This is a genomic window from Aquabacterium sp. A7-Y, assembly GCF_026153205.1.
GTDB lineage: Bacteria > Pseudomonadota > Gammaproteobacteria > Burkholderiales > Burkholderiaceae_C > Caldimonas.
This window is the reverse complement of sequence record NZ_JAPFBW010000006.1, coordinates 168,963-224,376: the sequence shown is the minus strand read 5'-3', so window position 1 is coordinate 224,376 and position 55,414 is coordinate 168,963. Positions and strand designations below refer to the sequence as shown.

Genomic DNA, 55,414 nt, shown 5'->3' with positions numbered 1-55,414 from the left:
GGTGCCGTTGCGGTGGTTGCCCGCCTCTTCCGGCTTGGTGGCCCCGGGCGGGTAGCCCAGGTGGTGCGACAGTTCGGCGCCCAAGGCGCGCTCGATCAGGGCCTTCTTGAACGCCATCGAGGCGGCCTGGACCGCCTCGGCGCTCATCGGGCCCTTCACGAACTGGTCAATCAATTCCTTGGGAATCGACGGCAGTGCCGCCTGTGCGGCCGCAGCCGGCTTCTTCTTGCTTGGCATAGATGCTCCTGTTCGAGATGCTATGCCCCAAACACAAAAATCCTGACAGGCTCCGCCAACCACCTCGAAGCTGCTGCCGATCTCGCCGACTACATCGTCGGCTTTTACAACTCGGTGCGCTTGCACTCCACGCTCGGCTACCGCTCGCCGGTTGTTCACGAGCAAATAGTGGCCGCCACCCTATAGGCCACACTTTTACCTATCGGTGTGTCCGAAAAAACTGGACCACGACACTTTGCCACTTGTCCTCTACCGATCGCGAAACTCAGATCCGAACCTCTTATCGGACGCCGGTATCGAAGACCGTCCAGTCGTGGACGCAGTACCCAACGATTGAAGTGGACTCGTGCTCCGTCGCATCCGCTTCGGCGGCGACCACCGCTAGCCCTGCGATGTACTGTCCTTGCCGATCGACCCGGTAGTACATCTCGTCCCCGCCGTCGAACTCAAACGGCTCGGCTCCTGTTAGCTGGGAGAGCGGGGCGCCGATCCGCACCCCGTTGTATGTACCTAGATAACCGTCGAATGTATATATGCAGCCGAGGCGCCCATTGGTGGAAAAGCAAAGGCGGACCACATCAGGCCCGAAGTAGAGAGTGAAGCCTCGATCGCCAATGGGGAAATTCTCGACGAGCAGAACACCGCGGTTCTCGGAAATCGCCTCGTTAAGGTTGAAGCCGTCCGCGTAGGTTCCTCTGCGCGCTGGCTTCATCACGCGTTCGACGCTCGATTGTTGCTGTCCAATTTTGAACCCAGCGGCTGATCTTCCTGGCTCGATCGGGGCGTGAAGATTGAGCATCTGTACGAACAAGTGGGTTTTCGGGTGACAAGGATTGTGCCTCCAGAACAAGCGCCGCTTCCGCTGCAATGCGGTCGACCGCTTCAGGCTGAAAGCCGTCATTCGCGCACTTCTTCGATCACCGCCCCTTCAGCGTCAAGCTCCAGGTCAATCCATGCAATCGGATCAAAGGTAGAGATGCCTTCTAGGGCGAATGTTTTGGCGGTTCCTGCGTCGGAGCGGGGAACAAGATGGACTCTGCGAGGCTCTTCGAATCCGAGCGGCGCTTGCGGAGGCCCGATGTACTCCGTGACTTCAAGTTCGGCGCGGCAAACGCCATGAAAGGTGACTTTCAACCGCCGCGGACAGTGTTCGCCGAGCACGAACACTTTTGACGCTACAACGGTGAGGGTTCTCTCGTTGACGTCGATTCGCTCGATGTCACTCTCCGTCCAGTGCAGGCGATCAGGCGTCATTCATTTCCTCATTTCCTCGCGCTCACGTCAGTGTTTGCAGTTTCCATCCAGGCACCGTGGCTGAAAACCGGCGGTCCGTTCAAGGCTGAAAGCGGACCAAGCAAGTGGACTACCCCATTACCGGTTCAGCGCGACGGAGATGTCCAATGCAGGGTGCATCCGTCGTAGCGCCTGCAAAAGGCGACTCACCCCTTCTGCCTCGTCCGGCATGACGACGCCGAGGTAAACGAGCGACAGCACGGAGATGCGGCGAGGTGGAGAGGCTCGAACGGCATCGCATGCGAGCGAGATCAGAGAGTCCCACGTGAACTCCTGTCCCAGCGGGATGCCGAAAGCGACTGCAACTGTCTGCCTCACGAAGAGCGGAGTTCGCCCGCATTCAAAGTCGAGCGTCAGGACATCTTTGACTGCCATGGGGCAGATTCTGCCGTACGGCGCATGTCCGCTTCCGCTGCTCAGCCGCCATCCGCCGAAGTTCATCGAAGGGCCGCAACGGGTCGGGATACGACCATCGTCCTTTTCGGCAGGAGGGGTCACCGATGGGCGGGTTCGGTTTTCTCTTCGCTTTGCTCCTCCGAGATGATGCGCAACTGCTCTCTTCGACACACGCGCAAGTGCTTGTCCCGAAACGACTTCTGCGAAGGTCGAATCGAGAAAGTCGCTTGAGATTTTTAGAGAAACGGGGGCAAAAGAGAGTCGAACTCGACCTCAAACCGGCCGCGAAGGGCAGGGCATCGACCTTCGCAAACTGGCCGGAACCCCGCGCCGTCGCGGGAAACGCCCAAACAAAAACGCCCAACCGAGACCGGTTGGGCGTGATGTTCTGGTGGAGACGAGGAGGATCGAACTCCCGACCTTCGCATTGCGAACGCGACGCTCTCCCAGCTGAGCTACGTCCCCGAAAACCTCGGCATTGTAGCGGAATCGCCCGGCGGCGTGGCAAGTGCCTCAGCGCATCCCGTTTCGCCGTGCCAGTTCGCAGAACAGCGCACTGTGGTCCAGTTCCGCGAAGCCGTGCTCCGTGGCGCTTGCGTACAACTGCTCGAACAAACCCGTCACCGGTGCCTCAAACCCCAGCTCCGACGCTGTGTCCAGCGCATTGCGCATGTCCTTCAGCTGCACCGTCAGCGCCGCCCGTTTGACGAAGTCGTTCTCCACCATACGCTGCCCGTGCAGGTCCAGCACCCGGCTCTCGGCGAAACCGCCGCGGATCGCCTCTCGCACCTTCGCCATGTCGGCACCGCCCTTGGCACACAGCAGCAGGGCCTCGCTGACAGCGCCTATCGTGATGCCGACGATCATCTGGTTGGCCAGCTTGGCAAGTTGGCCCGCGCCGTGGGGGCCGACATGGGTGGCCCGCCCCAGCGGGGCGAAGACGGGCAGGGCGCGCTCGAAGTCGGCGGCCTCGCCTCCGGCCATGATCGCCAGCGTGCCCGCTTCGGCGCCGACGGTGCCGCCGGAAACCGGGGCGTCGAGGTGGGCCATGCCCAGCTCGCGCAGGCGGGCGGCGTGCTGGCGGGCTTGTGAAGGTTTGATCGAACTCATGTCGATCACCAGTGTTCCGGGCTTGAGCACCGAGGCCACGCCCTGACCGAACAAGACGCTGTCGACCACCTCGCCGTTGTCCAGCATGGTGATCACGATGTCGGCGTCGCGCACGGCCTGCGCCGCGGTATGCGCCACGCGTGCCCCATGCGACGCGAGCCGCAAAGCCTTCTCGCGGGTGCGGTTCCAGGCCGTCACTTCAAAACCCGCTTCGCGCAGGCGCTTGGCCATCGGCATGCCCATTAGGCCGATTCCCAGGACCGTGAGGTTCATCGTGCTTGCCCTGTTGCGGTGAAAATCCGTCAGTCAGCAGTATAGGAAGTCAGCAAGCTAGGAAGTGCACGACCCGTGCAGAACGACGAGACGATCGCGTGGAGGAAACGCCGATGCAGCGCAAGCCTGATCCAGCCTGGCTCAACGCCCAATACAGCAACCGAGGACGTATTCCGGACTATTCGCAAACCTTGCTGAGCTGGGCTCACCAGTCCGCCCAGGCCCGTGCGGCACTCTCGCGCCGGGTCGACGTGCGCTACGGCGACGGGCTCAACGAAACGCTGGATGTCTTCCCGACCCACCGTGCGCGAGCGCCGGTGCTGGTGTTCCTGCACGGCGGCTGGTGGCGCGCGCTCGACAAGGCCGACCACTCCTTCATCGCGCCGGCCTTCGTCGAGCAAGGGGCGGCGGTCGTGATCCCGAACTTTGCGCTGTGCCCCGTCGCGACGATCGAGCAGATCGTGATGCAGATGGTGCGTGCGCTCGGCTGGGTCGCGCGCCACATCGCCTCCTATGGCGGCAATCCGGACCGCATCGTGGTCGCCGGCCATGCCGCCGGCGCCCACCTCGCGGCCATGCTGCTGAGCTGCCGCTGGGCCGACTGCACCCCGGCCCTGCCGGCCGGCCTGGTGAAGGGAGCGCTGGCGATCTCCGGCCTCTACGACCTGGAGCCGCTGCGGCAGACGCCCTTCCTGCAGATGGACCTCGGCCTCACCCCACGTTCGGTGCGCAAGCTCAGCCCCGCGGGCTTCCCGGCCCCTGCGGTGCCCCTTCTCGCGGTCGTGGGAGCTCTTGAGACCGAAGAGTTCCAGCGCCAGAATGCCCTGATCCGTGCGGCTTGGGGGCCAACTGCAGTCCCTGTCTGCGAGGTCCTGCCCGGCGCCCATCACTTCGCCACCCTCGACGGCCTGGCCCGCCGGGGCAGCCGCCAGCAGCAACTGGCCTTGGGCCTGCTTCACGGCACGGCGGCGAGTGTTTCCAGCCCGACGTCCAGTGAGGCGCTTAGGCAAAACCAATGCGGAAAAACACAGGCCTCCGCCATGATCAATTGATCACTTCCTTCTACCGCTCAAACAGGAGTTATTAATGAAAACGATCGGCGACAAGGTCGAAGCTTTTTCCGTGGTTGGCGTGAAGCCTGGCTTCAACCACCACGAAGAAAACGGCCAATCCGCTTTCGAGACCATCACCGAGCAGTCCTTCCCGGGCAAGTGGAAGATCATTTACTTCTACCCGAAGGACTTCACCTTCGTCTGCCCGACCGAGATCGTCGGTTTCGCCAAGCTGCAGAAGGACTTCGCCGACCGCGACGCGGTGCTGCTGGGCGGCTCGACCGACAACGAGTTCTGCAAGCTGGGCTGGCGCCGTGAGCACAAGGACCTCAACGCCCTGAACCACTACGCCTTCGCCGACGTCACCGGGTCGCTGGTGGACCAGTTGGGCGTGCGCGATCGGGAAGCCGGTGTTGCCCTGCGCGCCACCTTCATCGTCGACCCGGACAACACCATCCAGCACGTCTCGGTCAACAACCTCAACGTCGGCCGCTCGCCCGAAGAAATCCTGCGACTGCTGGACGGCCTGCAGACCGACGAGCTGTGCCCCTGCAATCGCGGCGTCGGCGGCAGCACGCTCTGATCGGCACGCTCGCGAAACCCGCCTTCGGCGGGTTTTTTCAGCCCAAATACTTAGGAGAAGTCGATGGACTTCCTTAGCGCTATCAAGGATCTCATCCCCGACTACGCCAAGGACATCCGGCTGAACATCGACGGCACCATCGCACGCTCCAGCCTGCCGGCCGAAGACGCCCTGGGTTGCGCGCTGGCGGCGGCTTTCGCGGCCAAGAGCAAGGACATCGTCGACGTCCTGAGCGCCAACACCCCCGAAGCGGAGCGCAACGCGGCCCTGACGGCCGCCGCGCTGATGGGCATGAACAACGCCTGGTATCCCTTCGTCGAGATGGCCGAGGATGCCGAGCTGAAGACCGTGCGCGCCGAACTGCGCATGAACGCCTACGCCACCAGCGGCGGCGTCGAGAAGAAAAAGTTCGAGGCCTATGCGCTGGCGGCTTCCATCGTCGGGAAGTGCCACTTCTGCGTGAAGTCGCACTACGACTTGCTGAAGAAGGAAGGCTACAGCGTGCAGCAGCTGCGGGACATCGGCCGCATTGCCGCGGTCGTGAATGCCGCGGCCCAGGTCATCGCGGCCCGCTGAGTCGGCGCCGACCTGCATGAGCGAGGCACCCGCGGGGCGCCTCGCTCCTGCAGGGGCGCCCGCCTCTCACTGCCAGCCGGGTTGGGCCAGCAGGGCCTGCCAATCGGCGCCGGGCGGCGCTGCCAGCCGCAGCGGCTCGCCGCTCACGGGGTGGGCGAGCCGGAGTTCGGCCGCGTGCAGCCAGAGCCGCTGGATCCCCAGCCGGGCCGCCCACCAGCGGTTGTGCGGGCCCTTGCCGTAGGTGGCGTCGCCGATCAGCGGGTGGCTGATGTGCTTGAGGTGGCGGCGGATCTGGTGCTGGCGTCCGGTCTCGGGCTTCACTTCCAGCAGCGCGTAGCGGCTGGTCGGATGGGGGCCGAGCGAGGACTCGGTCTCCAGTGTCGCGAGCCGCCGCCAGCGGGTCAGCGCCTGTTGCGCGTCCTCGCTGATGCCGCGCGACTCGTCGGGGCGGTCTTCCTCGATGCGGGCCAGCGCATGGTCGATGACACCTTCGGCCGCCGGCCAGCCCCGCACCAAGGCGAGGTAGGTCTTGGTCACGGCCTGCGACTCGAATTGCAGGCTCAGCGTCCGGGCCGTGGCGGCGTCGCGCGCGAACAGCAGCACGCCCGAGGTGCCGCGGTCGAGCCGGTGCACCGGCCAGACATGGCTGCCGCCGAGCTGGTCGCGCACCAACTGCAGCGCGAAAAACTCGTCGTCGCGCGCCAGCGGCGTGCGGTGTACGAGCAGCGCCGGCGGCTTGTGCACGGCGACCATGCGCTCGTCGAGGTAGAGCACCGGAAGTCGCGGAGGCGAGGCCATGGCGTGCGGGGGCTCAGTACAGCTCGCCGTCAACATAAAACCAGCGGCCCTGCTCGCGCACGAAGCGGCTGAGCTCGTGCAGCCGATGGGCCCGGCCGCCCAGCTTGCTGCGTGCCACGAACTCGACGCGCGCATGGTCGTCGTCCTGCCGTTCGTGGCGGCGCACCTCCAGCCCCAGCCATTTGAGGCCGGGTTCGTCGGCGCCGAGTGAGGCGGGCCGCGTGTCGGGGTGCCAGGTGGCGAGCAGGTAGTCCTGCAGTTGCAGTACGAAGGCGCTGTAGCGCGAGCGCATCAACGCCTCGGCATCGGGCGCCTGCAGGTGCAGCGGTCCGGAGTGCCAGCGGCCGCAGCAGGCCGCATAGGTCCGCCCGCGGCCGCAGGGGCAGGGCGAGGCGGTCGAAGGGAGCTTGTGCATGCCGGCATCCTACCGGGGCCGGCACTGGTAACCTTGCGCCCCGCGATCCCGAACCCTTGAACTTTTCCGTCATGCTTTTCCTGCTGTCGCCTGCCAAGACCCTGGACTACGAAACGCCGCCGCGCCCCCGCCGCCACAGCGAGCCGCTGTTCGTCGAGCAGGCGACCCAGCTGATCGAGGTGCTGCGGCAGAAGACGCCCGCAGACATCGCCACCCTGATGTCGCTCAGCGACGCCCTGGCCAGCCTCAACGTGGCCCGCTACGCGGCCTGGAGCCCGCGCTTCACGGTGGAAAACTCGAAACAGGCGGTGCTCGCCTTCAACGGCGACGTCTACGAAGGACTGGACGCCGCCCGCCTGGACGAGTCCCAGCTCGACTGGGCCCAGCAGCACGTCGCCATCCTCAGCGGCCTCTACGGCGTGCTGCGCCCGCTCGACCTGATGCAGCCCTACCGGCTGGAGATGGGAACGCGGCTCGCCAACCCCCGCGGCAAGGACCTCTATGCCTTCTGGGGTGCAAGGATTGCCGAACATCTGAACCAGCGCCTGGCCGGCGACATCTCGCCGGTGGTGGTGAACCTGGCGTCGGAGGAGTACTTCAAGGCGGTGGACCGCAAGGCCCTCAAGGCCCGGGTGGTGCAGTGCGTCTTCGAGGACTGGAAGGGCGGCAGCTACAAGATCATCAGCTTCCATGCCAAGCGCGCGCGCGGCCTGATGGCGCGCTTCGCGATCGAGCAGCGGGTCAACGTGCCGGCCGGGCTGCACGCTTTCGACAGCGAGGGCTACCGTTATGAAGCGGGGCTCTCGCAGCCCGACCGCCTGGTGTTCCGCCGCAAACTGGTGTAACGCCTCCGGGGCCGGTCCCGATGGCGGAGGGCGCCGCTTCCTGCAAAATCGCGCGCATGAGTGCCCAACAGATCACCCCCCAGTTGCGCCAGTGGATCATCGAGCAGGCGACCGCAGGCCACACGCCGGACTCCGTGCTGCAGGCCATGCTCGACAGCGGATGGCAGGAAGAGGTAGCGGTCCAGGCGATGGAGCAGACCCTGGAAGCCCACCTGCGCGGCCAGGGCCAGCTGGAAGCGCTGAAGGCCGGCCTGCCGCCCGAGTCGAAACCCCTGCCGGAGCCCGAGCTGCAGCAGTCGCCCAGCACCCTGAACATCAGCGGCCACGAGGTGAAGGTGCTGCTGAACATGCAGGACCCGCGTGTGGTCGTCTTCGGCGGCTTGCTCACGGACGAGGAGTGCGATCAGCTGATGGCGCAGGCCGGGTCCCGCTTGGCGCGTTCCGAGACGGTCAAGAACGAGACCGGCACGAGCGAGATCAACGAGGCCCGCACCAGCGATGGCATGTTTTTTCAGCGCGGCGAGAACGCCTTGTGCGAACGCCTGGAGCGGCGCATCGCCGAGCTGCTGCGCTGGCCGGTCGAGAACGGCGAGGGGCTGCAGGTGCTGCGCTACCGCCCGGGCGCCGAGTACAAGCCACACTACGACTACTTCGACCCGGCCCAGGCCGGCACCGCCACGGTGCTCAAGCGCGGCGGCCAGCGGGTCGGCACGCTGGTGATCTACCTGAACACCCCGGCCAAGGGCGGCGCCACGACCTTTCCCGACATCAAGCTGGAGGTCGCGCCGGTCAAGGGCAACGCGGTGTTTTTCAGCTATGACCGTCCGCACCCGGCCACCCGCACCTTGCATGGCGGCGCCCCCGTGATCGAGGGCGAGAAGTGGGTGGCGACCAAGTGGCTGCGCGAAGGCCGCTTCGAATAAGGCGGCGCCGCACATGACGGCCGCCGGCCAGGCCGACGACGACGACGCGCCGCTGGCCGGCGTCCGGGTCCTCGACCTGAGCCGGCTGCTGCCGGGGCCCTATGCCTGCTGGCACTTGCGCCGCCTCGGTGCCGAGGTGCTGAAGATCGAGGACCCGGGGCCCGGCGATCCGGCGCGGGTGCTGATGCAGACCGAGGACGAGCGCCTTGCAGGGCAGCCGAGCCTGTTTTTTCGGCGCCTCAACGAGGGCAAGCGGCTGCAGCGCATCGATCTGGCGGACGCGGCCGGCCGCGAGGCGCTGCTCGGGCTGGTGCGCGACGCCGACGTGCTGGTGGAGGGTTTCAGGCCCGGCGTGATGGACCGCCTGGGCCTCGGCTGGACTGCCTTGCGGGCCGCCAACCCACGCCTCGTGATGTGCTCGATCAGCGGCTGGGGCCGGCAGGGCCCCTGGGCGGGATGCGCCGGGCACGACATCAACTACCTGGCGCAGGCTGGCGTGCTGCAGCAGATCGCGACGCGCGAAGGCCGGCCGGTGCTGCCCAACTTCCAGATTGCCGACCTCTTCGGCGGCACCCAGGCCGCGGTCGCCGGCATCCTGGCCGGCCTGCTGGGCGTGCAGCGCCATGGCCGTGGCCGGCACGTCGACATCTCGATGGCGCACGTCGTGCACGCCCACCACCTGTTGCCGCGTCTGCAGGTCGAGCGCAGTGGCCATGCCCCGCCGCCGGGCGCCGACCTGCTGACCGGCGGCGCCCCCTGCTACAACCTCTATCGCACCCAGGACGCGCGCTGGATGGCGGTGGGCGCGCTGGAGCTGAAGTTCTGGCGTCGCGTTTGCGAGGTGCTGGGCCGCCCGGAGTGGGGCGAACGGCACTGGTCGCTGGGCCAGGCCGTCGGGGGCGAGGATGCGCGGGCGCTGCAGACCGATGTGGCGGCGCTGTTCGCCCGCGAGACCCAGGCCCACTGGACCGCCCGCTTCGAGCCGGCCGACTGCTGCGTCAGCCCGGTGCTCAGCATGGAGGAGGCGATGCGCCACCCGCTGTTCGCCGACGCTCCGGCCTGAGCGTGGCTACCAGCTGCGCGGGTCGAGCCGGTAGAACTCGCTCAGTTCGCGGTAGACCTCCGGGCATTCTTCCGCGAGTTCGCGGCCCTGCTCGAAAAACACCTCCGAAGCCACCGCGAAAAACTCCGCCGGGTTGGTCGCGGCATAGTCGCTCAGCAGCCCGGCCCGGCCCTCGGCCACACTGGCTTGCAGGCGGGCGTATTCGGCGCTCAGCACGGCGGCCCAGCGCTCGCGCCGGAGGCGCCCGGCCTGGTGGGGCGCGCCGTTGGCGCTGCCCTTGTCCTGGTCGAGCTGGTGGGCGAACTCGTGGATCACGACATTGCGGCCGTCGTCCGCGATCGCCGCGCCTTCGAGCACGTCCTGCCACGACAGGATCACCTGGCCCTGCGACCACGACTCGCCCGACAGCACCTGGCGCTCCTCGCGCAGGATGCCGCTGGGCTCGCTGTGCACGCGGTCGACCACGAAGGCGCCCGGGTAGACCAGCACCTGGCGCAGCCGCGGATAGTGGTCGGCCGCGCGGTTGAGCTGCAGCAGGCAGGCCTGGGCCGCGATGGTGACGCGCACCTCGTCGTCGATGGGCTGGCCGGCGCAGCCAATGAAGCGTTTCTCGGCCAGGAAAATCTGGATGTGTCGTTTCAGCTGCAACTGCAGCGGCGGCGGCAGCTTGGCGGCGAGCGGCACGCGCCGTCGCAGGATGGTGCGCCATGCGGCCGGGAAGGGCTGTCGGCAGATGCGCGCACGGCGGCGCGCCAGGCGGGCCGGGCCGCTGAGCACCCAGCCGATGAAGAGGGCCGCCAGGATAAACAGGACGAGCAGTGGCAAGTGGGCCCCCAGGGTGTCGCGTGAGCGGATGGGCATCACCTGGGTCTGCCGGGGCGCTTTTCAACGCCGCCGGTGCGGCGGGCCGGACAGGCGGTGTGCACGCACGGGCCGGCGAGCGCCGGCCCGTGCTTTGCGCGCCGGACATCGGGCAGGCGAAAAAAAACCGGGTCACGGGGACCCGGCTTGCCGTGCTCGTTCGCCGAAGCGAGGCGATCAGCCTTCGCGGCGCTTGCTGCCGAAGGGCTTGCCGCCGAAAGGCTTGCCGCCGCCGAACTTCTGACCGGCGGGCTTGCCGAACTTCGGGCCGCCGGCCGGGCGATCGCCGTGCGGCTTGGCGTGGTTGGCCGCGCCGAAGGGCTTCTGGTGGCCGTGGCCGCGGGCGGCGTCACGGGCATGCGGCGGCGTGTCGTGGGCACGCACCGGCTCGAACCAGTTGTCGTCGTGCTGGCGACGCGCCGGCTGGGCCGCGCGGTCGAAGGGGCTGCGGTCGCGCGCAGCGCCGCCCGCACCGCGGTGTTCGCTGCGCTGGGCGAACTCGCCACGGGGCGCGAAGTCGCCACGCGGTGCGAAGTCGCGGCGCGGCTTGAAGCCGGCCTTGCCCATGCCCGGTTTCCAGCCTTCGGGCTTCTTGCGCTCGGTCGGCTCCGGGGTCTTGGGCTCCAGGCCGGCAATGACCTGGGCCGGGATGCGCTGGGTCGTGAAACGCTCGATGCGGCGGATCATCGGCGTGTCGCGGCGCTCGGCCAGCGTGATCGCAAGACCGTCGCGGCCCGCACGGCCGGTGCGACCGATGCGGTGCACGTAGTCCTCGGCCTTCATCGGCAGGCCGTAGTTGATCACGTGCGTGATGGTGGGCACGTCGATGCCGCGCGCGGCCACGTCGGTCGCGACCAGCACGCGCAGCTGGCGCATGCGCAGGCCTTGCAGCACGCGGTTGCGACGGCCTTGCGGCATGCCGCCGTGCAGTGCGGCGACGGCATGGCCCATCTCGGCCAGGCGGTCGGCGAGCCAGTCGGCGTCGCGCTGGGTGCTGGTGAACACCACGGCCTGGTCCAGCTCGCGCTCGGCCAGGATGCTTTCCAGCAGCGAGTTCTTGTGCGAGATGCTGTCGGCCCAGTGCAGACGCTGCTCGATGTTGGCGTGGGTGTCGGTGTGCGAAGCGACGTCGATACGCTGCGGCTCACGCGTCAGGCGCTGGGCCAGGCCGCCGACGTGGCCGGCGAAGGTGGCGCTGAACATCACCGTCTGGCGCTGCTCGGGCAGGGCGTCGGCAATGGTCGTGATGTCATCGATGAAGCCCATGTCCAGCATGCGATCGGCCTCGTCGAGCACCAGCATCTGCACGTTGTCCAGCACCGCCTTGCCGGAGCCGAGGTGGTCCAGCAGGCGGCCGGGGGTCGCGATCAGCACGTCCAGCGGGCCGCGCAGGGCCTTGAGCTGGGCGGCATAGGGCACGCCGCCGACGATGGTCGCGACACGCAGGCCCTGCACGCTGCGGCCGTAGGTGATGAAGGCCTTGGAGACCTGCATCGCGAGTTCGCGGGTGGGCGCCAGCACGAGCACGCGCGGGCCGTGCACCACGCCTTTTTCGCGGCGCTTGGTGTTGTCGCCGCGGGCGGCGATGATGCCTTCGAGTGCCGGCAGCACGAAGGAAGCGGTCTTGCCGCTGCCGGTGCTGGAGGAGACCATCAGGTCGTGACCGGCGAGGGCCTGAGGGATGGCCTGTGCCTGCACATCGGTGGGGGCGGTGTAGCCCGCGGCCTCGACGGCCTGGAGGATGGCAGGGTTCAGACCCAGGGAAGCAAACGTCATGACTTTCTTTCAAGCAAAAGCCAGCACCGGTGGCCGGTGAGCCACGTCAAAGCGCTGCAGTCCGCATGGCTGAAACAAGCAGCCCGCGGGACCTTCAGGTGGAGTCGCGAATCGATGGAGGCCGCAAGGGCCGAGTCGGTGGTGCGACGGCATCGCCGCCAACCAGGACTCAAGACGCGGCAGAGGTGCACCTGTGGCGGTGCCCGGCTTGAAAGGGTCAGAGGGGATGAACGAAGAGCGCCGCTGTTCGCGGCGCCCGGGACGTATTGTGCCCTAATGTCCGATCGCGCGCCAGTCCGGAACTTTTCCGAGGACCGGGACGGGCGTGGAGCCCGTCACGTTTGTGTTTGTCGTGCCGACGGCCGACAGGATCAGGCCCGACCCGGCACGTAGCCCGCCACCATCTTCAAGGGCATCGACACGCGCAGCGTTGCGCCCTCGGGCGTCAGCTGCCTGGCGTCGGCGAACAGCTGATCCATGGCGGCCGTCGCCACTGTATCGGCGCGGCTTCTCTGGTAGGCCGACCAGGTCTGCATGTAGTCGATCAACGCCTGCAAGGTCCAGTGCATCTCGATGCTGAAAGCCGGCGTGGCGATCCGTTCGAAGGGAAAGGCGGTGTCGCGGTCCTGGTAGCCGTCCCACAGGATGCGATTCCCGGGGGCCCAGAACGGAGCGAGGGTGCGCAGCAGGGGAGCGACGAGGCCATGCTCCACCTCGGCGTCGGTGTGCAGCCTGTCATAGCCCCAGGCGCAGAAGAGCGCCCCCGGCCTGGCGACACGCCGCACCTCGGGCCAGAACGCGGCCGGGTTGAACCAGTGCAGCGCCTGGGCGACGACGACGAGGTCGAAGCGGTGGTCCGGAAAGTCGGTCTGTTCCGCCGGCTGGATCGAGTAATGGAGGTTCGGCGCCCGCCTGGCATGCTCGATCTGCTCGGCACTGATGTCGCTCGCGAAGACCTGTTCGAAGCGGGCCGCGAGGTCGAAGGCGGCCTGGCCGTTGCCGGTGGCGCAGTCCCACGCTGACGCGCGGCGCCGGCAACTCGACGCCAGCCAGTCGAACAGCGCCGGAGGGTAGTGGGGGCGGGCACTCGCGTAGGTCTCGGGCTGGTCGGCGAAGGGGTTGCGGGTGGCCTGCATGGCGGGTCCTCCTGAGCGAACAATGAGGCGGGCACAAGGCGAGGCGCCGGGGGTCTCCCGCGCGGCTCAACGCGCCAGCGCGGCCTCGATCAAACGCGCGGCGCGGGGGTCGGCGTGCTGGCGCGCCAGTTCCAGCGGGGTCCGTCCGCGAGCGTCGGGCAGCCGGGGGTCGGCCCGGGCCTGCAGCAGCAGGGCCACGGCGTCGGACTGCCCGGCCTCGGCGGCGGCTGCCAGCGCGGTGCGGCCGCGGGCGTCGCGGCTGTCGGGGTCGGTGCCGCGGGCCAGTCGTTCGCGCAGCGCGGTGGTGTCGCCCGCCTCGGCGAGTGCGACAAGGTCGGCGGCCGGCTGGCGGGGCAGGGACGCCGGCGCAACGCGCTGCGCCGCCTGTGCCTGCCGGTACGCGCGCGCCAGGTTTCGGGCCGGGTCGTCACGGCTTTCGGCCTCGGGCGCAGCGGCAAGCGGAGCGGGGGCGGCCGCAGGAGGCGGCTGCGAAGTGTCCTGCGGCCGGGTCAGGCCGAGCGGCGCAGGGCGCGAGCGCGACAGGGCGTCCGCCACGGCGGCTTCCTCGCTGGGCCCGGCAGGGGCGGCTGCAGCGCCAGGTGCCTGATGCCCAGCGCCGGGCGCAGCTGCAGGGGGGGGCGCCTGACGCTCCAGGGCGTAGCGCTCACGGGCGAGGCCCGAGGCGGGTTCCGGTGTGGGTGGCGCCGGCCCGGCGGCGGGCGGTGCCGCGGGAAGCGATTCACGCAGTGCCCCTGGCAGCTCCGACGTGACGTCGGCTGCCGGAGCTTGCGGAGCGCGGGCCTGCGGGGCGGGCGCCTGCGCCACCACGTCCGCGGGGACGGCGGCTTTGTCACCCTCCGCGTCCTGCGGCGTCTGCTGGACCTGCAAGGCGAGCAGGCCGGCGAAGCCGAACACCATCAGGCCGGCCACCGCGCGCCAGCGCCACCGGCTGTCATTCGCGGCAGGCTGGGCGGGAGGCCCGGGCGGCAGGGGCGCCGCCACGGCGGCCGCCGAGCGTGCACTCGCCTGCAGGGCGGCTTCGGCCAGGACCGCGGCACGCACCTCGACACCGGGGCGGGCCGTGTCGGCCAGCCGCACCGCTTCGCGGTATTGCCCGGTCAGCGCATCGCCGTCGGGTGTCGGCTCCTCGGGCCGGGTCGGGTCGTGGTCTGTCACCTGGCTTCCTTCACAGCCAGGCCGCCAGGGCCTGGCGCAGCTTGGCACGCGCGTAACGCAGCCGGCTCTTGGCGGTTTCGGCGCCCACCCCGGTCGCTGCGGCAATCTCCTCCAGGCTCAGCTCACCTTCGGCCTGCAGCAGGAAGGCCTCGCGCTGCTCGGGCGGCAGCGCGTCGACCGCGGCGAGGAAGGCGCGCGCCTGCTGGCGGGTCTGCAGCTGCTGCAGCGGCTCGCTGGCGCCGTCGGCCGGCAAGGCCTCGGCCAGCGCGGGCTGGTCGCCGCTGCCCTCATCGTCGAGTGAGCGCCAGGGCCCGCCCTGGGTCTGCAGGCGGCGCACGTGATCGATGATGCGGCTTCGCGCGATGGTGTAGAGCCAGGCCGCGAAACGCGCGCTCGGCTGGTACTGCGGCGCCTGCCGGGCCACGGCGAACCAGGTCTCCTGGTGCACTTCGTCGGCCACGCCGGTGCCCGACAGGGTGCCGATGCGGCGCAGGATGAAGCGATAGACGGCACGCTCGTGGCGCTCGTAAAGCGTCGCGAAGGCGCGCGGATCCCCGCCCGCATAGGCGAGCATCAAGGCCTCGTCACTGAGAGAGGCGGCGTCAGGGGCCGGGGGCGGGCGCTGCGTCATCGGCCGCCATTGTGCTTGCAGCGCGGCCGCCGCGGAAGGCCGAAACCCGCTGCCGACCCTGGCGGAGTTGGCGGGTCGGACACCATCGTGCGCAGGCAGCCGGGGCTGGGGTGGGGCAGGCGAGACGGCGGGGTCCATCCCGGACTTAACGCAGCCCGCCGGGCGCCGGGGTTAACGGCCGCAGGAATGGCCCTCATTCGCCCAGCCGCACTCTCAGCAGCGCCCGCACGAAGCCGTGGTCCGAGCGGGTGCGGTCGCGGCCTTCGTGCAGGTGGTCGTTGAAGTACTCGACGCGCCGCACGTCGCCGAGCGCGAAGCGGGAGCTGGCGACGAACTCCTCGGAGACCCAGATCTGGTCCAGCGTCTCGGGCCAGCCCTGATAGACGTGCGAATACGCCACGTCGCGCCGCAGCCCGGGCTCGCTTTGCACGTCGTAAGCGTGGAACAGCGCCGTGTCGCGCGCCTGCCGGTCGTAGGCCACCGCACCGGTGGCCGCGACCATCTGGGTCGTCACGGCGTGGGGCGAGTCGTTGAGGTCGCCGAGCAGCAGCACCGGCTCGCGTGTGCGGTGCAGCAGGCCGACCACCAGCGTGCGCAAGGCGCAGGCCTCGGCCGCGCGCATCACCAGCGAGCGCAAGGTGGCGCGCGCCGCGACGCCCGGGTCGTCACGGTCTTCGAGCGCTTCGCCGGACGCGTCCTGGAGGAACTTGGGTCGCTTGGACTTCAGGTGGGCGACCAGCACGTGCAGCCGCAAGCCCTGTTTGCTGCGCAACACCGCGTGCAGCACGGGCCGCTCGAACCGGGCGTGCGGCCCGAGTTCCGGCACGTCGACCACGGCGACCGGCGGGAAGTCGGCGTGCGAGTGCAGCGATTCGAGCGCCAGCCGGGTCACCAGCGCCACGCGCGGCGTGCCGGTGGCGCCCAATTCGGCGCCGGGCGCGAGCACGTGGGAGTAGCTGAGGCCGCTGTCGGCCACCACGTCCTTCAGCGCGGCGAGGTCCCAGACCTCCTGCAGCGCCAGCACGTCGGCGTTGAGCCGGCGCAACTGCTGGCCCAGCCAGCCGGTCTTGCGGCGGTATTCGTCGAGGCCGTAGGGCTCCTGGTTGTCGTAGAACACCCGGCCGGGCAGGGCGAGGTTCAGCGTGTTGCAGGTGGCGACCGTCAGGGTCGCCCAGTTGACGGGCGGCGGGGTGGCGGGGCGGGCATCCATCGGGCGACTCCGGAAAGGGGTGGGCCGCCGCCATCATAGGCCTACCTCCACAAGGGATTTCCGGTTCGCCTGTCTGCCTGTCCGCCTCTCGGCCTTCTTCCACCGACCACCGCCCTCAGGCGGCGACGAGGCTCACCCGGTCGATCACGAAACCGCTGTGCGGCAGCGCTGGCAGGCGGCCGAAGTCGATCGCCAGGTCCTGCGGCGGCACTTCGTAATGCAGGTCGGACAGCAGGCCGTCCAGCGCCGCGGCCATCAGCATCACCGCGACCGGCTCGCCGGGGCAGCGGTGGTTGCCGTGCGGCTCGGCGCCGCCCTGGGGCACGAAATCGAAGGGCCCCGGCCGGCTTTCGAGGAAGCGCTGCGGCCGGAACACATCCGGGTCGCTCCAGGTGCGTGGGTCGTGATTGGTGCCGTAGAGGTCGAGCATCACGCGCCGCCCTTCGGGAAAGCGGTAGCCCTGCCACTCGAAGTCCTCACGCACCCGGGCCACCACGGCCGGGAAAAACGGGTAGTAGCGGCGCACCTCGTCGATGAAGCAGCGTTTTTCCTCGGGCGCCCCCTGCTGCAGCCGGCCGCGCCACTCGGGGTGCAGGTGCAGTGCGTGCGCCGCCAGCACGATGAACACCGAGACGGCGACCGTGGGCCGCAGCACATTGAGCAACTCGACCGCCGCGGTGCGCTCGTCCAAGGGCGTGCCGTGCTCGTCGCGGTGCTGCGCGATGCACTCGAGGGCAGAGCCGGGCGGCGCCTCCAGCCGCCCCTCGCGCCGTGCCTGCACGAGCTTGGCGAGCCAGGACTCGGCCTGCCTGCGCGCCATGCGGGCGCGCAGGTGGCCGGGGCCTTTGGACGCCGCGTCGTCGAACAGGGCCACCAGCTGGCGGGTGCGGCGCTCCAGGTCGGCATCCGGCACCGGCACGCCGGCCCAGTCGCACACGGCCCGGGTCATCGGCTCATGCACCGCCTCGTACAGCAGCACCGGGCCGCGGCCCACCCAGGTGGCGGCGGCCCGGCGCCAGGCCTCGCGCATGCGGGCGGCCAGCGCCGCGACGTGGTCGGGGCCCAGCAGCGCCATGAACAAGGCCTTGCGGTGTCGGTGCGCCTCACCGTCCAGCCCCTGCACGCCCCCCTTGCCGAACAGGGTGGCGCGCAATGGCTCGGGCGCCGCGCCTTCGCGCCGGAAGCGCCCGAGGTCGTAGAACAGGGCCGCCGCGCGCGGCCCACTCATGCAGATCATCGGCTGCAGCAGGATGCGCGCCTCGAACACGTCGCTGGCGTGGCGGGCGCACTCGGCCGCGATGTAGCGATACGGGTCGGCCAGCAAGGCCAGGGTGCTGTCGGGACGTGGGTCTTGCGGCAGATCGGGCATGCGGCTCCTTCCGCGATGGTGAGCGAGCTGCGCTCAATGCAGCTTGACGCGGGGCTGGGACCGCCCGGTCAGCCAGCCGCCCACGGTCGCAAGCACGGTGCGGGCGGTGCCGTGCAGCGCCGCCATGTGCTGGCGCTGCAGTCCCCAATAGGTCAGCCGTGCCAGCAGGCCTTCGAAGGTGAAGCCGCGGCCGGTCATCTGGCCGATCACGCGACCCACCGCGTTGCGCCGGCCCAGCGATACCAGGGCGCCCTTGTCCTTGAAGGCGAAGGGCTGCAGCGGTTCGCCGCGCAGGTGGCGCTCCAGCGAGCTGGCCAGCAGGCGGGCCTCCTGCTGGGCCGCCTGGGCGCGCGGCGGCACCGGGGCCGCCCCCGGGGCCGGCACGCAGCTGGCGCAGTCGCCCAGCGCGAACACCGCGTCGTCCAGCGTCGTTTGCAAGGTGGTGCGCACCACCAGCTGGCCCAGCTTGTTGCGCTCCAGCCCATCGGTCTGCGCCAGGACCGGCGGGGCCTGGATGCCCGCAGCCCAGACCGTGATCTCCGCGGGCAGACGGCTGCCGTCGCCGAGGCGGACATGGTCGGGTGCGACCTCCTTGACCCGTTGTGCCGTCAGCACGTCGACGCCGGCGCGGCGCAGGTCCTCGTGCACCGTCTGCGCGACATGCTCCGGCATCGCGGCCAGCAGGCGCGGGCCCGCTTCGACGATACGCAGGCGCACCGCCTGGGGCAGTTGCTGCAGCCGCGCGCCATAGCTCGCGATCTCGGCGACCGACTCGCTCAGTTCGGCGGCCAGCTCGACGCCGGTGGCGCCGCCTCCGACGATCACGATCTCGACCGGGCCGCCCGATTGCAGCTCCGAGCGTGCACAGGCGGCCAGCAAGCGGCGGTGGAAGCGCCGCGCGTCGGCCGGCGTGTTGAGCGCCAGCGCGTGCTCGCGCACGCCCGGTGTGCCGAAGTCATTGACGATGCTGCCGACCGAGATCACCAGGGTGTCGTAGTCGAGCGCACGGCGCGGTGCGATCTCCTCGCCCTCTTCGTCGATCAGCGGCTCCAGCCAGACCTGCCGGGCGGCACGGTCGAGGCCGGCCATGCTGCCCAGGTGGAAGCGGAAGTGATGGCGGCGTGCCTGCTGCAGGTAATCGACCTCGGTCTCCTGGTGGTCCAGGGTGCCGGCGGCCACCTCGTGCAGCAAGGGTTTCCACAGGTGGGTCAGGGCGCTGTCGACCAGCACCACGTCGGCGAGGCCTTCACGGCCGGCGCTGTCGCCGAGGCGCGCGGCCAGCTCCAGGCCGCCGGCGCCGCCGCCGATGATCACGACCCGGTGCAAGGAGGCAGGCGTGGCGGCTTCGGCGGCCGGCGATTCGAAGGCGGGGCGGCTCATCGGGCCGCCTTTCGCGCCGCGTGCGCGGGCAGGGGTGATCGTCGTGTCGCTGCGCTGCCGGACGCCGCAGCTGCGGGCGTGGCCGCCGGGCTGCGCTTGGGGGATGGGGAAAGGGAAGCGGTGAAGTCGCTGTGCATCAGGGCTCCTCTGAAACGTGGGGCGGGCGCACAAAGGCGCCGCATCCCACTGGCCCTGCAATTGGCAGACCTCCCCCTGCCGGGGCGCAACGGGGCGGCCGGAGCCGGAGGAGGCCGCGCGGCCGCCCTCTCCCCGGCCGCGGCGTCAGCGGCGCGGCGGCTTGCCGCCGAGCAGGGCGGCGCCCTGGGCTGCGGGGCGGCCCCCGCCAGAGCGCTGCTGGCCCGAAGGGGCGCCCTGGACGGGGCGCGCCGGCGCATGCGACGGGGCGTGGGCCGGACGGCCCTGTCCGTGGCCCTGCGCGGCCTGGGCGCCGCTGGCGGCGCGGGGGGCGTGCTGCGGAGCGCGGGCCGGTGCGGGACCGCGGCCGCCGTTGCCGCCCGCATGGGCCGGACGGCCGGAGCCTTGCGGCGCAGCTTGAGGGCGTCCGCCCTGGCCGCCGCGGCCGCCGCCGCCACCACCGCCGGAACGCTGACCGCCGCCCGAGCGCTCGCCGCCGCGACCGATGCCGCCGTGCAGGGTCATGCGGCCCAGCTTGATCGGCTCGGGCTTGGCATGCGGGTCGGGCTCGAAGCCGGGCACCACCTCGCGCGGGATCTGGCGCTTGATCAGCTTCTCGATGTCACGCAGGAAACCTTCCTCGTCCACGCAGACCAGCGAGATCGCCTCGCCCTGCGCGCCGGCGCGGCCGGTGCGGCCGATGCGGTGCACATAGTCTTCCGGCACGTTGGGCAGCTCGTAGTTCACGACGTGGGGCAGCTGGTCGATGTCGATGCCGCGCGCGGCGATGTCGGTCGCCACCAGCACCTGCAACTCGCCGGTCTTGAACTCGGCCAGCGCCCGCGTGCGCGCGCCCTGGCTCTTGTTGCCGTGAATGGCCATTGCCGTGATGTCTTCCTTCTGGAGGAATTCGACCAGGCGGTTGGCGCCGTGTTTCATGCGCGTGAAGACCAGCACCTGGTGCCAGTCGTTCTGCTTGATCAGGTGGGCCAGCAGCTCCTTCTTGCTGTCGCGGTCCACCGGGTGGATCTTCTGCGCGATGGTCTCGGCGGTGGTGTTGCGGCGCGCCACCTCGATGATCTGGGGCTTGTTGAGCAGGCGCTCGGCCAGGGCCTTGATCTCGTCGGAGAAGGTGGCCGAGAACAGCAGGCTCTGCTTCTGCGCAGGCACGATCGCCAGCACCTTCTTGATGTCGTGGATGAAGCCCATGTCCAGCATGCGGTCGGCTTCGTCCAGCACGAAATACTCGATCCTGCTCAGGTCCAGCGTGCCTTGCTGGTGGTGGTCGAGCAGGCGGCCGGGGGTGGCCACCAGGATGTCCACGCCGCGCTTGAGCGCGTCGATCTGGGGGCCCATGCCGACACCGCCGAACATCACCATGGACTTCAAGGGCAGGTACTTGCCGTAGGTGCGCACGCTTTCCTCCACCTGGGCGGCGAGCTCGCGGGTGGGCGTGAGGATGAGGGCGCGGATGGGCAGGCGGCCGCGCGCGTCGCGGCTCACCTTGGCGGCTGCCAGCTTGTGCAGCAGCGGCAGCGTGAATCCGGCGGTCTTGCCGGTGCCGGTCTGGGCGCCGGCCAGCAGGTCACCGCCGCTGATGACGGCGGGGATGGCCTGCAGTTGGATCGGGGTCGGGGTGTCGTAGCCTTGCTCCTGCACGGCACGCACGATGGGCTCGGCGAGGCCGAGTTCAGCAAATTTCATCCGGGAATCGCTCACGAAGGGAGCGTCGATGATCGGCCTGTTGCCGCTCTTCGGAGGGCACCAGTCGTAGGCAGATGTGTGGGGAAGGGGTCTGAAACGACTGCGGCGCCGTGACTGGAACTGGCGCCGCGAGCCGGATTGTACCCGGTGTGCGCCGCGCCTGCCGGTGCAGGTCGCGGCAAAGCCCACGAAATGCGGCCTTTCGACCGCCTGCGCGCTTCAGCGACAATAGCCGGGTTTGCGCGGCCTGCCGCGCTTTTTGCTTCCCAAGACCCCAGCCTCACAGACCTCAGGACACGACACGCCATGGCTCAATACGTCTACACGATGAACCGCGTGGGCAAGACCGTCCCGCCCAAGCGGCAGATTCTCAAGGACATCTCGCTCAGCTTTTTCCCCGGCGCCAAGATCGGTGTGCTGGGCCTCAACGGTTCCGGCAAGTCCACCCTGCTGAAGATCATGGCCGGCCTCGACAAGGACATCGAGGGCGAAGCGGTCCCGATGCCCGGCATCAAGATCGGCTACCTGCCGCAGGAGCCGGAGCTCAATCCCGACCAGACCGTGCGCCAGTCGGTGGAGGAGGGCATCGGCGGCGTGCTGGCCGCCAAGAAGCGCCTGGACGAGGTGTATGCCGCCTATGCGGACCCGGATGCCGACTTCGACAAGCTGGCCGCCGAGCAGGCCGAGCTGGAGGCCGTCATCGCCGCCTCGGGCAGCGAAAACACCGACCTGCAGCTGGAGCTGGCCGCCGATGCACTGCGCCTGCCGCCCTGGGACGCCGTTATCAAGCACCTCTCCGGCGGCGAGAAGCGCCGCGTGGCGCTGTGCCGCCTGCTGCTGAGCCGGCCCGACATGCTGCTGCTCGACGAGCCGACCAACCACCTGGACGCCGAGTCGGTCGAGTGGCTGGAGCAGTTCCTGGCTCGCTTCCCCGGCACGGTGGTGGGCATCACCCACGATCGCTACTTCCTCGACAACGCCGCCGAGTGGATTCTCGAACTCGACCGCGGCCATGGCATCCCCTACAAGGGCAACTACAGCACCTGGCTGGAGCAGAAGGAAGCCCGCCTCGAGCAGGAGCAGCGCTCCGAGGACGCCCGCATGAAGGCGATGAAAAAGGAGCTGGAGTGGGTGCGCCAGAACCCCAAGGGCCGGCAGGCCAAGAGCAAGGCGCGCATGGCCCGCTTCGAGGAACTGAGCGACTACGAATACCAGAAGCGCAACGAGACGCAGGAAATCTTCATCCCGGTGGCGGACCGCCTGGGCCATGAGGTGATCGAGTTCCAGAACGTCACCAAGAGCTTCGGCGACCGCGTGCTGATCGACGACCTGAGCTTCCAGGTGCCGGCCGGCGCCATCGTCGGCATCATCGGCCCCAACGGCGCGGGCAAGTCCACGCTGTTCCGCATGATCGCGGGCAAGGAGCAGCCGGACAGCGGCACGGTGAAGATCGGCTCGACGGTGAAGATGGCCTTCGTCGAGCAGAGCCGCGAGGAGCTGCAGGGCGACAAGACGGTCTGGGAGGACCTGTCCGGCGGGCTGGACAACCTGGTGGTGGGCAAGTTCGTGGTGCCCTCGCGGGCCTACATCGGCCGCTTCAACTTCAAGGGCAACGACCAGCAGAAGCTGGTCAAGAACCTCTCCGGCGGCGAGCGCGGCCGCCTGCACCTGGCCAAGACCCTGGCCACCGGTGGCAATGTGCTGATGCTGGACGAGCCGTCCAACGACCTGGACGTCGAAACCCTGCGCGCGCTGGAAGATGCGCTGCTGGAGTTCGCCGGCAGCGTGATGGTGATCTCGCACGACCGCTGGTTCCTGGATCGCATCGCGACCCACATCCTGGCTGCCGAGGGCGACTCGAAGTGGGTCTTCTTCAACGGCAACTACCAGGAGTACGAGGCCGACAAGAAGCGCCGCCTCGGTGAGGAAGGCGCACGTCCCAAGCGCATGCGCTACAAGCCGATCTCGCGTTGAGCGGCGTCGAGCCATTGTCAAGGGGCGGTGCAGGCCGCCCCTTTTGCTTTTCTGATGCGACGTCTCGTTTCGGTGTGAACTGCCTGGCGAGCCGCTGTGTTCTGTCATACCGGCGTCACGCGTATGGCGTGTACTGCCATCCGTCGCATTTCTAAGGGAGAACCCGGATATGAACCGCAAGATCGCCTGGGCCGTGGTGCTGACCCTGGCGGGTTCGGCCGCCGCGTTGTGGCACGGGCCCATGCTGGCAGCCCTCCCGCTGAACGCCGAACCCGATGTCTACGGCCTTGTTTTCAGTGGCCTGGGTGTCGCTGCCTGGGTGGCGAGACGCCGGCGGCCGGGCTGACCTGTCCAGGCCGGGGCGCCTGTCAAGGGCCTGGACAGGAGAGGGGCTCCCGAAGAAGTGGGGATTGACTCATTTCCTTGTGATGTTGACGATGCCGCAAACAGTTGACATGACAGGGAGACATCGATGGCCCCACCCAAAGCCAGGAGCGCAGCCCTCGACGGCCGAAGGCAGGCGCACACCGCGCGGGCATTGAGCCGCACCCCTCCGCAGCGGCTCCGCCCGAAACGCGCCGCGCGGCCCGACGCGATCGACTTCCGCGACCGGCCCTTCGCGCCCAGTGTCTCGGTGGCGCCCGCGCCCGCGCTGTTTCCCGACATCGAGCTGCAGGTCAAGCAGCAGGGTGAGACCAAGGCCTGCACCGGCTTTGCACTGTCCAGCGTGGTGGAGCACCTGCTGCGCAAAAGCGGCCGGGAGCGCGCGCCCAGCATTTCGCCCTTCATGCTCTACTCGATGGCGCGGCGCTACGACGAGTTCCCCGGTTCCGTCGAGGACGAAGGCTCGAGCCTGCGCGGCGCCTTGCGGGGCTGGTTCAAGCACGGTGCCTGCGACGACGCGCTGTGGCCGACCGGCCCCGAGATGCCGAGCGCCAACAACGATCCCGACGAGGACTGGTGGCTGGACGCGGTAAACCGCCCGCTGGGTGCCTACTACCGCGTCGCGGTGGAGCAGATCGCCGACATCCACTGCGCACTCAACGAGGTCGGCATCCTGTATGCGAGCTCGGGTTGTCATCCGGGTTGGGACCTGGGATTCGACGCCCCCAAGCGGGCCGGCCGCCCCACCGCCTTCAAGTCGATCTGGGCCATCCCCTTCGAAGGCGGCAAGGACCTGCACCCGGGGCACGCTTTCGCGATCGTCGGCTACAACGAGGTCGGCTTCCTGGTGCAGAACTCCTGGGGCACGCAGTGGGGCAGCTACGGCTTCGCGCTGCTGAGCTACGACGACTGGCTTGCCAACGGGATGGACTGCTGGGTCGCGCAGCTCGGCGTGGTGACGCAGGAGCACCGCGCGATCTCGCGTGCCAGCACCTTGCGGGTGAGCGGCGAGGGCCGGGTGCTGCTGCCGTCCAGCGAGGTGCTGCGGGATCGCGAGCTCTCGCCCTTCGTGGTCAACGTCGGCAACAACGGCTTCCTCAGCAACTCGGGCGTGTTCCGGACCCGGCCCGACGATGTTCGCGCGCTGGTCGACGTGCACCTGGCCAAGGCCCGCGAGCGCTGGGGCCTCCAGGAGCAGCCGGTCGACGTCTGCATCTACGCGCACGGCGGGGTGGTCAGCGAGCAGGACGCGGCCCAGGTGGCGGCACGCTGGATCCCGCGGCTCTACGAGCAGCGCATCTTCCCGATCTTCCTGATGTGGGAGACCGACTTCTGGACCTCGGTGCTCAACTGCATCGAGGACGGCGTCAGGGGTGTGCCGCGTCTGACCGGCGGGCTGGTCGACAGCATGAAACGCTTCTGGAACGAGCGCCTGGAGCGGCTGCTCTCGCGCCCGGGCTCGCTGATCTGGGACGAGGTGAAGCAGAACGCCGATGCGATCAGCGGCCACGAGGAGGCGGGGGCGGTGCTGCTGTACAAGCACTTCTGCGACTCGGTGCACCACGGCCGTGTACGCATGCACCTGGTGGGACATTCGGCCGGCAGCGTGGTGCACAGCTACATCGTCGACCGGCTGGTGCGTGAGGGCATGCGCTTTGACTCGCTGAGCTTCCTCGCCCCGGGCGTGCGGCTGGACCTGTTCGACCGGCTGGTCGCGCCGCGCCTGAAGGACGGCAGCGTGTCGCGCTACCAGCAGTTCCACCTGACCGACCGCGCCGAGCAGGACGACGGCAGCTGCAGCCCCTACAAGCGCTCCATCCTCTACCTGGTGTCGGAGTCCTTCGAAGGCGGCAACCGCACGCCGCTGCTGGGCATGCAGAAGTACGCCGACAGCTACCTCGCGCAGCTGCCCAACGTGACGGTGCACGTCGCACCGGGGCCGGGCAGCGCCGCGGTGAACCATGGCGACTTCGACACCGATCCGCTGACGGTGCAGGGCGTGATCGACTTCATCAAGAACGGCTGATGCCGGCACCCTGGCGGCACCCCGTGGCCGCCCTCAGAGACCCCGGCGCTCCCGGTCGATGAGCTGCGCGAGCTGCTTGACGGCGCCTTCGATCGCCTGGTTCGCGACGGTGCCGTAACCGAGCAGCATGCCGGAGCGCAGCGGGTCCCGGGAGCCCGGCAGGTAGTAGCGGCTGAGCGGTGCGACGACCAGCCCGGCCCGCCGGGCGCGCTCGTGCACGGCGAGGTCGTCGATGGCCTCCTGGAACACCGCGGTGAGGTGCAGACCGGCGGCACCTCCGCTCACGCCGACCAGGCCGCCCAGGTGCCGGTCGAGCGCCAACTTCAAGGCCGCCCGGCGTTCGGCGTACAGGCTGCGCATCGTGCGCAGGTGGCGTGCGTAGCGTCCCGACTCGATCAGGCGTGCCAGCGCGAGTTGTTCGGCGACATGTCCTGGCCGCGTGAATTGCGCGCCGATGTTGCCGAGCGCCCGCGACACCGAGTGGGGCACCACCGCATAGCCAAGGCGCAGGACCGGCAGCAATGTCTTGCTGAAGGTGCCGACATAGATGACGGGGCTGGAGGGCAGCAGGCTGCACATGGCCGGGATAGGATCACCTTCGTAGCGGAATTCGCTGTCGTAGTCGTCTTCGATGATCCAGGCGTTGGCGGCGCGGGCCCGCTGCAGCAGATCGTAGCGCCGCTCCGCGGCGAGCACCGGCCCCATCGGGTACTGGTGGGCCGGGGTGAGGTAGATCAGCCGCGGCGGGTGGTCCCTCCAGTCCGCCTCCGTGGGCCGGGCTCCTGCGGCGTCCACCGCAATGCCGTGCAACTGCAGCCCCGCCGTCTGCATCGCAACCCGGGCGCCCAGGTAGCCCGGGTTCTCCAGCCAGGCGACCTGTCCGGGATCCGCCAGCATGCGCGCACACAGGTCCAGCGCCCCCTGGGCGCCCTGGGTCACGATCACCTGCTCCGGGTCGCAATGGACGCCGCGTGCCGCCGCGACATAGGCGGCCACGGCGCTGCGCAGCTCCGGTTCGCCACCGGTTTCGCCGAAGGTCAGGCGCCGCGGGTTGATGTCTCGGTAGGCACGGTCCAGCAGGGCCCGCCACTGGGGCAGGGGGAACTTGCCGATGTCCGGTATGCCGGGCGTGAAAGCCTTGAGGATGTCGCTGCCGGTGCGCCAGTGCATCGGTACGACCAGGCCGCGCGCCGACAGCCCGGGCGTGGCCTTTGATGCACGCGAGTCGTCGGCGCTCGCGATGCGCGGCAGCCGTGCGACGACGCTGCCCTGCGTGGTGGCGACGAGGTAGCCCTCCGCCGCCAGTTGCTCGTAGGCGAGCAGCACCGTGTTGCGGGAGAGCTTGAGCTCCTGTGCGAGCACCCGCGTGGCGGGCAGCTTCAGGCCGCCGGACAGCGCGCCCGAAGTGATGGCGCCCTTGATCGCTTGGTAGAGCCGCCGGTGCAAGGCGGGAGGCCGCGCATCGCCGGGCGCCGGCTGCGGCAATTGCAAGGCGCTCAGCAGCACGGCCAGGTCCATGGCGGTCCTTGCCTCGGGTCCTGTCGTCGACGAGGCCGCGCTGCGCCCGGCGCGGCCCATACCGGGCCCGGGGGGTGAAAGGATGAGGGGCACACCATGGTGTCGAAAGCTTACCGGAAGGTGCGGCCGAAAGGCCGGTCCCGCCCGTGCTTTGGCGGTTTGAACGCGTTTCCCTGTCGACCTTTCTAGGGGTGGCTCCGTGGCACCCACTTTGGGTCGCGGCGTGGCACTCGTCGGCTCGGGCATGCACTTTTAGAGTGGGTGCGGACAACGGCGAGGGACCCCTTTTCCTCGCCTCGAAAGCAAAGGGATCCAAAGTGAAAGTCGAAACCGTACGTCGCGCCCTCTATGCAGAGCGCTTGCTGGTGGCCTTTGCGTCAGGCCTGTTCCTGACCTTGCCCCTTTACTTCAGGCAGCACGGCCTGACCGAGGTTTTCTTCGGCGAGGTGTACGCCGCGGGCGCGATCGGCACCTTTGCCTGCGTGTCGGCCACCGCGGTGTTGCTGCGCCGCTGGGGCCTGCCGCGGCTCGCGCCATTCGGCAGCGCGGTGTTCTGCGCTGGGTCGCTGCTCTACACGCTGGCGCTTTCCGGGATGCCTTCCTGGGTCTTCTACGTGGCTTCGCTCGTGCAAGGCGCCGGCTGGGGCCTGGTCTTCACCGTCGGGCCGATCTGCCTGTCGACCACCGTGGATGACAAGAACCGCTCCTACTACTTCACCGTCTATGCCGCCTACAGCACGCTGGGCGTGGGCCTGGCGACCGTCGTGGCGCGGTTCGCCTCGTCCTGGGGTGTCGGCTTCCAGACGCTGTTCCTCGCCGGCACCTTGAGCAGCCTGCTCGGCTGGGTGGTGTCATGGTCGACGCTGCGGCGCAACCCCGGCTATCAGCTGGCGAAGCCGCCGGCGCAGCTCTCGGGGGGCGCCGAGTTCGCGCAGATCCTCCGGCAGCCCAGCGTCTGGTTCTTCGCGATGGTGCTGCTCGGTGCCTGCGTGTATACCTCGATGATCAACCTGCAGACCACCTTCGCGGCCGCGCAGGGCATCGACTACACGGTCTTCTACGGCTTCTATTCGCTGGCGGTCGTGCTGTCCCGCTTCTTCCTCAGCAAGCCACTGAACAGGCTTGCGCCGCGCATCACGATCGTCTCGCTGGTGGTGCTGATGCTGGTCTCCCTGGCGATGTTGATGAAGGCCGGGGAGTCGCCCCTCTGGTACGGCGCCGGCGCCTTGACCCTGGGCGTGGCCTACGGCCTGGTCTACCCGATCATCCAGGCCGAGGCAACCCAGCACGCCGCGCCCCACCTGCGACCCCAGACGCTCGTCTACTTCAGCCTGTCCTACTTCGTTGCCGTCTACCTCTTCCCTTATGTCGCAGCGCAGATCGCGGTGCAGTCCGGCTATTCCGCCCTGCTCCTGGCCCTGATGGCGGCCGCGGGCCTGCAACTGCTGGTCGCGCTCGGCTTCTATGTCCGGCCCGACCTGAACGCCGCGGTCCCGGTCGGCCCGCCTGCCCCGCGCCCTTGCTGTTCCATGTCGGCAGCCTGTGCGTCTCCAACTCCTACGAGCTTGGCAAGGATGGTTTTTGTGAACTGTCAAGACCTTCGCCATGGCAGTCGCTTTGGCGCCTCTCAGGGACCCATCTGCTTGAGCAGGTGTGACACGAAGCTGCGCAGCTTGGGCAGCGGCCGGTGATCGGGCAGGTAGACCAGATGCACCGCGCGGGGCGGCGGCAGGAAATCCTGCAGCACCGGGACCAGCCGGCCGGCGGCGATGTCGTCGGCCAGCAGCACTTCCGGCTGCATCAGCAGGCCGGCGCCGCCGAGGGCCGCGATGCGCAGCGCCTGGCCATTGTTGGACGAGAGCGGCCCTTCGTCCGGCCACTGCCCGGCCTCCGGGCCATGGCCCATCAGGCGCCAGGCGTTGCGGCGCGTCCAGCTCAGGTGGCCGAGGCAGCGGTGGCGGGGCAGCTCGGCCGGTGTGGCCGGGCGGCCAAACCGGCGCAGGTACTCCGGCGATGCGCAGATGACGATGCGGTAAGGCCGCAGCGGTCGCGCCACCAGGTCCGGGTCGACCTGCTCGCCGATGCGCACCGCCAGGTCGTAGCCCTCTTCGTGCAGGTCCGCCATGCTGTCGTTGAGCACCAGTTCGATGCGCACCTGTGGATGGCGGGCCAGGTAGTCGGCCACGTGGGCGGCCACCAGCGTGCTGCCGAGCGTGACTGGCGCCGTGACCCGCAGCAGCCCGCGCGGGGCGGCGTGCAAGCCTTCGATCGACGCCTCGGCCCAGCGCACCTGCTCCAGCACCTTGCGGCAGTCCTCGCCGTAACGTCGGCCCGCTTCGGTGAGGCTCTGGCGTCGTGTGCTGCGCTGGATGAGGCGGGTGCCCAGGTGGGTTTCCAACTCGCGGATGTACTTGCCCACCATCACGGCCGAGATCTCCAGCCGGGTTGCGGCGGCGGTGAAGCTGCCGGCGTCCACCACGGCGACAAACACCTCCATGCTGCGCAGCTTGTCCATCTATTCCGAATCATGGGTTTGGAATGAAGGAACTTTAACCCCATTTATCGCGGGGCTGGGAGGGAAAAGAATGAGGTTCTCCTCATCACCAACAGGAAACACCTCATGAAAAAAGTCCTTCTCATCGGCGCCACCGGCGTGGTCGGCTCGGCCGTGGCCGAGGTCCTCGGCAGCTCGAATACCGTCATCCGGGTCGGTCGCCGTGGCGGCGACCTGCAGGCCGACATCACCGATCCCGCGAGTCTCGATCGCCTGTTCGCCCAGGTCGGCAAGGTCGACGCCATCGTCAGCACCACGGGGCAGCTGCATTTCGGGCCCGTGTCCGAGATGACGGCGGAGCAGTTCGCGATCGGCCTGAACGACAAGCTGCTGGGGCAGGTGCGGCTGGCCCTGGTCGGGCAGCATCACCTGAACGACGGCGGCTCGATCACCTTGACCAGCGGCATCGTCGCCGAAGAGCCGATCCGCATGGGCGCCAATGCGACGGCTGTCAATGCCGGCCTCGAAGGTTTCGTGCGCGGCGCGGCGATCGAGCTGCCGCGTGGGCTGCGCATCAACGCCGTCAGCCCGACCGTGCTGGTCGAGTCGATGGGCGACTACGGCCCGTTTTTCCCGGGTTTCGAGCCGGTGCCGGCGCGCCGCGCCGCCTTGGCGTACCAGCGCAGCGTCGAGGGGGCGCAGACCGGGCGCGTCTACCGCGTCTGGTGAGCGGCGGCGGGCGGCCGCCTCAGGCGAGTTGCTGGCGCGCCTTGTCCAGCCAGGTCGCCAGCTTGTTCATCAGGTCTTGCTGGCTGAACGAGCAGCTTTCCTCGGTGAAAAGGCTGCCCGATTCGAGCTGCATCAGCAGGCCCTCGAGCACCTCGCGGTAGCGCGGCGGCAGGTCGCTCAGTTGCACCACCGTGTCGCGCCAGATCGGCACGAACTGGTGCACCGGCAGTTCGCCCCGGCGGCAGGCTGCGAGGCTGTTCTCCAGGCGAGTCAGCGGGTTGTTCATCGGGGCGTCTCCAGAGGGGCGGGCGGCACGGTGGCGGCCGCCTGGGCCGGCTCCACGACAACACGCGCATTGCGCTGGAAGGTCCAGTAGGCCCAGGCCCAGTCGGTCAGCACCATCAAGCGGTTGCGGAAGCCGATCAGGAAGTAGATGTGCACGAACAGCCAGAACAGCCAGGCCGGGTAGCCGCTGAAGCGCACCGTGCCGAGCAGCGGCAGGTCGACCTGCGCGACCGCGGCCTTGCGGCCTATGGTCGCGAGCGAGCCGTAGTCGATGTAGTGGAAGGGCCGGGTCGCTTCGCCGCGCAGGCGCCGCTGGATGTTGGCGGCGGCGTGGCGGCCCATCTGCTTGGCGGAGGGGCTGACGCCGGGCACCGGCGTCGGTTCCCCCTGCTTGGGGTAGCTCTTGGCCGTCGCGAGATCGCCGATGACGTGGATCTCCGGGTGGCCCGGCAGGCTCAGGTCGGGCTCGACCAGCACACGGCCGGCGCGATCCAGGGTGGCGCCGGTGGCCGCCTGCAGCGACTTGCCGAGCGGCGAACCGGCCACGCCGGCGGCCCAGACCACGGTACGGGCACGCAGCTGGTAGGGCTCGCCTTCCGCCGGTTGCACCGTGACCCCTTCGGCATCGATGCCGATGACACGGCAGCCCGTGCACACCTCGACCTTGAGCTTCTCGAGCTGGTGGCGCGCCCGCTCCGACAGCTCCGGCGGGTAGCTGCCGAGGATGCGGTCCGCGCCCTCGATCAGCAGCACGCGCGCCTGCCGCGAATCGATGCGACGGAACTCGTCATAGAGTGTGTGGTGGGCGATCTCTGCCATCGTGCCGGCCATCTCGACGCCGGTGGGACCGCCGCCGATCACGGCGAAGCTCATCCAGTCTTGGCGGTCTTCCGGGTAGCGCTCGGCTTTCTCGAAGGCCTTGAGCACGCGGTTGCGCAGGTCGAAGGCGTCGGCCAGGGTCTTCAGGCCCGGCGCGTAGCGGGCCCACTCGTCGCGCCCGAAATAACTGTGCGTGGCACCGGTGGCGACGATCAGGTGGTCGTAGGGAATGCGGACGCCGTCGTTGAGCACGACCGCGCGCGCGGCGGCCTCGATCGCTACCACCTCGCCGAGCAGCACCGTCAGGCGGCCCTGCTGCATCTGCTTGCGCAGGATGTGGCGGATCGGCGCGGAGATCGCCGGCGCGGCCAGGCCCGCGGTCGCCACCTGGTAGAGCAGGGGCTGGAACAGGTGGTGGTTGGTGCGGTCGATCAGCGTGATCTCGACATCCGTGCGAGCCAGCGTGCGGGTGGCTTCCAGACCGCCGAAGCCGCAGCCGACGATGACGACCCGCGGGCGCGGCGGCGCGTGCGACGTTGCATAGCTGTTCACATCAGACGTATTCACGGCATCTATCTCTTGTTCTTACCCTCGTTGGGCCGCAGTCTAGCAAGACCGGCCTCGCTCTACACTGGCGACATGAGCGAAGCCGAGAACAGTGCGAAGGTGGAGGCGCAGATGCGCCGCTGGGTCGAAAGGGCCGTGATCGGGCTCAACCTGTGCCCCTTTGCCAAAGCGGTCGCGGTCAAGGAGCAGATCCGCTATGTGGTGAGCCAGGCGACCGCTCCCGACACGCTGCTGGAGGACCTGCGGCGCGAGCTGCTGCACCTGGCCGCGGCCGACCCGCAGGCAGTGGACACCACGCTGCTGGTGCATCCCGGCGTGCTGCAGGACTTCCTCGACTTCAACGACTTCCTCGGCCGGGCGCAGGAGCTCCTGGAGGAACTGGACCTGGTCGGCGAACTGCAGATCGCCGACTTCCATCCGCACTACCAGTTCGCCGACAGCCGCGTCGACGACATCGAAAACTGCACCAACCGCGCGCCCTATCCGACCCTGCACTTGCTGCGCGAGGCGAGCATCGACCGCGCCGTCGAGGCCTTTCCGGAGGCCGAGACGATCTACGAAGCGAACATGGACACGCTGCGGCGGCTCGGTCACGAAGGCTGGGCGCGGCTGATGTCGCAAACGGACACCGAGTGAGCCGGGTCGGCCCGATCGCGGGTGCTGCCCGCTGACGTAAGCTTGCGCGCCATGAACCTGATGCTCGACTCCTTCTGGCGCGCCGCGGCCTACTGCCTGCACCCGCGCGTGATCCTGCTGTCGCTGCTGCCGCTGCTCCTGATCGGCGGGCTCAGCTTCGCGCTCGGCTGGTTCTTCTGGGAGCCGGCGGTGGACGCCGTGGCCGATCAGATGCGGCAATGGGCACTGATGGACGCCTTCGAGCGCTGGCTGCGAGCGATGGGGGCGCCAGGGCTGCGCTCGGTCTTCGCGCCGCTGATCGTGGTGGCGCTCGCCGTGCCCTTCATCGTGCTGGCCTCGCTGCTCGCGGTGGGCCTCCTGATGACACCGGCCATGGTCCGACTGGTGGCCGTGCGCCGCTTCCCGAGCCTCGAGCACCGCCACAGCGAGCCGCTGTGGCGTTCCATCGCCTGGACGCTCGCGGCCACCGGCCTGGCGCTGCTGGCCCTGGTGCTGACCCTGCCGCTGTGGCTGATCCCGCCGTTCGCGCTGGTCCTGCCGCCGCTCATCTGGGGCTGGCTCGCCTACCGCATGATGATCTACGACGCGCTGGCCGACCACGCCACGCCCGAGGAACGCCGCCGCCTCAGACGCGAGCACCGCTGGCCGCTGCTGGGCATCGGCGTGATCAGCGGCTATGCCGGGGGCGCGCCTTCGCTGCTGTTCGCGCTGGGGGCGCACACGCTGCTGCTGGCGCCTTTGCTGGTGGTTGTCGCGGTCTGGCTCTACACCCTGCTGTTCGCCTTCGCTTCGCTCTGGTTCGCCCATTACGGGATGGCAGCGCTGCACCGTCAGCGCTTCGCTGCCGCGGCACCGGCGCAGCGTCAGCAGGTTGCCCTGCCGGCCCATGAGCCCGCCGCGCCGGTCCTGCCTCCTTCCACCTCCTGAAGCCGCCTTCCTCTTCATGCACTTCGGTCTCATCATCGTCGGCGACGAGATCCTCTCGGGCAAACGCGAGGACAAACATCTCCCCAAGGTCATCGAGCTGCTGGCCGCGCGCGGCCTCGCGCTGAGCTGGGCGCGTTACGTCGGCGACGATCCGCAGCGCCTGGAAGCGGCGCTGCGCGACGCCTTCGCGGGGCCGGACGTGGTCTTCTCCTGCGGCGGCATCGGCGCGACGCCCGACGACCACACGCGGCAGTGTGCGGCGCGGGCCCTGGGCGTCGAGCTCGCGCTGCACCCCCAGGCGCGCGAACTCATTCTCGAGCGCATGGCCGACCTGGCTCGTGAACAGGGGCAGCCCTTCGAACCCGATCGGCCGGACCAGGTGCACCGGCTCAACATGGGCGTCTTCCCGGTCGGCAGCGAACTGATCCCCAACCCCTACAACAAGATTCCCGGCTTCTCGGTCGGTCGGCTGCACTTCGTGCCCGGTTTCCCGGTGATGGCCTGGCCGATGATCGAGTGGGTGCTCGACCATCGTTATGCCGAGCTCTGCCACCGGCGTGACCACGTGGAGAAGTCCGTGATCGTCTATGGCTCGATGGAAGCGAGCCTGACCCCGCTGATGCAGGAGATCGAGGCTCGCTGGCCGGCGGTCAAGGTGTTCAGCCTGCCGAGCTACGACCATCGCGAGTATGGCCGCCACATCGAACTCGGCGTCAAAGGGGCCGAACCGGATGTCGCTCTGGCCTATCCGGCATTGCTGGCAGGGTTGGGCGCGCTGGGTGTAGAACTGGGCCCTGAACTGGTGCGCTGACACGGCGCGGGTCGTTCCATTTTGGTGCAGCTTGGCGCACCAAGTAGGTGCTTCTCAGTTTCTCGGGGCAGCCAGTTTTGCGTCGAGAAGCATTTTCCGGGATTCGCCGTCAATACGATGGAAAACCGGCCCTTCTTTTGAGAACTTCGCGTCCGGGCCCCCGCCGGCCAGGCGCCAAAAACAGGCACACTTTCTGCTACATTCCAGTGCGCTTGCCGACCCCCAGGGTCGTCGAACCTTCAGCTTGGCGGCCTTTGGGGCCGCCAAGTTTTGTCCCCCAACATAACCGTCCCGCTAGGAGCATCTGATGGCCAACAAGACCGTCGCCGACGTGATGAAGCTGGTGAAGGAGAACGAAGTCAAGTTCGTCGACTTCCGTTTCACCGACACCCGCGGCAAGGAGCACCACGTCTCCGTGCCCGTATCCGCTTTCGATGAAGACAAATTCACGTCCGGCCACGCTTTCGATGGCTCGTCGATCGCCGGTTGGAAGGGCATCGAGGCGTCCGACATGCTGCTGATGCCGGACCCCAACACCGCCAACATCGACCCCTTCTTCGAAGAACCGACCCTGATCCTGAGCTGCGACGTGATCGAGCCGGGCGATGGCAAGCCCTACGAGCGCGATCCCCGCTCGCTGGCCAAGCGGGCCGAGGCCTACCTGAAGTCCTCCGGCATCGGCGACGCCGCCTTCTTCGGTCCCGAGCCCGAGTTTTTCATCTTCGACAACATCCGCTGGAACGTGGACATGTCGGGCTGCTTCGTGAAGATCGAATCCGAAGAAGCCGCCTGGAACACCGGCAAGGAATACGAGCACGGCAACACCGGCTACCGTCCCGCGGTCAAGGGCGGCTACTTCCCGGTGCCTCCGGTCGATCCGGCCCAGGACCTGCGCTCCGAGATGTGCCTGATCCTCGAATCCCTGGGCATCCCCGTCGAAGTGCACCACCACGAGGTGGCGAACGCGGGCCAGATGGAAATCGGCACCAAGTTCAGCACCCTGGTGCAACGGGCCGACTGGCTGCAGCTGCAGAAGTACGTGATCGCCAACGTCGCTCACGCCTACGGCAAGACCGCGACCTTCATGCCCAAGCCCATCGTTGGTGACAACGGCTCCGGCATGCACGTGCACCAGTCGGTCTGGAAGGACGGCAAGAACCTGTTCGCCGGCGACGGCTACGGCGGCCTGAGCGACTTCGCGCTGTACTACATCGGCGGCATCATCAAGCACGCCCGCGCGCTGAACGCGATCACGAACCCGACCACCAACAGCTACAAGCGCCTGGTGCCCGGCTTCGAAGCCCCGGTGAAGCTCGCCTACAGCTCGCGCAACCGTTCCGCCTCGATCCGCATTCCGTATGTCGCGAACCCGAAGGGCCGCCGCATCGAAGCGCGTTTCCCGGACCCCCTGGCCAACCCCTACCTGGCCTTCGCCGCGCTGCTGATGGCCGGCCTGGACGGCGTGGAGAACAAGATTCACCCGGGCGAAGCCGCCACCAAGGACCTCTACCACCTGCCGCCCGAGGAAGACGCGAAGATCCCGACCGTCTGCCACAGCCTGGACCAGGCGCTGGAGTACCTGGACAAGGACCGCGCCTTCCTGACCAAGGGCGGCGTGTTCACCGATGCCTACATCGACGCCTACATCGAACTGAAGATGCAGGAAGTCACGCGCTTCCGCATGACGACCCACCCGGTCGAGTTCGACATGTACTACAGCCTCTGATGGCGCCGCGCGGCCTGCTGCGCAGGCCGTGCCCCCGACACGGGAAACAGAAGGGACGGCCAGGCGCCGTCCTTTTTTCTTCCAGGAAACGCCGCCAATCGTGCAGATTTGGCGGCGCCGCAAGTTTTGGTCGATACTGAAGACCCCTGCGGGCGAACCGGCGGCCGCTCCTGCTGTCCAATCAGGTCCGCGGGACATCGAGACGAACGAACCTATGCGCTGCCACATTGTTTCCCTGTTGGCCCTGTTCGGTGCGCTGGCTGCCAGCCCGGCGGCTGCGCAGAACCAGGTCTATCGCTGCCCGGGCAACAACTTCACCAACTCCATCACCCAGAAAGAAGCGGAAACGCGCGGCTGCAAGGTCGTGGAGGGGGGCAATGTCACAGTCGTGCAGACCCGCTCGCCGGGCGGAGACGCAAAGGCCGGCGGCGCAGCGCCGCCTCCAGCCGGGCGCCCGGCCGACTCGCGCGTGCCAGCTGCCGAGCAGCGCGCGCGCGACAGCGATGCCCGGCGCATTCTCGAGAACGAATTGCGCAAGGAAGAGGAGCAGCTCGCCGCGCTGCAGAAGGAATACAACAACGGCGAGCCGGAGCGGCAGGGTAACGAGCGCAACTATCAGAAATACCTCGACCGGGTGGCCGAGCTGAAGGCGACGATCAGCCGCAAGGAAAGCGACATCGCCTCAATCAAGCGAGAGATCGGCAAGCTGCCCGCCCCGCAGTGAACATCCCGCGCACTGCTCGCCGGCCCCCGCCTCGACGCCTTTCTTGAAGCCGCCCTTGTCCAAGCCGATGCCCGAGCGCATGGTGGCCGCCAGCCCCTATCTGGCCTTCGACCACCTGGCGACCATGGTCGCGCTGGTCCACACCGACGGCGCCTGCCTGTTCGTCAATTCCGCCTTCGAGACCGTGCTGGGGCTGTCGCGCCGCAGCATGCTGCGCGGCTCGCTGTTCGACTGGTTCGTCGACCCCGAGGCCTTTCGCGAGACCGTTGCCGCGGTGGCGCGCAACGATTTTTCCATCAGCCGCTTTGAAGGCCAGCTGCGCCGCCCGCCGGGTCCGGGCAGTGCCGGCACCGACGTGCTGCCGGTGCACGTCATCGTGACCCAGACCGATCAAAGCGAGCTGGCACTGGTGGAGCTGGTCGAAATCGAGCAGCAGACCCGCCAGGACCGCGAGGAGCGGGCGCTCGACCAGGCCCAGGCCACCAAGGAGCTGATCCGCAACCTGGCGCACGAGATCAAGAACCCGCTCGGCGGTATCCGTGGCGCGGCCCAGCTGCTGCAGATGGAGGTCGAGTCGCGCGAGCTGACGGAGTACACCCAGGTCATCATCCACGAGGCCGACCGGCTGCAGGCCCTGGTCGACCGGCTGCTGGCACCGCACCGCAAGCCGCATGTGGTCAGCGACGTCAACATCCACGAGGTCTGCGAGCGGGTGCGTTCGCTGATCCTGGCCGAGTTCCCGCGCGGCCTGAAGGTGCTGCGCGACTACGACACCTCCATTCCCGAGTTCCGCGGCGACCGAGAGCAGCTGATCCAGGCCGTGCTCAATATCGCGCACAACGCCGCCGAGGCGCTGCGCGAGCGCATCGCCGCCGGTGACGCGCTCCTGCGCCTGAAGACCCGCATCGCCCGGCAAGTCACGCTGGGCAAGCAGCGTTATCGTCTGGCATTGGAATTGCATATCGAGGACAACGGACCGGGCATCCCCGAGGCCATCCGCGATCGCATCTTCTACCCCCTGGTATCGGGGCGCGATAGCGGCTCCGGCCTGGGACTGACGCTGGCGCAGACCTTCGTGCAGCAGCATCACGGCACGATCGAGTGCGAGAGCGTGCCCGGAAACACAGCCTTCAAGATCCTGATTCCGCTGCCCTGATGCCAACAACGGTCCGGGGTGGCGAGCGGGGGGCCGAAGACAAGGACTACAGGCGGCGCATGAAACCCATCTGGATCGTTGACGACGACCAATCCATCCGCTTCGTGCTGGAGAAAGCACTGGCGCGCGAGGAGCTGCCGGTGCGCAGCTTCACCAACCCGAAGGACGTGCTGGCCGCGCTCGAGCAGGACGAGCCGCAGGTGCTGGTCTCCGACATCCGCATGCCGGGCGGCTCGGGCATCGACCTGCTGGCACGCGTCAAGGAGCGGCTGCCCGGCCTGCCGGTCATCATCATGACGGCCTACTCCGACCTGGACAGCGCCGTCTCGGCCTTCCAGGGCGGCGCCTTCGAATACCTGCCCAAGCCTTTCGACCTGCCCAAGGCCATCGAGCTGATCCGCCGCGCCCTCGACGAGAGCGTGCGCGAGCAGGTGCGCGACGAGCGGTATGCCGAAGTGCCCGAGATGCTGGGCCAGGCGCCGGCGATGCAGGACGTCTTCCGGGCCATCGGCCGGCTCAGCCAGAGCAATGTCACGGTGCTGATCACCGGCGAGTCGGGTTCGGGCAAGGAGCTGGTCGCGCGTGCGCTGCACAAGCACAGCCCGCGCGCCAGTGGCCCCTTTGTCGCGATCAACACTGCCGCGATCCCCAAGGACCTGCTCGAGAGCGAGCTGTTCGGCCACGAGCGCGGCGCCTTCACCGGCGCCCAGACGATGCGGCGCGGCCGCTTCGAGCAGGCCGACGGCGGCACCCTGTTCCTCGACGAGATCGGCGACATGCCCTTCGACCTGCAGACGCGCCTGCTGCGTGTGCTCAGTGACGGGCAGTTCTACCGCGTCGGCGGCCACAACCCGCTGCGCAGCAATGTGCGCGTCATTGCAGCCACGCACCAGAACCTGGAGGAGCGTGTCAAGCAGGGCGGCTTCCGGGAGGACTTGTTCCACCGCCTCAACGTCATCCGGCTGCGCCTGCCGCCGCTGCGCGAGCGCCGCGAGGACATTCCCGGGCTGGCGCGCTACTTCCTGCAGAAGAGCGCCCGCGAGCTCGGTGTGGAGGCCAAGCGCATCTCCGAGGCGGCGCTGGCCCGGCTGACCGGGTTCGACTATCCCGGCAACGTGCGCCAGCTCGAGAACGTCTGCCACTGGCTCACCGTGATGGCGCCGGCCCAGGTGATCGAGGACAAGGACCTGCCGCCCGAACTGCTCGGCGAGGCCACCATGTCGCCCAAGCCGCCCCTGAGCCTGGAGTCGGCCGCCGCGGTGCCGCTGCCCGCTTCGCTGTCCTGGCCCGGCGGGCTGGTGGGCGACGAGACCGTGGTGCCGATGCTGCCGGTGGCCGGTGTCGGGGCCGCCTCGGCCACGCTGCCCCACCTGACGGCTGCGCCGCAGCTGCCGGCCGCGACCTTGCCCGACGCCAGCGCCAGCGCCTGGCTGATGGGCCTGGAGCGCGAGGCGCGCCACCTGCTGGAAGGCGGGCGCCCGGACGTCTGGGACGCGCTGACGCGGCAGTTCGAGGCCTGCCTGATCCACGCGGCACTCGAACTCACGCGCGGCCGCCGCATCGAGGCGGCTCAGAAACTGGGCATCGGCCGCAACACCATCACGCGCAAGATCCAGGAACTGGGCCTGGACGACTGAAGCTCAGGGCCGAGCGCCGGGCCGCTCCCAAGCCGGCCCGTGTCCCCTCGGGGGAGCCGTCCGACGTACTCGCCGGACGAGGGGTGATCATCATCCCTGCAAGGTCACGACCACGGGGGCGTGGTCGCTCGGCCGCTCGTTCTTGCGTGGCAGCTTGTCGATCGCGCAGGCCGTCACCTGCGGGCGCAGCGCTTCGCTGACCAGGATGTGGTCGATGCGCAGGCCCTGGTTCTTGCGGAAGGCGAGGTTGCGGTAGTCCCACCAGGACCAGCTCTTGGGCGGCTGCTCGAACAGCCGGAAGGCGTCGTGCAGGCCCAGGCCCAGCAGTTGGCGGAAGTGCTCGCGTTCCTCGGGCGTGCAATGGATCTGGCCCGCCCAGGCCACCGGGTCGTAGACGTCCTGGTCCTCGGGGGCAATGTTGTAGTCGCCCAGCAGCAGCAGGCGCGGATAGCGCACCAGTTCGCTGCGCACCCACTCGCGCAGCGCCTGTAACCAGCGCATCTTGTAGTCGAACTTGTCGGTGCCGGGAGCCTGCCCGTTTGGAAAGTAGGCGCCGATCACCCGCAGCTCGCCCACCGTGCCGGCGATCACGCGAGCCTGCGGATCCTCGAAGCCGGGGATGTTCTTGATGATGTCGGAGGCCGGCTCGCGGCTCAGCAGCGCCACGCCGTTGTAGGTCTTCTGGCCGTAGGCCTGGGCCAGGTAGCCGGCCTCGGCCAGCTCGGGCAGCGGGAACTTGTCGTCGGTCAGCTTGGTTTCCTGCAGCACCACCACCTCGGGCTGGTGCTCGGCCAGCCAGGCGAGCAGCTGGGGCAGGCGCACGGCCAGCGAGTTGACGTTCCAGGTCGCGAGTTTCATGCGTCGGCGGCTTTTTTGCGGTGGTAGGTCACGAAGTGGTAGTCCCAGCCTTCACGGCTGCGGTGGGTCTCGCGCGAGACCTCCTCGAAGGCCTGGCGGTCCCAGTCGGGGAAGTGGGTGTCGCCTTCGAAGTCGGCGTCGATCTCGGTCAGGATCAGCTCGTCGGCCAGCGGCAGCGCCTCGGCATACAGATGGGCACCGCCGATCACGAACACCTTGGTGGCGTGTTTGAGCAGCTCCAACGCCGCCGGCAGCGAGGGCGCCTCCTCGACGCCGGGAGCGGTCCAGTGCACGTCGCGCGTGAGGACGACGTTGCGCCGGCCCGGCAGCGGCCGGCCGATGGACTCGAAGGTCTTGCGGCCCATCAGCACCGGGCAACCGAGGGTGACCCGTTTGAAGTGCTGCAGGTCCTCCGGCAGGTGCCAGATCAGGGAGTTGTCGCGGCCGATCACACCGTTGCGCGCCACGGCGGCAATGAGGCTCAGTTCAGGCAGGTCTGGCATGCTCATGGCTGGTATTGTGGCGCGGGCGCCGATGGGTGGTGGGAGCAGGGGGCGCGGCGCGTCCCCCGCCACGGTATGGGCAGGCGGCGTGCCAGAGCGCCCAGTATCCCGCGGGCGAAGGACCAGGACCGGACAGAGGGGCGGCGTCCACAGGCCGCCGGCGGCCGCTCAGACCGCCACGGGGGCCTTGATCGCCGCGTGGTGCCGGTAGTCGAGGAACTCGAAGTCCTCGTACGTGTAGTCGAAGATCGAGCTTGGCCGGCGCTTGATCTGCAACACCGGGTAGGGGTAGGGCTCGCGCGTGAGCTGCAGCTCGACCTGCTCGAAGTGGTTGTTGTAGATGTGGCAGTCGCCGCCGGTCCAGATGAAGTCCCCGACGCCCAGGTCGCACTGCTGCGCCACCATGTGGGTCAGCAGCGCGTAGCTGGCGATATTGAAGGGCACACCCAGGAAGATGTCGGCGCTGCGCTGGTAGAGCTGGCAGCTCAGCCGCCCCTCGGCAACGTAAAACTGGAACATCGCATGGCAGGGCATCAGGGCCATCTTGGACAGCTCGGCCACGTTCCAGGCGCTGACGAGCATGCGGCGCGAGTCCGGGTTGGTCTTGAGCGTGCGCAGGACCTCCTCGATCTGGTCGATGTGGCCGCCGTCCGGCGTCGGCCAGGAGCGCCACTGCACACCGTAGACCGGGCCCAGGTCGCCGTCCTCACGGGCCCATTCGTCCCAGATCGAGACGCCGTGCTGCTGCAGCCACTGCACATTGCTGTCGCCGCGCAGGAACCACAGCAACTCGTAGACGATGGACTTGGTGTGGAGCTTTTTCGTCGTCACCAGCGGGAACCCCTCGCTGAGGTCGAAGCGCATCTGGTGCCCGAACACACTGCGCGTGCCGGTACCGGTGCGGTCGGTCTTGGCCGTGCCGTGCTCGTACACGTGGCGCATGAAACTTTCGTACTGGGTGCGGACCGGACGGGCGGGAGCGGAAGTCATGGCGGGCGGCTGGCTGGCAGGCACGGAGGGCAGAAAGGGGACAGCAGGCCGCGCGCTCGCGCGCGCGGCGGGCCATTATGGCTCCGAAACGCTTGCCTCGTCGGGTGCCGCGAATTGCAGCGCCGCCAGCTGCGCGTACAGCCCGCCGCGCGCGATCAGCTCGGTGTGGCGGCCCACCTCGACGATACGTCCGTGCTCCATCACGACGATGCGGTCGGCGCGCTGTACCGTGGCGAGGCGGTGGGCGATCACCAGGGTCGTGCGGTCCTGCATGGCCGCCTCGAGCGCGGCCTGGACCATACGTTCGCTTTCGGCATCGAGCGCGCTGGTGGCTTCGTCGAGCAGCAGCAGCGGCGGGTTCTTGAGCATCGCGCGCGCGATCGCCAGGCGCTGGCGCTGCCCGCCCGACAGGCGCACGCCGCGCTCGCCGAGGAAGGTTTGATAGCCCTGCGGCAGCGCCCGGATGAAGCCGTCGGCAAAAGCGGCACGGGCGGCCTCCATGACCTCCTGGTCGCTCGCGTCGGGCCGTCCATAGCGGATGTTCTCCATCGCGTCGGTCGAGAAGATCACGCTGTCCTGCGGCACGATGCCGATGCGCCCGCGCAAGGCGTGCAGCGAGGCCTCGCGCACCGGCACGCCGTCGATCTCGACGGCGCCGTGCTGGGCATCGTAGAAGCGCAGCAGCAGCTGGAACACGGTGCTTTTGCCGGCGCCGCTGGGTCCGACCAGCGCCACCGTCTCGCCGGGCCGCACGTCGAGCGAGAAGTGGTGCAAGGTCGGTGCGCCGGGGCGCGAAGGGTAGCTGAAGCTCACCTCGTGCAGCCGCACCGAGGAGCCGCCGCGCACCGCGGGCAGGGCTCGGGGCGCGGGTGGCGAGGCGATCGGCGACTGGCTCTGCAGCAATTCCATCAGCCGCTCGGTCGCGCCCGCGGCGCGCAGCAGGTCGCCGTAGACCTCGGCCAGCACGGCCACCGAGCTGACCAGCAGGATCACGTAGACCACCGTCTCGCCCAGGTGCCCTGCGCTGATGCGGCCCTGCAGCACCGCTTCGGTGCCCTGGTAGAGCGCCCACAGCAGCGCCGCGAAGATCGCGATGATGATGAAGGCCACCAGCGCCGAGCGCGCCCGGGTGCGCCGTACCGCGGTCGCGAAGGCGCGCTCGGTGGACGCATCGAAGCGGGCCGCCTCGTGGTCTTCCTGCGTGTAGCTCTGTACCACCGGCACGGCGTTCAGCACCTCGGCCGCGAGGGCGCTGGAGTCGGCCACCCGGTCCTGACTGGCGCGCGAGAGCTTGCGCACGCGCCGGCCGATCCACAGCGACGGCAGCACCACCAGCACCAGGAGGCCCAGCACCTGCGTCATCACATAGGGGTCCGTGACGACCAGCATGCCGAGCGCGCCCAGCCCGAGCACGGCATTGCGCAGGCCCATCGACAGGCTGGAGCCGACCACCGTCTGCACCAGCGTCGTGTCGGTGGTCAGGCGCGACAGCACCTCGCCCGTGCGCGTGGTCTCGAAAAACTCCGGACTTTGGCGGATCACGTGCCGATAGACCGCATCGCGCAGGTCGGAGGTGATGCGCTCGCCCAGCCAGGTCACCATGTAGAAGCGCGCTGCCGAAAAGAAACCCAGTGCCACCCCGACGCCGAATAGCATCAGGAAGTGCCCGCGCAGCGCGAGCAGGCGCTGCCCCGGATCGGCGGCCACCAGGCCTTGGTCGATCAGGCCGCGCAGCGCGACCGGGAAAACCAAGGTGCTGACCGCGGCCAGCAGCAGGAACAAGGCCGCGAGCGCGATGCGGCCCCGGTAGGGTCGCAGATAGGGCGTGAGACCCGCGAGCGGCCGCACGGATCGGGCACGCCCGCTGGGGGCGCGGGTGTCGGAAGGGAGGACGGCGGACATCGGCGCAGTGTAGGGGAGGGGGCGAGCCGGCGCGGTGGCACCGGCTGAGTGGGCTTCACGGCCCGACGTGAAGTTGTTGCCTTGACAATGTTTGCCTAGACAAGTAATGTCTTGCCCATGTCCCGAGTTCCCAAGCCTGCCGAGTTTTACCGCGCCGACGGCTACACCGCCGACGAGAGCGTCGGCCATCTGATGCGCCGCGTGCTGGGCCTGATCGCCAACGCGGTCGACCGGCGCCTGGCGCCTCAGGGCCTGACGCATGTGCAGTGGGCCCCGCTCTACAAGATCCGCGCCTTCCAGGCGACCACGGTGGCCGAACTGGCGCGCCAGACGCAGACCGACACCGGCGCGATGACACGCCTGCTCGACCGGCTCGAAAGCAAGGGCCTGTGCCGGCGCGTGCGCTCGACCCAGGACCGGCGGGTCGTGCAGATCGAGCTGACCCCGGAAGGCGAGCGCCTTGCCGATGAAGTCCCGGGTGTGTTGTCCGAGGTGCTCAACGCGCACCTGGCCGGTTTCAGCGAGCCCGAGTGGCAGACCCTCAAGGACTACCTCCGCCGCATGATCGCCAACGGCGAAGCGCTGCGCGGGGAGGAGCGGTCCGACAGCTGAGGCGGGAGGCAGCTCCTTCCTCTTTTTTCGGTTTGATTGTTGCCTAGGCAAATACAGCTATAGCAAGGTTTGACGATGAGCGTCTCCCTTTCCTCACGCCCCACCTGGCGCCCGCGCCTGGGCGCGGTCCTGCTGGTTGCGCTGGCCCTTGCCGGCTGCGCCAGCTACTCCGGCATCGAGCCTCAGGCCCGGGCGTTCAGCCCCGAGGCGGCCGGCTTGGCCGGCGCGTCGGCACCTGTCACGGCCTCGGTGCGTCCGCAATGGTGGCGCGACTTCCAGGATCCGGCGCTGGATGCGCTGATCGAGCGCGCGCTGGCCGACCACCCCGGCCTGGTGGTCGCGCAAGCCCGGCTGCAGCGCGCTTCGGCGGCCACCGGTCTGGCCGATGCAGCGGGCGGCCTGCAGGTGCAGGGCAAGGCGGAGGCGACCCGCCAGCGCTACACCGAAAACGGCATGGTGCCGCCGCCGCTGGCCGGCTCGATGGCCACCACCGCCACGCTGCAACTGGGCGCCAGCTGGGAGATCGACTTTTTCGGCCGCCACGCCGCGGCACTGCAGGCTGCGCTGGGCGCCGAGCGAGCGGCGCAGGCCGATGTCGAAGCGGCCCGTGTCCTGCTGGCCGCCAATGTCGCGCGCAGCTACGTGCAGTTGGCCCGCCTGCTGGAACTGCGCGAGGTCAGCGCACGGGCGCTGGCACAGCGCGAAGAGCTGCTGGGCCTGATCCGTCAGCGCGTGCAGGCCGGCCTGGACACCACGGTCGAGTTGCGCCAGGGCGAGGGCGCGCTGCCCGAAACGCGCGGCCAGCTCGAAGCCCTGGACGAGCAGATCGCATTGACGCGCCATGCGCTCGCCGCGCTGACGGCGCAGCCGCCGGCCGCGCTGGCGACCCTGCAGCCCCGTCTCGGCACGGTCGCCGAGCAGCCCTTGCCCGGCAGCTTGCCGGTCGACCTGCTGGGCCGGCGCCCGGACGTCGAGGCGGCCCGCTGGCGGGTCGAAGCAGCCGGCCGCGACGTCGCCGCCGCGAAGGCGCAGTTTTATCCCAACGTCAACCTGGTCGCCTTCGCCGGTCTGTCCTCGATCGGCCTGGACCGGCTGCTCGAAAGCGGCAGCCAGCAGTACGGCATCGGCCCCGCCATCCACCTGCCCGTCTTCGACAGCCGGCGCCTGCGTGCCGGCCTGCGCGGCAAGACCGCCGAGCTGGACGCCGCCGTCGGCAGCTACAACTCGGCGGTGATCGACGCGGTGCACGAGGTGGCCGACCAGCTCGCCTCCGCCGCCTCGGTGTTGCGCCAGCAGCGCGAGCAGCAGGCCGCCGCGGCGGCCGCCGAAAGCGCCTACGACCTGGCGCTGCAACGCTACCGCGCGGGTCTCGGCAGCTACCTGACGGTGCTCAGCGCCGAGACCAGCGTGCTCGCGCAGCGCCGCCAGGCCACCGACCTCAAGGCCCGCGCGCTCGACAGCCGCATCGGCCTGATGCGCGCGCTCGGCGGCGGCTACACCGCCGAGGCCGCCTTCGCGCCGCACAGCTGAGCCGTCGCCCCAGGACCTGGCACGCCGCCCACCTTCCATCGAATTCCGAAACATCATCATGAGCCATTCCTCCAACGCGCCCGCCGCTGCCGAAGACATCAACGCCACCCGCCGCGCGCGACGCAAGAAATCGCTCGGCGTGATCGCCGCCGCCGTGCTGCTCGTCGGCGGCGGCAGCCTCGCCTGGAACCTGCTGTTCGCCGGGCGGGTCGAGAGCACCGACAACGCCTACGTGCAAGGCCACGTGGTGCAGATCACACCCCAGGTGGGCGGCACCGTGCTCGCCATCGAGGCCGACGACACCGACTACGTGAAGGCCGGCCAGGTGCTGGTGCGCCTCGATCCGGCCGACGCCCGGGTCGCGCTGGAGCAGGCCGAGGCCCAGCTGGCCCAGGCGGTGCGCGAGGTGCGCGTGCTGTTCGCCAACAACGGCGCACTGCAGGCCCAGATCGCGCTGCGCGAGGCCGACCTGGCGCGCGCCCGCAGCGAGCTCGCGCGGGCTCAGGACGACGTGGCCCGCCGCACCCCGCTGGTGGCCACCGGCGCGGTCGGCAAGGAAGAGTTCAACCATGCCAATGCCCAGCTCGCTGCAGCGCGCAGCGCGGTCGCGGCGGCCGAGTCGGCCGTCATGGCGGCCCGCCAGCAGCTCGGCTCCAACCAGTCGCTCACCGAAGGCACCAGCGTCCAGCAGCACCCCAGCGTGCAGCGCGCCGCCGCCCGCGTGCGCGAGGCCTACCTGGCGCTCAAGCGCGCCGACCTGCCGGCGCCGCTGGAAGGCCACATCGCCCGCCGCAGCGTGCAGGTGGGCCAGCGTGTGCAGGCGGGTGCGCCGCTGATGTCCATCGTGCCGCTCAAGCAGGTGTGGGTGGACGCGAACTTCAAGGAAAGCCAGCTGCAGCGCCTGCGCATCGACCAGCCGGTGACGCTCACGGCCGACGTCTACGGCAGCCAGGTCGAGTACCACGGCCGGGTGGCCGGCCTGGGGGCCGGCACCGGCGCCGCCTTCTCGCTGCTGCCGGCGCAGAACGCGACCGGCAACTGGATCAAGGTGGTGCAGCGTGTGCCGGTGCGCATCGCGCTCGACCCCAAGGAGCTGGAGGCGCACCCGCTGCGCGTGGGCCTGTCGATGGAAGCGCGTGTCGACGTGAGCGATCTGGACGGCAAGACCCTGGCCGACGCACCGCGCCGCGCGCCGGTGGCCCAGACCACGGTGTTCGAGCCGATCGACCGCGACGCCGACGCGCTGGTGCAGAAGATCATCGCGGGCAACGTCGGCTCCGGGGCGCACGCGCCGATCCGCCGTGAGACCGTGGCGAAGCCGGCCGCCGGCGTGCAGGCCGGCGTTGCCCTGGCCCGCCGTTCCTGAGCCGGTCCCCGCCCATGAGCGCGACTCCACAAGCTCCGGCGGCCTACCTGCCGCCCCCGCCGCTGCAAGGCGGCTCGCTGGTGCTCGGCACCCTGGCGCTGTCGCTGGCGACCTTCATGAACGTGCTCGACTCGTCGATCGCGAACGTGTCGCTGCCGGCCATCGCCGGCGACCTGGGCGTCAGCCCGAGCCAGGGCACCTGGGTCATCACCAGCTTCGGCGTCGCCAACGCCATCTCGGTGCCGCTGACCGGCTGGCTGACGCAGCGTTTCGGCGCGGTGCGCCTGTTCACGGCAAGCGTGCTGCTGTTCGTGCTGGCGTCCTGGCTGTGCGGCTTCGCGCCTTCGCTGGAGCTGCTGATCGCCTTCCGCGTGCTGCAGGGGCTGGTGGCGGGGCCGATGATCCCCTTGTCGCAGACCCTGCTGCTGTCCAGCTACCCGAAGTCCAAGGCCGGCTCCGCGCTCGGCATGTGGGCGATGACGACCCTGGTGGCCCCGGTGATGGGGCCGCTGCTGGGCGGCTGGATCACCGACAACGTGTCCTGGCCCTGGATCTTCTACATCAACGTGCCGGTGGGGCTGCTCGCGGCCGCCATCACCTGGCGCATCTACGCCAGGCGCGAGACGCCGACCCGCAAGCTGCCGGTCGACGGGGTGGGCATCGCCTTGGTGGTGCTGTGGGTCGGCGCGCTGCAGATGATGCTGGACAAGGGCAAGGAGCTGGACTGGTTCCACTCCGAGGAGATCATTGCCTACGCGGTGGTCGCGGCCATCGGCTTCGTGGTGTTCCTCGCCTGGGAGCTGACCGAGGAGCATCCGATCGTTGACCTGCGCCTGTTCGGCCGGCGCAATTTTGCGCTGGGTTCGCTGACGCTGGCGGTCGCCTACGGCCTGTTTTTCGGCAACGTGGTGCTGCTGCCGCTGTGGCTGCAGCAGTACATGGGTTACACCGCGACGGCCGCCGGCATGGCGCTGGCGCCGGTGGGGCTGTTGGCGATCCTGCTGACACCCCTCGTCGGCAGGAATGTCAGCAAGGTCGATCCGCGCTGGCTGGCCACGGTGGCCTTCCTCGGCTTCGGGCTGGTGCTGTGGATGCGCTCGCACTTCACGAGCCAGGCCGACATGGGGACCATCCTGGTGCCCACCCTGATGCAGGGCGCGGCGATGGCCTTCTTTTTCATCCCGCTCAACACCATCGTGCTCTCGGGGCTGGCGCCCGAGCGCATCCCGGCCGCCTCGGGACTGAGCAACTTCGTGCGCATCACGGCCGGCGCGATGGGCACCTCGCTGTCCACCACGGTGTGGGAGAGCCGCGCGACCTTGCACCACGCCCACCTGGCCGAGCGCCTGCCGGCGACCGACCCGGTGTTGCAGGAGACGATGGCCCGGCTCGCCGCAGCTGGTCTGAGCCCCGAGCAGGCGGCGGCACAGATCAACCGGCTGATGGACCAGCAGGCCTTCACGCGCGCGGCGGACGACATCTTCCTGGCCTCGGCCTTCCTCTTCATCACACTCATCGCGATGCTGTGGTTGACGCGGCCCAGGAAGGGCGGCGCGACAGCCGCGGACGCCGGCGGGGCGCATTGAGGCGGGCAGGGCGGCGGCCGGTGTTGCCGGGCCGGCCCTACAGCCGCAGCCGGTCGGCGTAGCCGGTCATCTCCAGGTAGCCATGGCCGACGCGCCGGCCGGCCGCGTCGAGCAACTCGCTCAGCCCTTCCCAATAGACCGCGCCGGTGGAGCCGCGGCTGTCGAGCTCCTGGTTCTCCAGCAGGGCCCGCACGGTGTACCGGCCGACCGGCGTTTCCACCGTCCAGCGCACCGGGTAGCTGGCGCGGGTTGCCGGGCTGGTCCAGCGCGGCCCGGGCAGGAAGTGCACCTCCTCGGCCGCGAAGCTGCGGCTGCTCGGGCTGCCCGCGGGGCGGAAGCTGCCGCCGGCCCACAGGGTGCTGCCATCGGCGCGGCGCAGGCGGAAGGCACACAGTGCGCCGCCGTCGTCCAGGTTCATGCCGATCCAGTCCCAGCCGGTCGCGCTCGGGTCCAGCAGTGCCTCGCTCCACCACTCATGGTCCAGCCAGGCCCGGCCCTGCACGGCGTGCCAGCGGTCGCCGACTCTCACGCGGCCCTGCACGGCGAGCTGCGGCTGCGAGTAGTAATGGCTGGCCTGTTGCGGCAAGGGCCCCTTCTGCGAGTAACCGGCGTCGCCCTGCAGCAGCAGCGGCTGGGTCTGGTTCAGGTCCAGCTCCAGCGCGAAGGCCGCGGCCGTCAGCACACCGCGGTAGCGGCTCTGGCCGGGCGGACCGAAGCGCGTCAGGCGCCAGTCGCGCAGCTTCACGTCGGTGTCCATGGTCGAGGCGCCAGCGATGCCGAAGCCGGCGCGCGCGATGCGCTGGTCGTGCAGCAGGCGGCCGGCGCCGAGATCGGTCAGCGCCGCATGCGCGAATACCAGCTGGGTGGCGGCAAAGCGGCTGGTGGTGCCGGACGCCGCGTCGACGCGCGAGCGGAAAAACGTGATCTGGAAGCCGAAGGGCCGGGCTTCGCCCGGCGCCTGCAGCCGCCCGGTGATGTACCACCACTCGGTGCGGTGCTCCGGGTGCGCGCCGAAATCGCGCGGGAAGGCCAGCATCGTGCCGCGCCGCACGGTGGGCGGTGCAGGCGGCTGCGTGGTTTGGGCCCATCCGACGCCGGGCGCCAGCAGCAGTCCGCCGGCCGTCCTGAGCCAGCCGCGTCTCGACATCACCAGTCCTCCTTCACGGCCAGCACCGCGTCGCGCCCGGCCGCGGCGCGGCCGGCGAGGTAGGCGGTCAGGCTGCCGGCCAGCACCACCGCAGCGCACAGCGCCAGCAGCCGGCCCCAAGGCAACAGCAGGTCCATGCTCCAGTGGAAACTCTGCGGGTTGACCACGTGCACCAGCACCACGCTCACCATCAGGCCCAGCGCCAATCCCAGCGCGGCGCCCGCCGCGGTCCAGGCCGCCCCTTCGCCGGCCACCACCGCCAGCACCTGGGCCCGCGTGAAGCCGAGGTGCCGCAGCAAGCCGAACTCCTTGCGCCGCGCCAGCACCTGGGCCGAGAAGCTGGCCGCGATGCCGAACAGGCCGATCGCCACGGCGACCGCCTGCAGCCAATAGGTGACGGCGAAGCTGCGGTCGAAGATCTGTAGCGAGCGCGCCCGGATCTCGCCGGCCGAGGCGAAGTCGAGCGGGGCGGCCGCGCCGCCCAGCGCCCGGATGCCGGCCTGCACCTGCGCGGCGGAGGCGCCGTCGCGCAGCCACAGCGACAGGTCGTTGACCCGCGTGTCGCCGGTGTGGCGCACGAAGTCGGCGCTGTCGATCACGACCGAGCCGTGCTGGCGCACATAGTCGCGCCAGATGCCGCGCACCTCGCCCTCGAGCGCCGGCCCGCCGGGCCCGGGCAGCGGCAGCCGCAGGCGGGTGCCGGGCCGGGCACCGTAGAGGTCGACCATGGCCTCGCTGACGAACAGGCCGACGACACCCGGCCGGGCCGGTTTCAGCTCGCCGGTCAGCGGCAGGCTGCGCTCGGGCTCGCTGAGCGGACGCGCGATCAAGGCCACGCCGGGGCGTGTCGGGGCCAGCGTCAGGCTGGTGATGCGCAGGGTCTCGAGCCGCTCGACACCGTCCAGCCGCGCCACCGCCTCGACCAGCTCGGGAGCCAGGAACACGGCCTCGGCGCTTGCCGTATCGACGGCGGTGCGCACATACAGGTCGGCGGGCAGCACCGCGTCCAGCCAGCGTCCCACCGAGTCCCGGAAGCTCGCCACCATGACGGTCAAGGCCACTGCAAGACTGAGCGCGGCGACCACACCGGCCACCGCGACCGTGGCGCTGTGGCGCATACGGCGCGCCCGCTCCACCGCGAGCAGCGCTTGCGGCTGGCGGCTCGGGCCGAGCGCGGCCAGCAGCAACGCTACGGCGTCGGGAACGCAGGCAATGCCACCGACCAGCAGGGCCGCCACCGACAGGTAGGCGAACAGCGGCAGTCCGCCCACCGGCGGCAGCAGCGCCAGAGCCGCGCCGCCGGCCAGCAGCACCAGTCCGAGGCCGCGCCGGCCGCGGCGGCTCTGCAGGTCGCCCAGGCCCTTGAGCGCTTGCGCCGGCGCGAGCGCCTGCGCCGCGCGCGCGGGCAACCAGCCGCCCAGCAAGGCCGCCAGCACGCCCAGCCCGCCGTAAAGCAGGGCGGCGGCCGACGAGAACTGCAGGCCGGGCGCGACGCCGGGGAAATAGCCGCCGCCCAGGTCGCCGGCCAGCAGGCGCAGCGCCAGCGCGGCCAAGCCGGTGCCCAGCGCCAGGCCGAGCGCACTGCCCAGCCCCCCCAGCAGCGCCGCCTCGGCCACCACCAGCTGCAGCCGCTCGCGAGCGCTCAGGCCCAGCACGCCCAGCAGCGCGAAATGCTGCAGGCGCTTGGCGACCGACAGCGACAGCACCGAAAACACCAGAAAACCGCCGGTGAACAGGGCCACCAGCGCCAGCACCGTGAGGTTGACCCGGTAGGCGCGCGAGACATTGGAGATGCGCTCCGACGCGTCCTGCGGGCCGACCGCCTGCACGCCCGGCGGCAGCGCCAGCGTGCGCCGCACGGCCTCCGACGAGGCCCCGGCGGCGAGCTGCAGGTCGATGCGCGAGAGCCGGCCCAGTCGGCCGAAGGCGGCCTGGGCCCCGGCGATGTCCATCACGCCCAGCGCCGGGCCGGCCGCGGCCACGCTGCCGACCACCCGCAAGCGGACCCAGTCCAGCCCGCTCTGGACCTCGACGGTCTCGCCCGGCCGCAGCCCCAGCGCCTGCTGCGCCGCAGCGTTGAGTGAGATCGCCCCGGGCGCGAACAGGTTCAGCCTGTCCTCGTTCTCCGCCAGCTGCGGCAGCAGTGCCGGCGCCAGCGGCGCGACGACCAGGGCGTCAATCCCGGCCACGCGCAGCGCGACGCGCCGGCCATCGGGGCGTCTCGCATAGCTCTGGACCTCGACCACCGGGCTGGCGTGGGCGACCTGTGGATGAGCGGCAACGGCTTCGTAGAGTGCCTCGTCGAAGCCGCCCTGCGGCCCGCGCAGCTCCAGGTCGGGCTGGCCGTTGACGGCACGCACCGCGGCGCTGAACTCGCTCAGCGCCGACTGGTTGATCAGGTGCACCGAAAACGCCAGCGCCACGCCGAGCAGCACCGCCAGCACGGCGGCGAGGTGCCGCCAGGGATGGTGGCGCAGCTCGCTCCAGGAGTAGGTCGACAGCAGCCGGCGCAGCGGCGAGGCCGGGGGGCGAGGGGCGCGAAGAGGCAGGGAGGCGGGGCTCACCCCCGTATTGTGCGGTGGCGCCTGCGCCACACTCCCCAGGTTCGGGGGCGTGAAAAATTCACACGAGCTGCGAGTCGCGTGTAAACATCAGCGCTTTTTGCATCAGCCCCGCCGTGGAAGCCTCGCACCATCCTCTTCCGCCTCCCGCCGCACCGACCGGCTGGGACCACCTGCGGCGCCGGGTGCTGGCCCTCGGGCTCACCCGGGCCAACCTGCTCTACACCTTGCTGGTGCTGGGACCCTCGATGTGCATCAGCGGCAGCATCAACTGGTTGGTGGGGCGGCCGCTGCAGCCGGCGCTGATCGCCACCTCGGTGTGTGTGCTGACGGTGGCACCGCTGTCGGGCTACCTGATCCTCCGGCTGCTCTACGAGCTGGAGGCGTCGCGTCTGCGGATCCGCCAGCTGGCCATCACCGACGAGCTGACCCACAGCTACAACCGCCGCCACTTCGCTGAACTGGGCGAGGTGGAACTGCTGCGGGCGCGCCGCTACGGCACGCCGCTGGCGCTGATCCTGGTCGATGCCGACCACTTCAAGCAGGTCAACGACACCCATGGGCACCAGTGCGGCGACCAGTTGCTGCGCGAGATCGCGCTGGCCTGCCGAGCCACCTTGCGCAGCACTGACATCCTGGCGCGCTTCGGTGGTGAGGAGCTGATCGTGCTGCTGCCGCAGACCGACCTGGCCGGCGCGCTGGCGATGGCCGAGCGCATCCGCCAGGAGGTCGCGCGGCTCGCGCTGGACTGGCGCGAGAAGACGGTGGAAGCCACCGTGAGCCTGGGCGTGGCGGCGTTGCGGCCTGAGATGAGCGGCCTCGAAGCCCTGATTCACGATGCTGACGTCGCGCTTTACGACGCGAAGCGTGCCGGCCGCAACCGCGTCTGCAGCGCGCGCTACGGCCACCTCGGGGCCGTGGCCGGCGGTTGACCGGCGAGCCGCCTCAAGCGGCCCGTCTCGGCCCGAGTGGCACCACGTAGTCCGCGTCGCTCATCAGGTCGATGCCGCAGCTCAGGCCCTGCAGACAGCCGGCGCCGGTGGCGCGGCTTGATGCCGGTCAATGCTCGATGGGCTCGGGATCGCCGGCGGCGGTCAGCCCTTCGGCGGTCAGCCTCAGCACCCGGTCGGCCCGTCGCGCCGCGCCGAGCGAATGGGTCACCAGCACGCAGGCCGCCCGGTGCTCGCTCACCTGCCGGGCCAGCGCGTCCATCACGCGCTGCGCCGTCGCGGGGTCGAGGTTGCCGGAGGGTTCGTCGGCCAGGATCAGCGCCGGGCGGTGGATCAAAGCCCGCGCGATCGCGACGCGTTGCAGCTGGCCGCCTGAGAGCTGTTGCGGCAGCCGCTCGCCCAGCCCTTGCAGCCCGACCGCCTGCAGCGCCTGCTCGACCCGGCTGTCGTCGGGCGTGCCCAGCAGCAGCAGCGGCAGCGCGACGTTTTGCGCCACCGAAAGATGCGGCAGCACGTGGAAAGCCTGGAACACGAAGCCGAGATGACGGCGGCGGAAGTGCGCCTGAGCGGTCTCGTCCAGGCGGCTCACCGGCTGTCCCAGCACCTCCACCTCGCCGGCGTCGGGCCGGTCCAACGCGGCGATGCAGTTGAGCAGCGTGGACTTGCCGACCCCCGACTCCCCCAGGACGGCGACAAACTCGCCGGGCGCGACGACGAGGTCGGCACCGCGGAACACCCAGTCCTCCCCGTAGCGCTTGCCGAGCCCGCGCACCTGCAGCACCGGGCCCCCGGAACTCTGCGGCATCTCGGGCGTCCGGCCGGTCGAGGCGGTGGCCTTCATGGCCCGGCCTCCATCTCCTGGTGCAGCCGCTGGACCGCCTTCACGACCTGGTCGGTGGCATTGTCGGCGTCGCACGCCACCACCTCGCGGTGCGGCATGCCGCGCAGCCAGGTCAGCTGCCGCTTGGCGAGCTGGCGCGTCGCGGCTGCGCCGCGCTCGGCCAGTTCGCCCGCCGGGAACTCGCCGTCCAGCATCTCCCAGACCTGCCGATAGCCCACGCAACGCATCGAGGGCAGCGCCAGGCTCAGGTCGCCGCGGGCGCGCAGCCGCTGCACCTCATCGACCAGGCCCTGCGCGAGCATGGCCTCGAAGCGCGCGCCGATGCGGCCGTGCAGCCAGTCGCGCCGGTCCGGCTCCAGCGAGACCAGCGGTGCCGGCGGTGGCAGCGCGGCGCGTTCGGCGCCGAAACGGTCGGTGTGGAAGGCAGAGAGCGGCTGGCCCGAGACGCGCCAGACTTCCAGCGCGCGCTGGATGCGCTGTGAATCGTTGGGGGACAGGCGCGCGGCGGTGCCCGGGTCGACGCGGGCCAGTTCGGCGTGCAAGGCCGGCCAGCCCCGTTGCGCCGCCTCGGCGTCCAGCGCCGCGCGCACCTCGGGGTCGGCGGCCGGCAGCGGGTCCATGCCGTCGAGCAAAGCCTTGAAATAAAGCATCGTGCCGCCCACCAGCAGCGGCAGGCGCCCGCGGCCCCGGATCTCGCCGACGAGGCGCGTCGCGTCGGCGACGAACTGCGCAGCCGAATAGGCCCCGGCCGGGTCGAGGATGTCGATCAGGTGGTGCGGCACGCTGTCCAGCTCGGCCCGGCTCGGCTTGGCGGTGCCAAGGTCCATGCCGCGGTAGACCAGCGCCGAGTCGACGCTGACGATCTCTATCGGCAGCACCCGGGCCACCGCCAGCGCGGCGGCGGTTTTGCCCGAGGCGGTCGGACCGGCGAGGCAGATGCAGTCGAGCCGGCTCATGGCACGGCGGGCCCGCGGGCAGCGACGGCCGGCGGGGCGGGATACAGGAAAACCATGCCGGGAGGGTAGCAGAGCCGATCCCGGGCCCGCGGGGCGGCAGACATATCTGCAAACAGTCGCTCACCTTGAGACCCGGTTGCCCACGCGGGTTTAGCCGCACAATCCGTGCGCTCGGGGCCCGAGCCCCGCGGCGCGCACCAGTGGCGGCGCCCGGACGGCCTGTCCCGTGTTTACACAGTCCACACGAATTCCCTCGA

The 55,414-nt window shown here is 69.6% G+C and carries 51 protein-coding genes and 1 tRNA gene (1 of these 52 running past the window's edge); 23 read left to right on the top strand and 29 right to left on the bottom strand.

All coding sequences use genetic code 11. The annotated features are described in order from the left end of the window. The 6 genes from OOT46_RS07395 to OOT46_RS07370 form a co-directional block, all read right to left on the bottom strand. On the bottom strand, positions 1 to 237 hold the 5' portion of the coding sequence (locus OOT46_RS07395) for an IS256 family transposase (protein WP_265402948.1). The gene continues 1,023 nt to the left of window position 1, outside the view; only the first 237 of its 1,260 coding nucleotides appear in the window; its start codon is at positions 235 to 237; its stop codon lies beyond the left edge, outside the window. Positions 238 to 517: 280 nt separating this feature from the next. After that, complete coding sequence (locus OOT46_RS07390) at positions 518 to 1,138, bottom strand: hypothetical protein (protein WP_265402947.1); 621 nt, start codon at positions 1,136 to 1,138, stop codon at positions 518 to 520. Beyond that, a complete protein-coding gene (locus tag OOT46_RS07385; RefSeq protein ID WP_265402946.1) occupies positions 1,135 to 1,491 on the bottom strand; it encodes a hypothetical protein in 357 nt (118 codons plus the stop codon). The genes OOT46_RS07390 and OOT46_RS07385 overlap by 4 nt, the downstream gene beginning before the upstream one ends. A gap of 117 nt (positions 1,492 to 1,608) precedes the next feature. Next, on the bottom strand, positions 1,609 to 1,905 hold the full coding sequence (locus OOT46_RS07380) for a hypothetical protein (protein ID WP_265402945.1): 297 nt from the start codon (positions 1,903 to 1,905) through the stop codon (positions 1,609 to 1,611). A gap of 410 nt (positions 1,906 to 2,315) precedes the next feature. Beyond that, positions 2,316 to 2,391 (bottom strand) — tRNA-Ala (locus OOT46_RS07375). 48 nt (positions 2,392 to 2,439) lie between these two features. Continuing rightward, positions 2,440 to 3,342: an NAD(P)-dependent oxidoreductase gene (locus OOT46_RS07370; RefSeq protein WP_265402970.1), complete on the bottom strand. Its 903-nt coding sequence runs from the start codon at positions 3,340 to 3,342 to the stop codon at positions 2,440 to 2,442. Positions 3,343 to 3,422: 80 nt separating this feature from the next. Here OOT46_RS07370 and OOT46_RS07365 point away from each other — a divergent pair, with 80 nt between their 5' ends. The 3 genes from OOT46_RS07365 to OOT46_RS07355 all read left to right on the top strand — a co-directional run bounded on the left by OOT46_RS07365 (position 3,423) and on the right by OOT46_RS07355 (position 5,520). Further along, complete coding sequence (locus OOT46_RS07365) at positions 3,423 to 4,361, top strand: alpha/beta hydrolase (RefSeq protein ID WP_265402944.1); 939 nt, start codon at positions 3,423 to 3,425, stop codon at positions 4,359 to 4,361. Between the two features lie 34 nt (positions 4,362 to 4,395). Continuing rightward, entirely contained in the window at positions 4,396 to 4,944 is a 549-nt protein-coding gene (locus OOT46_RS07360; RefSeq protein ID WP_265402943.1) for a peroxiredoxin, read from the top strand. 63 nt (positions 4,945 to 5,007) lie between these two features. Continuing rightward, a complete protein-coding gene (locus tag OOT46_RS07355; protein WP_265402942.1) occupies positions 5,008 to 5,520 on the top strand; it encodes a carboxymuconolactone decarboxylase family protein in 513 nt (170 codons plus the stop codon). 66 nt (positions 5,521 to 5,586) lie between these two features. Here the strand turns inward: OOT46_RS07355 and OOT46_RS07350 are convergent, their stop codons facing one another. After that, on the bottom strand, positions 5,587 to 6,318 hold the full coding sequence (locus OOT46_RS07350; protein WP_265402941.1) for a pseudouridine synthase: 732 nt from the start codon (positions 6,316 to 6,318) through the stop codon (positions 5,587 to 5,589). Between the two features lie 13 nt (positions 6,319 to 6,331). Continuing rightward, positions 6,332 to 6,733, bottom strand: coding sequence for a YchJ family protein (locus OOT46_RS07345; protein WP_265402940.1), 402 nt, complete (start codon positions 6,731 to 6,733; stop codon positions 6,332 to 6,334). A gap of 71 nt (positions 6,734 to 6,804) precedes the next feature. Here OOT46_RS07345 and yaaA point away from each other — a divergent pair, with 71 nt between their 5' ends. From yaaA to OOT46_RS07330, 3 genes are read left to right on the top strand one after another with little or no spacing between them, the layout of a single operon-like run. Further along, positions 6,805 to 7,578, top strand: coding sequence for a peroxide stress protein YaaA (gene yaaA, locus OOT46_RS07340; protein ID WP_265402939.1), 774 nt, complete (start codon positions 6,805 to 6,807; stop codon positions 7,576 to 7,578). Positions 7,579 to 7,634: 56 nt separating this feature from the next. Further along, complete coding sequence (locus OOT46_RS07335) at positions 7,635 to 8,501, top strand: 2OG-Fe(II) oxygenase (protein WP_265402938.1); 867 nt, start codon at positions 7,635 to 7,637, stop codon at positions 8,499 to 8,501. A gap of 13 nt (positions 8,502 to 8,514) precedes the next feature. Then, positions 8,515 to 9,564: a CaiB/BaiF CoA transferase family protein gene (locus tag OOT46_RS07330; RefSeq protein WP_265402937.1), complete on the top strand. Its 1,050-nt coding sequence runs from the start codon at positions 8,515 to 8,517 to the stop codon at positions 9,562 to 9,564. Positions 9,565 to 9,570: 6 nt separating this feature from the next. Here OOT46_RS07330 and OOT46_RS07325 read toward each other — a convergent pair whose 3' ends face one another. The 9 genes from OOT46_RS07325 to OOT46_RS07285 form a co-directional block, all read right to left on the bottom strand. Beyond that, positions 9,571 to 10,425 (bottom strand): zinc-dependent peptidase, encoded by an 855-nt coding sequence (locus tag OOT46_RS07325; RefSeq protein ID WP_265402936.1) that lies wholly within the window; start codon positions 10,423 to 10,425, stop codon positions 9,571 to 9,573. 177 nt (positions 10,426 to 10,602) lie between these two features. Continuing rightward, on the bottom strand, positions 10,603 to 12,201 hold the full coding sequence (locus tag OOT46_RS07320) for a DEAD/DEAH box helicase (protein WP_265402935.1): 1,599 nt from the start codon (positions 12,199 to 12,201) through the stop codon (positions 10,603 to 10,605). A gap of 371 nt (positions 12,202 to 12,572) precedes the next feature. Further along, positions 12,573 to 13,337, bottom strand: coding sequence for a class I SAM-dependent methyltransferase (locus OOT46_RS07315; RefSeq protein ID WP_265402934.1), 765 nt, complete (start codon positions 13,335 to 13,337; stop codon positions 12,573 to 12,575). Between the two features lie 66 nt (positions 13,338 to 13,403). Then, complete coding sequence (locus tag OOT46_RS07310) at positions 13,404 to 14,513, bottom strand: ankyrin repeat domain-containing protein (protein ID WP_265402933.1); 1,110 nt, start codon at positions 14,511 to 14,513, stop codon at positions 13,404 to 13,406. Between the two features lie 10 nt (positions 14,514 to 14,523). Continuing rightward, on the bottom strand, positions 14,524 to 15,144 hold the full coding sequence (locus OOT46_RS07305) for a sigma-70 family RNA polymerase sigma factor (protein WP_265402932.1): 621 nt from the start codon (positions 15,142 to 15,144) through the stop codon (positions 14,524 to 14,526). A 193-nt stretch (positions 15,145 to 15,337) separates the two neighbouring features. Then, positions 15,338 to 16,354 carry an endonuclease/exonuclease/phosphatase family protein gene (locus tag OOT46_RS07300; protein ID WP_265402931.1) on the bottom strand — a complete coding sequence of 339 codons (1,017 nt, stop codon included), beginning with the start codon at positions 16,352 to 16,354 and terminating at the stop codon, positions 15,338 to 15,340. Positions 16,355 to 16,469: 115 nt separating this feature from the next. Beyond that, positions 16,470 to 17,723, bottom strand: a complete 1,254-nt coding sequence (locus OOT46_RS07295; RefSeq protein WP_265402930.1) for a cytochrome P450 — start codon at positions 17,721 to 17,723, stop codon at positions 16,470 to 16,472. A 33-nt stretch (positions 17,724 to 17,756) separates the two neighbouring features. Beyond that, on the bottom strand, positions 17,757 to 19,103 hold the full coding sequence (locus OOT46_RS07290; protein WP_265402929.1) for an NAD(P)/FAD-dependent oxidoreductase: 1,347 nt from the start codon (positions 19,101 to 19,103) through the stop codon (positions 17,757 to 17,759). Positions 19,104 to 19,385: 282 nt separating this feature from the next. After that, on the bottom strand, positions 19,386 to 20,942 hold the full coding sequence (locus OOT46_RS07285; protein ID WP_265402928.1) for a DEAD/DEAH box helicase: 1,557 nt from the start codon (positions 20,940 to 20,942) through the stop codon (positions 19,386 to 19,388). 306 nt (positions 20,943 to 21,248) lie between these two features. On the opposite strand from OOT46_RS07285, the gene ettA reads away from it, so the two are divergent. From ettA to OOT46_RS07270, 3 genes are all read left to right on the top strand, one after another. Continuing rightward, positions 21,249 to 22,916: an energy-dependent translational throttle protein EttA gene (gene ettA / locus OOT46_RS07280; protein ID WP_265402927.1), complete on the top strand. Its 1,668-nt coding sequence runs from the start codon at positions 21,249 to 21,251 to the stop codon at positions 22,914 to 22,916. A 169-nt stretch (positions 22,917 to 23,085) separates the two neighbouring features. Further along, positions 23,086 to 23,262: a PEP-CTERM sorting domain-containing protein gene (locus OOT46_RS07275; RefSeq protein WP_265402926.1), complete on the top strand. Its 177-nt coding sequence runs from the start codon at positions 23,086 to 23,088 to the stop codon at positions 23,260 to 23,262. A 126-nt stretch (positions 23,263 to 23,388) separates the two neighbouring features. Then, positions 23,389 to 25,326, top strand: a complete 1,938-nt coding sequence (locus tag OOT46_RS07270) for a C1 family peptidase (RefSeq protein ID WP_265402925.1) — start codon at positions 23,389 to 23,391, stop codon at positions 25,324 to 25,326. Positions 25,327 to 25,359: 33 nt separating this feature from the next. On the opposite strand, the gene OOT46_RS07265 is transcribed toward OOT46_RS07270, so the two are convergent. Continuing rightward, positions 25,360 to 26,844 carry a PLP-dependent aminotransferase family protein gene (locus OOT46_RS07265; protein ID WP_265402924.1) on the bottom strand — a complete coding sequence of 495 codons (1,485 nt, stop codon included), beginning with the start codon at positions 26,842 to 26,844 and terminating at the stop codon, positions 25,360 to 25,362. 317 nt (positions 26,845 to 27,161) lie between these two features. On the opposite strand from OOT46_RS07265, the gene OOT46_RS07260 reads away from it, so the two are divergent. Beyond that, complete coding sequence (locus tag OOT46_RS07260; RefSeq protein ID WP_265402923.1) at positions 27,162 to 28,535, top strand: MFS transporter; 1,374 nt, start codon at positions 27,162 to 27,164, stop codon at positions 28,533 to 28,535. On the opposite strand, the gene OOT46_RS07255 is transcribed toward OOT46_RS07260, so the two are convergent. Next, positions 28,472 to 29,359, bottom strand: coding sequence for a LysR family transcriptional regulator (locus OOT46_RS07255; protein WP_265402922.1), 888 nt, complete (start codon positions 29,357 to 29,359; stop codon positions 28,472 to 28,474). The two genes, OOT46_RS07260 and OOT46_RS07255, sit on opposite strands and share 64 nt — an antisense overlap. A gap of 105 nt (positions 29,360 to 29,464) precedes the next feature. On the opposite strand from OOT46_RS07255, the gene OOT46_RS07250 reads away from it, so the two are divergent. Beyond that, positions 29,465 to 30,067, top strand: a complete 603-nt coding sequence (locus OOT46_RS07250; protein WP_265402921.1) for a short chain dehydrogenase — start codon at positions 29,465 to 29,467, stop codon at positions 30,065 to 30,067. Between the two features lie 19 nt (positions 30,068 to 30,086). On the opposite strand, the gene OOT46_RS07245 is transcribed toward OOT46_RS07250, so the two are convergent. Further along, positions 30,087 to 30,353: a hypothetical protein gene (locus tag OOT46_RS07245; protein ID WP_265402920.1), complete on the bottom strand. Its 267-nt coding sequence runs from the start codon at positions 30,351 to 30,353 to the stop codon at positions 30,087 to 30,089. Next, positions 30,350 to 31,738: an NAD(P)/FAD-dependent oxidoreductase gene (locus OOT46_RS07240; RefSeq protein ID WP_265402919.1), complete on the bottom strand. Its 1,389-nt coding sequence runs from the start codon at positions 31,736 to 31,738 to the stop codon at positions 30,350 to 30,352. The genes OOT46_RS07245 and OOT46_RS07240 overlap by 4 nt, the downstream gene beginning before the upstream one ends. A gap of 72 nt (positions 31,739 to 31,810) precedes the next feature. Between OOT46_RS07240 and OOT46_RS07235 the strand changes: the two genes are divergently transcribed. The 7 genes from OOT46_RS07235 (at position 31,811) to ntrC (ending at position 39,355) form a co-directional block, all read left to right on the top strand. Further along, entirely contained in the window at positions 31,811 to 32,374 is a 564-nt protein-coding gene (locus OOT46_RS07235; RefSeq protein WP_265402918.1) for a DUF1415 domain-containing protein, read from the top strand. Between the two features lie 51 nt (positions 32,375 to 32,425). Then, on the top strand, positions 32,426 to 33,301 hold the full coding sequence (locus OOT46_RS07230; RefSeq protein ID WP_265402917.1) for an EI24 domain-containing protein: 876 nt from the start codon (positions 32,426 to 32,428) through the stop codon (positions 33,299 to 33,301). A gap of 16 nt (positions 33,302 to 33,317) precedes the next feature. Continuing rightward, positions 33,318 to 34,112 (top strand): competence/damage-inducible protein A, encoded by a 795-nt coding sequence (locus OOT46_RS07225; protein ID WP_265402916.1) that lies wholly within the window; start codon positions 33,318 to 33,320, stop codon positions 34,110 to 34,112. 307 nt (positions 34,113 to 34,419) lie between these two features. After that, the gene (gene glnA, locus OOT46_RS07220) at positions 34,420 to 35,838 is read left to right on the top strand and encodes a type I glutamate--ammonia ligase (protein WP_265402915.1); all 1,419 of its coding nucleotides are present in this window, start codon (positions 34,420 to 34,422) and stop codon (positions 35,836 to 35,838) included. A 214-nt stretch (positions 35,839 to 36,052) separates the two neighbouring features. Then, positions 36,053 to 36,562, top strand: a complete 510-nt coding sequence (locus tag OOT46_RS07215; RefSeq protein WP_265402914.1) for a hypothetical protein — start codon at positions 36,053 to 36,055, stop codon at positions 36,560 to 36,562. Positions 36,563 to 36,629: 67 nt separating this feature from the next. After that, positions 36,630 to 37,718, top strand: a complete 1,089-nt coding sequence (gene glnL / locus OOT46_RS07210) for a nitrogen regulation protein NR(II) (protein ID WP_416136162.1) — start codon at positions 36,630 to 36,632, stop codon at positions 37,716 to 37,718. Between the two features lie 59 nt (positions 37,719 to 37,777). After that, positions 37,778 to 39,355: a nitrogen regulation protein NR(I) gene (gene ntrC, locus OOT46_RS07205; protein ID WP_265402913.1), complete on the top strand. Its 1,578-nt coding sequence runs from the start codon at positions 37,778 to 37,780 to the stop codon at positions 39,353 to 39,355. Positions 39,356 to 39,445: 90 nt separating this feature from the next. On the opposite strand, the gene xth is transcribed toward ntrC, so the two are convergent. The 4 genes from xth to OOT46_RS07185 form a co-directional block, all read right to left on the bottom strand. Then, positions 39,446 to 40,213: an exodeoxyribonuclease III gene (xth, locus tag OOT46_RS07200; protein ID WP_265402912.1), complete on the bottom strand. Its 768-nt coding sequence runs from the start codon at positions 40,211 to 40,213 to the stop codon at positions 39,446 to 39,448. Next, entirely contained in the window at positions 40,210 to 40,722 is a 513-nt protein-coding gene (locus OOT46_RS07195; RefSeq protein ID WP_416136158.1) for a dihydrofolate reductase, read from the bottom strand. Before OOT46_RS07195 ends, xth begins: the two co-directional genes overlap by 4 nt. Before the next feature lie 162 nt (positions 40,723 to 40,884). Continuing rightward, positions 40,885 to 41,706, bottom strand: a complete 822-nt coding sequence (locus tag OOT46_RS07190) for a thymidylate synthase (protein WP_265402911.1) — start codon at positions 41,704 to 41,706, stop codon at positions 40,885 to 40,887. Between the two features lie 75 nt (positions 41,707 to 41,781). Beyond that, on the bottom strand, positions 41,782 to 43,608 hold the full coding sequence (locus OOT46_RS07185; RefSeq protein ID WP_265402910.1) for an ABC transporter transmembrane domain-containing protein: 1,827 nt from the start codon (positions 43,606 to 43,608) through the stop codon (positions 41,782 to 41,784). 117 nt (positions 43,609 to 43,725) lie between these two features. Here OOT46_RS07185 and OOT46_RS07180 point away from each other — a divergent pair, with 117 nt between their 5' ends. From OOT46_RS07180 to OOT46_RS07165, 4 genes are all read left to right on the top strand, one after another. After that, positions 43,726 to 44,220, top strand: coding sequence for a MarR family winged helix-turn-helix transcriptional regulator (locus OOT46_RS07180; protein WP_265402909.1), 495 nt, complete (start codon positions 43,726 to 43,728; stop codon positions 44,218 to 44,220). A 75-nt stretch (positions 44,221 to 44,295) separates the two neighbouring features. Continuing rightward, positions 44,296 to 45,750 (top strand): efflux transporter outer membrane subunit, encoded by a 1,455-nt coding sequence (locus OOT46_RS07175; RefSeq protein WP_265402908.1) that lies wholly within the window; start codon positions 44,296 to 44,298, stop codon positions 45,748 to 45,750. A 58-nt stretch (positions 45,751 to 45,808) separates the two neighbouring features. Next, positions 45,809 to 47,116: an HlyD family efflux transporter periplasmic adaptor subunit gene (locus OOT46_RS07170; protein WP_265402907.1), complete on the top strand. Its 1,308-nt coding sequence runs from the start codon at positions 45,809 to 45,811 to the stop codon at positions 47,114 to 47,116. A gap of 14 nt (positions 47,117 to 47,130) precedes the next feature. Then, entirely contained in the window at positions 47,131 to 48,702 is a 1,572-nt protein-coding gene (locus OOT46_RS07165) for a DHA2 family efflux MFS transporter permease subunit (protein ID WP_265402906.1), read from the top strand. Between the two features lie 37 nt (positions 48,703 to 48,739). Here the strand turns inward: OOT46_RS07165 and OOT46_RS07160 are convergent, their stop codons facing one another. Both OOT46_RS07160 and OOT46_RS07155 read right to left on the bottom strand, forming a co-directional pair. Further along, complete coding sequence (locus OOT46_RS07160) at positions 48,740 to 49,849, bottom strand: lipocalin-like domain-containing protein (RefSeq protein ID WP_416136161.1); 1,110 nt, start codon at positions 49,847 to 49,849, stop codon at positions 48,740 to 48,742. Continuing rightward, positions 49,849 to 52,362 (bottom strand): FtsX-like permease family protein, encoded by a 2,514-nt coding sequence (locus OOT46_RS07155; protein ID WP_265402966.1) that lies wholly within the window; start codon positions 52,360 to 52,362, stop codon positions 49,849 to 49,851. The genes OOT46_RS07160 and OOT46_RS07155 overlap by 1 nt, the downstream gene beginning before the upstream one ends. A gap of 164 nt (positions 52,363 to 52,526) precedes the next feature. Between OOT46_RS07155 and OOT46_RS07150 the strand changes: the two genes are divergently transcribed. Then, positions 52,527 to 53,342, top strand: a complete 816-nt coding sequence (locus OOT46_RS07150) for a GGDEF domain-containing protein (RefSeq protein ID WP_265402905.1) — start codon at positions 52,527 to 52,529, stop codon at positions 53,340 to 53,342. A 127-nt stretch (positions 53,343 to 53,469) separates the two neighbouring features. On the opposite strand, the gene OOT46_RS07145 is transcribed toward OOT46_RS07150, so the two are convergent. Both OOT46_RS07145 and miaA read right to left on the bottom strand, forming a co-directional pair. Then, the gene (locus tag OOT46_RS07145; RefSeq protein ID WP_265402904.1) at positions 53,470 to 54,201 is read right to left on the bottom strand and encodes an ABC transporter ATP-binding protein; all 732 of its coding nucleotides are present in this window, start codon (positions 54,199 to 54,201) and stop codon (positions 53,470 to 53,472) included. After that, positions 54,198 to 55,157, bottom strand: coding sequence for a tRNA (adenosine(37)-N6)-dimethylallyltransferase MiaA (gene miaA, locus OOT46_RS07140; protein ID WP_265402903.1), 960 nt, complete (start codon positions 55,155 to 55,157; stop codon positions 54,198 to 54,200). The genes OOT46_RS07145 and miaA overlap by 4 nt, the downstream gene beginning before the upstream one ends. Between the last annotated feature and the right edge of the window lie 257 nt (positions 55,158 to 55,414).

Bases quoted from the DNA above. Each gene is read 5' to 3' on its own strand.
- OOT46_RS07235 (WP_265402918.1), top strand. From the start codon at position 31,811: ATGAGCGAAGCCGAGAACAGTGCGAAGGTGGAGGCGCAGATGCGCCGC.
- OOT46_RS07225 (WP_265402916.1), top strand. From the start codon at position 33,318: ATGCACTTCGGTCTCATCATCGTCGGCGACGAGATCCTCTCGGGCAAA.
- OOT46_RS07355 (WP_265402942.1), top strand. From the start codon at position 5,008: ATGGACTTCCTTAGCGCTATCAAGGATCTCATCCCCGACTACGCCAAG.
- OOT46_RS07160 (WP_416136161.1), bottom strand. From the start codon at position 49,849: ATGTCGAGACGCGGCTGGCTCAGGACGGCCGGCGGACTGCTGCTGGCG.
- OOT46_RS07270 (WP_265402925.1), top strand. From the start codon at position 23,389: ATGGCCCCACCCAAAGCCAGGAGCGCAGCCCTCGACGGCCGAAGGCAG.
- OOT46_RS07385 (WP_265402946.1), bottom strand. From the start codon at position 1,491: ATGACGCCTGATCGCCTGCACTGGACGGAGAGTGACATCGAGCGAATC.
- OOT46_RS07245 (WP_265402920.1), bottom strand. From the start codon at position 30,353: ATGAACAACCCGCTGACTCGCCTGGAGAACAGCCTCGCAGCCTGCCGC.
- ntrC (WP_265402913.1), top strand. From the start codon at position 37,778: ATGAAACCCATCTGGATCGTTGACGACGACCAATCCATCCGCTTCGTG.
- OOT46_RS07195 (WP_416136158.1), bottom strand. From the start codon at position 40,722: ATGAGCATGCCAGACCTGCCTGAACTGAGCCTCATTGCCGCCGTGGCG.
- OOT46_RS07365 (WP_265402944.1), top strand. From the start codon at position 3,423: ATGCAGCGCAAGCCTGATCCAGCCTGGCTCAACGCCCAATACAGCAAC.
- OOT46_RS07185 (WP_265402910.1), bottom strand. From the start codon at position 43,608: ATGTCCGCCGTCCTCCCTTCCGACACCCGCGCCCCCAGCGGGCGTGCC.
- OOT46_RS07360 (WP_265402943.1), top strand. From the start codon at position 4,396: ATGAAAACGATCGGCGACAAGGTCGAAGCTTTTTCCGTGGTTGGCGTG.
- OOT46_RS07330 (WP_265402937.1), top strand. From the start codon at position 8,515: ATGACGGCCGCCGGCCAGGCCGACGACGACGACGCGCCGCTGGCCGGC.
- OOT46_RS07175 (WP_265402908.1), top strand. From the start codon at position 44,296: ATGAGCGTCTCCCTTTCCTCACGCCCCACCTGGCGCCCGCGCCTGGGC.
- OOT46_RS07390 (WP_265402947.1), bottom strand. From the start codon at position 1,138: ATGACGGCTTTCAGCCTGAAGCGGTCGACCGCATTGCAGCGGAAGCGG.
- miaA (WP_265402903.1), bottom strand. From the start codon at position 55,157: ATGAGCCGGCTCGACTGCATCTGCCTCGCCGGTCCGACCGCCTCGGGC.
- xth (WP_265402912.1), bottom strand. From the start codon at position 40,213: ATGAAACTCGCGACCTGGAACGTCAACTCGCTGGCCGTGCGCCTGCCC.
- OOT46_RS07275 (WP_265402926.1), top strand. From the start codon at position 23,086: ATGAACCGCAAGATCGCCTGGGCCGTGGTGCTGACCCTGGCGGGTTCG.
- OOT46_RS07230 (WP_265402917.1), top strand. From the start codon at position 32,426: ATGAACCTGATGCTCGACTCCTTCTGGCGCGCCGCGGCCTACTGCCTG.
- glnA (WP_265402915.1), top strand. From the start codon at position 34,420: ATGGCCAACAAGACCGTCGCCGACGTGATGAAGCTGGTGAAGGAGAAC.
- OOT46_RS07325 (WP_265402936.1), bottom strand. From the start codon at position 10,425: ATGCCCATCCGCTCACGCGACACCCTGGGGGCCCACTTGCCACTGCTC.
- OOT46_RS07265 (WP_265402924.1), bottom strand. From the start codon at position 26,844: ATGGACCTGGCCGTGCTGCTGAGCGCCTTGCAATTGCCGCAGCCGGCG.
- OOT46_RS07305 (WP_265402932.1), bottom strand. From the start codon at position 15,144: ATGACGCAGCGCCCGCCCCCGGCCCCTGACGCCGCCTCTCTCAGTGAC.
- OOT46_RS07170 (WP_265402907.1), top strand. From the start codon at position 45,809: ATGAGCCATTCCTCCAACGCGCCCGCCGCTGCCGAAGACATCAACGCC.
- OOT46_RS07285 (WP_265402928.1), bottom strand. From the start codon at position 20,942: ATGAAATTTGCTGAACTCGGCCTCGCCGAGCCCATCGTGCGTGCCGTG.
- OOT46_RS07315 (WP_265402934.1), bottom strand. From the start codon at position 13,337: ATGCAGGCCACCCGCAACCCCTTCGCCGACCAGCCCGAGACCTACGCG.
- glnL (WP_416136162.1), top strand. From the start codon at position 36,630: ATGCCCGAGCGCATGGTGGCCGCCAGCCCCTATCTGGCCTTCGACCAC.
- OOT46_RS07295 (WP_265402930.1), bottom strand. From the start codon at position 17,723: ATGCCCGATCTGCCGCAAGACCCACGTCCCGACAGCACCCTGGCCTTG.
- OOT46_RS07215 (WP_265402914.1), top strand. From the start codon at position 36,053: ATGCGCTGCCACATTGTTTCCCTGTTGGCCCTGTTCGGTGCGCTGGCT.
- OOT46_RS07335 (WP_265402938.1), top strand. From the start codon at position 7,635: ATGAGTGCCCAACAGATCACCCCCCAGTTGCGCCAGTGGATCATCGAG.
- OOT46_RS07380 (WP_265402945.1), bottom strand. From the start codon at position 1,905: ATGGCAGTCAAAGATGTCCTGACGCTCGACTTTGAATGCGGGCGAACT.
- OOT46_RS07350 (WP_265402941.1), bottom strand. From the start codon at position 6,318: ATGGCCTCGCCTCCGCGACTTCCGGTGCTCTACCTCGACGAGCGCATG.
- OOT46_RS07255 (WP_265402922.1), bottom strand. From the start codon at position 29,359: ATGGACAAGCTGCGCAGCATGGAGGTGTTTGTCGCCGTGGTGGACGCC.
- OOT46_RS07145 (WP_265402904.1), bottom strand. From the start codon at position 54,201: ATGAAGGCCACCGCCTCGACCGGCCGGACGCCCGAGATGCCGCAGAGT.
- yaaA (WP_265402939.1), top strand. From the start codon at position 6,805: ATGCTTTTCCTGCTGTCGCCTGCCAAGACCCTGGACTACGAAACGCCG.
- OOT46_RS07345 (WP_265402940.1), bottom strand. From the start codon at position 6,733: ATGCACAAGCTCCCTTCGACCGCCTCGCCCTGCCCCTGCGGCCGCGGG.
- OOT46_RS07300 (WP_265402931.1), bottom strand. From the start codon at position 16,354: ATGGATGCCCGCCCCGCCACCCCGCCGCCCGTCAACTGGGCGACCCTG.
- OOT46_RS07180 (WP_265402909.1), top strand. From the start codon at position 43,726: ATGTCCCGAGTTCCCAAGCCTGCCGAGTTTTACCGCGCCGACGGCTAC.
- OOT46_RS07165 (WP_265402906.1), top strand. From the start codon at position 47,131: ATGAGCGCGACTCCACAAGCTCCGGCGGCCTACCTGCCGCCCCCGCCG.
- OOT46_RS07250 (WP_265402921.1), top strand. From the start codon at position 29,465: ATGAAAAAAGTCCTTCTCATCGGCGCCACCGGCGTGGTCGGCTCGGCC.
- ettA (WP_265402927.1), top strand. From the start codon at position 21,249: ATGGCTCAATACGTCTACACGATGAACCGCGTGGGCAAGACCGTCCCG.
- OOT46_RS07320 (WP_265402935.1), bottom strand. From the start codon at position 12,201: ATGACGTTTGCTTCCCTGGGTCTGAACCCTGCCATCCTCCAGGCCGTC.
- OOT46_RS07290 (WP_265402929.1), bottom strand. From the start codon at position 19,103: ATGAGCCGCCCCGCCTTCGAATCGCCGGCCGCCGAAGCCGCCACGCCT.
- OOT46_RS07190 (WP_265402911.1), bottom strand. From the start codon at position 41,706: ATGACTTCCGCTCCCGCCCGTCCGGTCCGCACCCAGTACGAAAGTTTC.